The following is a 54,886-nucleotide window of genomic DNA, read 5'->3' on the forward strand; positions in this document are numbered from 1 at the left end:
GGTCACACGTCGGTGAGGCGAATGCCCGCGTGGGCCTTGTAGCGGCGGTTGATGGAGATCAGGTTGGCGGTGAAGGCCTCGACCTGGTGGGCGTTGCGCAGCCGGCCGCCGTAGATCCCGCGGACGCCGGGGATCCGGGACGCCAGGGCCTGGACGAGGTCGGTGGCCTCCCGGTCCTCGCCCAGCACCAGCACGTCCAGGTCGATCTCCTCGACCTGCGGGTCGAGGAGCAGCACGGCCGACACGTGGTGGAAGGCGGCCACGACGCGGCTCTCGGTGAGGATGGCCGCCGCCTGCTGGGCGGCGCTCCCCTCCTCGACCGGCAGCGCGTAGGCGCCCTGCTTGTCGAAGCCCATCGGGTTCACGCAGTCCACCACGACCTTCCCGGCCAGCTCGGACTTCAACGACTCCAGGGTCGCCTGGTGCCCGCCCCAGGGCACCGCGATGATCACGATGTCGGACCCGGCGGCGCAGGCCGCGTTGTCGAGGCCGCGCACGCCTTCGCCGAGTTCCGCCGCAGCCTCCTGGGCGCGGTCGGCGGCCCGCGAACCGATGATCACCTGGTGCCCGGCGAGGGCGAACCGGCGGGCCAGGCCCTTGCCCTGGTCCCCGGTTCCGCCCAGGATGCCGATGGTCAGGCCGCTCACGTCAGGGAGATCGCTCATGTGCGAGATCCTGCCAGGTGCGCCCCGGCGGGATTCCATCGGCCCTGCCTGTGGCGATCCGGGGGCGGGACCGGGTTCCCTGCGTCAGGATGGGGGGATGGACGCCGGTCAAGTGAACCTGCTGAGGGAGCTGCTCTCCTCCACCGAACTCATGGCCGACACCCGGAGGTTCGCCCGGACCCTGCGCTCCTCGGCGCGCGAGGACCTGCTGCTGCTGGGCACCCCCGAGGACGAGCCCTGGCATCTGGCCGCCCACCTGGACGACGAGAGCCGTTTCGTCCCCGAGCTCAAGCCCACCCTGGTGCGCTGGGACCCGCCGCCGGGCGCGCCCTCCCACCTGTCGGTCGGGCTGGAGCGCCTGGCCGACGCCCGGCGCGGCGAGGCGCTGTTCGTGGTCGCGCCCGAGCGCGCGCCCGACCCGCTGCTGGAGCGGGTGGACGACGCCCGGCGCACCGGCGCGGTGATCCTCACCCTGGACGGCGGGGACCGGGAGCTGGCCGGGCTGGCCCATGACGCGCTGACCGTCGCCTCCGGCGGCCCGGTCACCTTCGACCAGGCCCAGCACCTGGTGAGCGCCGCGGCGGCCGAGGAGAGCCCCAGGCGCGGGCTGCGCGAGCGGCTGGCGCGGCTGCTGGACGCCGTCAGCGGGCCTCAGCTCTCCTGAGCGTCCCACTCCTCGTTGCGCTCCTCAGCGGTGGTCAGGGCCAGCCGCGCCGCCTCCTCGGAGTCGTACGGGCCCATCCGGAGCCTGTCCGCGCAGCCCGGTCCCTTCTCCACCCGCATGTGCTTAAGGCAGAAAAACCAGTGTCCCTCATCAGACATGATCACCCCTCCTGTACGAATCCTGCCCCGAGCCTGGCATCTAAACTCTCTTCCCATGACGACGACGTATCTCACGCCCGGCAAGGTCTCGCCTCCTCGCAAGGTCCCGGCGAACATCGAGCGGCCCGAGTACGTCGGGAAGAAGTCCCCCAAGACCGGTGAGCCCGACGTCAAGACGCCCGAGATCATCGAGGCCATGCGGGTGGCCGGCCGGATCGCGGGGCGGGCCCTGGCCGAAGTCGGCCGCGCCGTCCGCCCGGGGATCACCACCGACGAACTCGACCGCATCGGCCACGAGTTCCTCCTCGACCACGGCGCCTACCCCTCCACCCTGGGATACCGGGGCTTCCCCAAGTCGCTGTGCACCTCGGTCAACGAGGTGATCTGCCACGGCATCCCCGACGACACCGTCCTGCGCGACGGCGACATCGTCAACGTCGACATCACCGCCTTCATCGGCGGGGTCCACGGCGACACCGACGCCACGTTCCTGGTCGGCGACGTCGACGAGGAGTCTCGCCTGCTGGTGGAGCGCACCCGCGAGGCGATGACGCGCGGCATCAAGGCGGTCCGCCCCGGCCGCGCCGTCAACGTGATCGGCCGGGTGATCGAAGCCTATGCCCGCCGCTTCGGCTACGGGGTCGTGCGCGACTTCACCGGCCACGGCATCGGCACCACGTTCCACTCCGGGCTGATCATCCCCCACTATGACGACCCGCAGGCCACGACGGTCATCGAGCCGGGGATGACCTTCACCATCGAGCCGATGCTCACCCTGGGGACCCACGACTACGACATGTGGGGCGACGGCTGGACGGTGGTGACCAAGGACCGCAGGCGCACCGCCCAGTTCGAGCACACCCTCCTGGTGACGGACACCGGCGCGGAGATCCTTACTCTGCCGTAACAATTCCGTACGAACAGCACCAAGGTCATTACTTCGGGGTAAGTGCGGAGGAAAACCCGCCCCCGCCGAACTTCGAGGTGCATGCCGCATGATGGGCCCCACTCACGCCCTGTCCGGGGCGGTGGCCTGGCTGGCCGCCGTGCCGCTGATCCAGGACACCGCCCTGCTGCAGGGATACGCGGTGCAGTTGTCCCCCGCACAGATCGCCGCGGGGACCGTGGTGTGCGCCGGGGCCGCGATGCTCCCCGACATCGACCACCACGACGGCACCATCGCCAACACCTTCGGGGTCTTCACCAAGGTGCTCTGCACGGTGGTCGGCAAGATCTCCGGAGGGCACCGGAACGCCACCCACTCGATCCTCTTCGCGCTGGGCGCCGGCTACGGGGCCGACTGGCTGGCCACCCACTACGAGCCGGCCTGGTGGGTGCTGCTCTTCCTGCTCATCGGGCTCGGCCTGCGCGGCCTGGGCATCAGGATCGGCACCAGCGACGCCTTCACCGGGTTGCTCAACGCGCTGGTCGCGGCGGGGCTCGTCTACTGGCTGCACGACGTCGACATGCGGTGGGCGGGTTACGCCGTCGCCCTGGGCTGCGTCATCCACGTCGTCGGCGACTGCTGCACCCCGCAGGGCTGCCCGGTGCTGTGGCCCGCTCCCTGGCGGCTGGGCCTGCCGCTGATCCCGCGGACGAACGGCAGGGCGGAGAAGTGGGTGATCGCGCCCCTGCTCACCCTGAGCGCCGTGATCCTCGTCATCCGCACCGCGGTGGGCGACGAGCTCACCGACTGGCTGGACGGCCTGGCCTGAGCGGACCCGCCGGGGCGGGCCCGCTCCCCGCGGCCCTGTTCCTCGCGGCCCGGTCGCCCGCGGGCTCAGTCCTTGGCGGTCACCGAGTGGAGGGCGACGTCCACCTTCTGCGTCTCGTCGGAGCAACTGCACTGGCCACAGCCCGGCAGAATGTCCATTTCCTCACCGTCTCTTCCTTATTCATGCCGATAAGGCAATTTCGAGCGTACGCCGTGCCGAGGGAGAAGGTCAGTGCCACGGCCCGGCAAATCTCCGGTAGAGAGAGAATGCTCTCCCCGAGGCCACCTCCGGCGGGCCGTCTAGGAGGCCGCGGGCTGGGAACAGAGCGTTCGTGGGGAAACGAGAGTTCTGCGCGGCGGCGCTGGCCGCCGCACTTCTGACCGGATGCGCCGGAGGCGGCGACGGGAACGGGACGACGGCGACGCGGGCGCCCTCTCCCGTGGACGCCTCGGCCGCGGCCGTGCTGGAGGACGCCTACACGCGGATCGTCGCGGCCGTGCTGCCGTCCGTCGTGCAGATCAACACCGACCAGGGCGAGGGGTCGGGCGTCGTCTACGACGGCGACGGCCACATCGTGACCAACGCGCACGTGGTGGCCGGGGCCCGCTCCCTCCAGGTGGTGCCCTCCAGCGGCGGCAGCCCGCTGAACGCCCGGCTCGTCGGCACCTTCGACGCCGGGGACCTGGCCGTGGTGAAGGTCGACGGGGCGAACCTGCCCCCGGCGAGCTTCGGCGACTCCACCCGGCTGAAGGTCGGGCAGATCGTCCTGGCCATGGGCAGCCCGCTGGGGCTGTCGGGCAGCGTCACCAACGGCATCGTCTCGGCGACCGGCCGGACGGTGACCTCCCAGCGGGAGGGCGCCTTCCCCGGCGCCACCATCTCCGACGCGGTGCAGACCAGCGCGGCCATCAACCCCGGCAACAGCGGCGGAGCCCTGGTCACCCTGGACGGCACGGTCGTCGGCATCCCCACGCTGGCGGCGGGCACCGGCTCGGGCGACCTGGCGGCGGGCATCGGGTTCGCCATCCCCGGCGACACCGTCCGCACCATCGCCCCCCAGCTGATCTCCTCCGGCAAGGTCACCAGCTCCGGGCGGGCCGCGCTGAACGTCACGATCGCCCAGACCTTCAGCATCACCACGGGCAAGGCCGACGGGGTCGCGGTCGTCTCGGCGGCCGAAGGCGGCGCGGCGGCCGCGGCGGGCATCCGCAAGGGAGACGTCATCGTCGAGGTCAACGGGCAGGCGACCCCGACCACCACCGCGCTCGCCGAGATCCTGGCGAACCTGCAGGTGGGGCAGACCGTGCCGGTGAAGGTCCGCCGGGAGGGCAAGGAGCAGACCTTCCAGGTCAAGCTCGGCGAACTGCCGGGAGGCTGATTTTTCTTGCGTGTCACCTGAACAACTGCGCGAACGGCGGCGTCGGTGAATAATGCGCTGTCCGCTTTGCGAAGGGAACACAATGTTCGGGGTGGTACGACCCTGTCGGCACGGCATGTGCACGACCTTGTTCAAGGACTGGATGGCCCACCTCTGCGGCCTGTGCCTCACGCTGCGGGACGAGCACGGCCACCGCGCCCGGCTGGTGACCAACTACGACGGCCTCCTCGTCTCGGTGCTGACCGAGGCCCAGCTCGCCGCGTCGGCGCCGCGCCGCAAGGCCGGCGCGTGCGCGCTGCGCGGCTTCAAGGGCGCCGACGTGGTGAGCGCGCAGGCCGAGGGCGCGCGGCTGGCCGCCGCGGTCTCCCTGCTGCTGGCCGCGGGCAAGACCCGCGACCACATAGCCGACGGCGACGGCCCCTACGCCCGCAGGCCGGTCGCCGCGGCCGCCTCCCGGGTGGCCGACCGCTGGGACGCCGCGGGCGGCAGGACCGGGGAGGTCCTGGGCTTCGACGCGGCCGTGCTGCGGGACGCCGTGGCCCGCCAGGCCGTGCTGGAGCGGACGCCGGGCCTCACCCTGCTGGAGCTCCTGGAGCCGACCGAGACCGCCGTGGCGGCGGCCTTCGCGCACACCGCGGTGCTGGCGGGCAGGCCGGGCAACGCCGAGCCCCTCGCCGAGGCGGGCCGCTTCTTCGGCAGGCTCGCCCACCTGCTGGACGCCGTCGAGGACCTGCCCGAGGACCACGCCGCCGGGGCCTTCAACCCCCTGACCGCCACCGACACCCCCCTGCGCGAGGCCCGGCGGCTGTGCGACGCGTCCCTGCACGGGCTGCGCCTCGCCCTCGCCGACGCCGAGTTCGAGAACCGCACCCTCGTGACGGCCCTTCTGGAGCGGGAAGTCCGCAAAGCGGTGGACCGGACGTTCCAGGGCCACCCGTACGCGGTGTTCGACGAGCCCTCCGCCTCCGATCGGGGCGGGCTCCCCGTCCTGCCGGTCGTGGGCCAGTACCCCCCGGGGTACTACCCCCCGCCCGGGCAGGTCCCGCCGGGCTACAAGCCGCCCAGGCGGCGTCCGGGGTGCGGGCCCGAGCTGTGCCTGGCCGGCGCCCTGGTCGGCTGCACCTGCGGCCTGTGGCGGCCGGAGTGGAGCGAGTACCACGAGTCCTCGTGCTCCGACCGGTGCGCCTGCACCCGGTGCGACGGCTGCGGCGACGGCTGCTCGAACTGCGGCGAATGCTGCAACTGCTGCGGCGACGGCGGGTGCTGCGACTGCGGCTGCGACTGCTGACCGCCGCTTCGGGGCGGGCGGGCACCGTCCGCCCCGGGGGGTCAATAAGGTGGAAGGGTCTCCAGCCCCGAACCGAGAAGATCATGACCTTGCCTGCTCGACGGATCGCCTCACTCACCGCGCCGGCCGCACTCCTGGCGGTCCTGCCGCTCCTGCTGCTGTTCTTCTCCGCGGCTCCCGCCTCCGCCCACACCTCGCTCACCGGCAGCACCCCCGCCGACGGAGCCGAGGTCGCCGCGCCGTCCCAGGTGACGCTGACCTTCAACGAGGCCCTGCGCTCGGCCCGGGTCGTCGTCCGCCCGGAGAAGTCCGAGGTCGAGGTGCAGAAGGGCTCCGCCCGGCTGGACGGCGAGAAGGTCGTCCAGAAGATCAAGGGCACCCTGCCCGCCGGGAAGTACTCGATCGGCTACCGGGTGATCTCCGCCGACGGCCACCCGGTCACCGGGGTGCTGTCCTTCACCGTGACCGGCGCGGCCCTCGCCGAGGACGGCCCGGTGCCCGCCGAGACCGGGATCGCCGCGCCCACCGACTCCGACGACGCCGCCGCCGAGTCCGAGGGCGGCACCACCCGCTGGCTCATGGTCGGCGCGGGCCTGGCCGCCGGAGTCGGCATCGGCCTGCTGTTCGCCATGCGGCGGCGGCGGTGATCCGCGAGGTCGCCAAGGCCGCCGCGCTCGCGGTCCTCGCGACCGCGGCGGGCCTGGTCGCCGCGCTCTACGTCGGCGGGGCCGTCGCCGAGCGGGTCATCCCGGGGATCAGCGACGCGGGCGTGCTGGTCCGCTGGGGGCTTCCCGTGGCCCGCACGGTGATGGACATCGCCGCGGCGCTGACCGTCGGCTGCCTGGTCATGGCGATCGTGCTGATCCCGCTGATCAAGGACGGCCTGACCTCCGCGGCCCAGAACTACCTGCGGGCGGCGTCCTGGTGCGCCGCCGTGTGGGCCTCCGCCGCGGGCGCCACCCTGGTGCTGACCGTCGCCGAGATCCTCGGACTGCCGGTCACCGGGCTGCTGCGCGGCCACGAGCTGTCCAGCTACGCCGGGCAGATCCCGCAGGGGACCGCGCTGCTGCTGGTCATCCTCATGACCGTGATGGTGGCTCTGCTGTCCCGCACGATCTCCACCCCCGCGGCCTCCCTGGGCCTGCTGGCGCTGGCTCTGGTGGCGCTGCTGCCGCCCGCGGTGACGGGCCATTCGGCCTCCTCCCCCAACCACTCGGTCGCGATGGTCGGGCTCGCCCTGCACCTGCTGGCCGTGGTGCCCTGGGTCGGCGGGCTGGCCGTCCTGGTCTGGCACGCGCTGAGCGGGGGCCGGCTGCTGGACACCGCCGTCGGCCGGTTCAGCCGGCTGGCCGTCTGGTGCCTGGCCGTGACGGGCCTGTCCGGGCTGGTCAACACCATCTCCCGGCTGCCCGACCCGCTGCAGCTGTTCACCACCGACTACGGCCGGATCATCCTGGCCAAGATCGTGCTGCTGGCCGCCCTGGGCTGGATCGGCTGGCGGCACCGCGAGCGCACGGTCCCGGCGATCCGCGAGGGCAGGCCCCTGGCGTTCACCCGGCTCGCCGTCGTCGAGGCCGCGATCATGGGCGCGACGATGGGAGTGGCGGTCGCGCTGGCCCAGACCGCTCCCCCGCCCTCCGAGACCGGTGCGGTGAGCACGGTCGAGGCGCTGATCGGTTACGAGATGCCGGCGCCGGTCACCGTGGCCAGACTCGCCTCGCTGTGGCGGTTCGACCTGTTCTGGGTGGTGCTGGTCCTGGTGCTGGGCGGCCTCTACCTGGCCGGGGTGCTGCGGCTGCGCCGCCGCGGCGACTCCTGGCCGGCGGGCCGCACGACCGCCTGGTGCGTCGCGCTCGTCTCGATCGTCATCGTCACCCTGAGCGGCGTCTCGACCTACGCCCCGATCCTGTTCAGCGTGCACATGGCCCAGCACATGACGCTCGCGATGCTGACGCCGATCTTCCTGGTGCTGGGCGCCCCGGTGACGCTGGCGCTGCGCGCGCTCAGGCCCGCCGAGGTGCGCGGCGACCGGGGGCCGCGCGAGTGGCTGACCGCCTTCCTCGGCAGCCGGTTCACCAAGGTCGTCGCCCACCCCGTGGTGGCGGGGGTGCTCTTCATCGGCAGCACCTACGCCCTGTACTTCAGCCCGGCGTTCGAGTGGATGATGCGCAACCACCTCGGGCACATCGGCATGCTGATGCACTTCCTGCTCAGCGGCTACCTGTTCTACTGGGTGATCATCGGCGTGGACCCCTCGCCGCACAAGATCCCCCATGTGGGCCGGCTGCTGATGCTGTTCGTCACCATGCCGTTCCACGCGTTCTTCGGCATCGCGCTGATGAACATGGGCCAGCCGCTGGCCCCCTCCTGGTACGAGTCGGTCCAGCCGCCGTGGGGCGTCTCGGCCGTGCACGACCTGCAGACGGGCGGAGCCATCGCCTGGGGCTTCGGCGAGATCCCGACCTTCATCGTGCTGATCGCGATCGTCGTCCAGTGGGCGGTCTCCGACCAGCGGATCTCCCGCCGCGGCGACCGCCAGGCCGCCCGCGACGAGGACGCCGAGCTCGCCCGCTACAACACGATGCTCTCCCAGCTCGGCGACTCCGGACAGGCCGGCTCCTCGGCCAGGGCCGGCACCGACTAGCGCGGCTGGATGAAGCCGCTCTCGTAGGCGAAGATCACCGCCTGGGTGCGGTCCCTGGCGCCGAGCTTGGCCAGCAGGTTGCCCACGTGCGTCTTGACGGTCTGGGGGCTGACCACCAGGGAGTCGGCGATCTCGGCGTTGGACAGGCCGGCGGCCATCAGCCGCAGCACCTCGGCCTCGCGGTCGGTCAGGCGGCCGTGCCAGTCGGCGCGGGCGGGGGCGGGCTGGCCGTGCTCGGCGGCCAGCGCCCTGATCGCCGCGGGGAAGAGCAGGGTGTCCCCCTGGACGACCATCCGGATGGCCTGCAGGATCTCCTCGGGGCGGGAGCGCTTGAGCAGGAAGCCGTTCGCCCCGGCGCGCAGGGCATCGTAGACGTAGTCGTCGTTCTCGAAGGTGGTGACCACCAGGATCCGGGGAGGGTCCGGGACCTTCGCCAGGAGGTCGCGGGTGGCCTGGATGCCGTCGACGCCCGGCATCCGCACGTCCATGAGCACCACCTCGGGAGCGAGCCGCAGCGTCTCCCGCAGCGCCTCCGCCCCGTCGGCGGCCTCGCCGACCACCTCCAGGTCCGGTTCGGCGGCCACGATGGCCCGCAGTCCCGCGCGGATCAGCCTCTCGTCGTCGACGATCAGCACCGTGGTCATGTGTTCCCCTTCGGAATCGGGATGGAGGCGCGCAGGCACCAGCGGCCCTGGTCGGAGCCGGCGCTCAGCCTGCCCCGCAGGACGTGGACGCGTTCGCCCAGTCCGGCCAGTCCCCGGCCGCCGGTTCCCGCGCCGCCGTGGGTGCGCGTGCCCGTCGGGTTGCTCAGCTCCAGGTCGAGTTCGGCGGGGCCGACGGACAGCAGCAGGTCCACCGGCACGCGCCCGGCGTGCTTGGCCACGTTGGTCAGCCCCTCCTGGACGATCCGGTAGGCCTCCCTGGAGACCGCGGCCGGCAGCCGGTCCAGGTCTCCTTCCCGGCGCAGGTCGATCTCCAGGCCGGTCTTGCCGAGCAGTTCCTCCAGGTCGCGCAGGGTCCGCTGGGGGGTGTGCCGGCTGCCCGCCTCCTCGTCGCGGAGCAGGCCGAGGACGTGGTCGAGGTCCTCCAGCGCGGTCCGCGCGCACTCCTCGATCGCCTGCAGAGCCTGCGTGGCGAACACCGGATCCCGCTCCAGCACGCGGGCCGCCGCGGCGGACTGCACGGTGACGATGCTGAGCGCGTGCCCGACGGAGTCGTGCAGTTCCCGGGCGAGCCGGGTGCGTTCGGCCTGGGCGTCGGCCCGCCGCTCGGCCGCGGCGATCCGCTCCTCGGGCGAGGGCCCCAGCGCCCAGGCCGCGCCCCTGGCGGCCAGCCCGCCGAGCAGGGCCACCCCGTACCCGAAGCCCAGCAGCAGGAGGAGCCCCAGCGGAAGCGTCCACACGATCATCCAGCCGCTCGGCAGCCAGTGCATCTCGTCGGATCCGGTGAAGGGCAGGCTCAGGATCCAGCTGGCCAGGAGGGGGATCATCACGCTGAAGAACCCGACCGCCGCGCCGGCGAGCACGTGCGCGGTGAACCACAGGGCGGCGCGCAGTCTGGCCGGCCACCGGGTGTCCCGGCCCGGCTGCTCCGGCGCGCCCAGCATCTCCAGGGAGATCGAGCACTCGATGCGGCGCGCCACCGGCAGCAGGCCGGTCACGACCAGCCCGCCCGCCAGGCTGAGCAGGAACAGCAGCAGCGCCAGCCAGGGCGAGTCCGACCCGCTGGCCTCGGCCCCGCCGCCGCCCGCGAACATCGCGATGGCCAGGTAGGGGGTGGAGATCATCCCGCCGAGGATCATGAACGCCCAGCGACGCCACGTCACCGTCGAGTAGAGCGGGCGGAACGCGGACCTGAGCACGCCCTCATCCTCTCAGCCGACCCGTGTTCCGGCCTCCCCCCCAGGTCGTGTCCGGATATCACCCCTGCGCAGGAGTGACGTAGGAGACAGAACACGGTTCTATAAATCAAGGCGCTCCCTGGCTAAGGTAAGCGGGGAGTTAAAAGTGTCAGTGACTGACGATAGCGTGCGGACATGAGCGGCAGGAAAGAAGAGACAGGGCTTCAGGCCACCGACCCCGAGGGTCTCCGGACATCCGGCGACCACCCGGCCGAGCCGCGTGCCGCCCGTACGCCCGGGCCGCTCTCCTCCCTCATCCGCTACGCCATCTGCGGCGGCGGCGTCACCTTGCTTTCCAGCTGGGCGCTCGTCCTCCTGGACACCGCCATGAGCCTGGTCCTCGCGAACGCGGTGGTGACGGCCCTGGGAACCCTCCTGGTCAACGAGCTGCACGGCCGCGTGTCCTTCAAGAGCGAGAGGCGGGGCTGGCGCATGCACGGCGAGTCCGCGCTCACCGCGCTCGCCGCCTACCTGGTCACCACCGGGGCGATGCTGGCGCTGCACCACTCCGTCGCCCATCCGAGCGCCTTCCTCGACCAGGGCGTCTACATCGTCGCCTCCGGCGTCGCCGGAACCTGCCGCTTCCTGGTGCTGCGGCTGGTCGTCTTCGGCCGCTTCGGCCGCCGGGGCGGCGGCAGGAACTCCGTCGTCCTGGCCGCCTGATCCTTCGCCGTCCGCCCCCGGACGACGAAGGCCCCGGCCGTGACGGCCGGGGCCTTCTCCTTCTTCAGGAGGAGTCCTCCTCCTGAAGACCTGCCTTCTAAAGCCCGACGCAGACGAGCGCCCGCCGGTAGGCGTCGCGCCGGTGGGTCTCCTCGCCGGTCTCGCCCATGAGCTCGGCCAGGTCGAACCAGGCCTGGGCGGCGTCCCGGGTCGACTCCATCTCCTCCAGGTGGGTGGCGGCGCGGGTCAGCACGTCCAGGGCCTCGTTCCGGCGGCCCAGCCGCACGTAGGCCTCGCCCAGCACCGTCAGCGCCCAGGCGGAGGTGCGCCGCGGCGCGTCGCCCAGCAGGTCGAGCGCCTGCTGCGCCAGTTCGACGGCCTCGGCGGGAGCGCCCAGCAGGGTCTCGGCGCGGGCCAGTTCGGCCAGGCACCAGGCGGTGTCCACCTCGCCGGCGGCGTTGCCCTCGATCTCCTTGCGGGCCTTGAGCAGGATCTCCTTGCCCCGGGCCGCCTCGGACGGGCGGGCGCGCAGCAGCAGCGAGGCGTAGGCCAGCTTCAGCCTGGACAGGTTGCGCGGGTCCTCGTCCTCGCCCAGCAGGCTCAGCGCGCGCTCGGCGAGGGCGACGCCGCGCTCGTACTCCCCGCGCATCTCGGCCACGTAGGCGGCCTCCCAGTAGGCGGCGATCCTGGCCTGCACGGTGCCGATCCGCTCGGCCCGCACCACCAGGTCGTCGGCGAGCTGCCCGGCCCGCACGAGGTCGCCGCGCTCGATGCAGCAGCCCAGCAGGGTCGCGCCCAGGTGGACGGCGGCGTCGGTGTACTCGCCTCCGGCCACCGACAGGCGGCGCAGCGCCTCCTCGGCCACCTGGACGCCGGCGCTGGTGTCCCCGCGCTCGCGCAGGCAGCGGCTGAGCGCCACGTGGGCGCGGGTCCAGTGGTCGCGGTCGTACTCCAGGGACGAGCCCTCGGCGATCTCCTTCAGCGCCGCGATGGCCTCCTCCAGCTCGCCGCCGGCCTCCAGCGACAGGGCGTGGCCCCAGCGGGCCTGGCGCAGCATCTCGGGCAGGGCCAGCGCGTCGGAGTGGGAGAGGACCTCGGCGAAGCGGTCGCGCGCCTCGGCGGCGGCGCCGTTCTGCAGGGCGATCTCGGCGTACTCCAGGGTGACCCGGAGCTCGTCGACGATGTCCTCGCTGACGCCGCTGACCAGGTAGGTGGGAGAGCAGTTGAGCTTGCGCGCGAGCAGGTCGATCACGCTGGGGGCGGGTACCCGCTTGTCGCTCTCGATCAGGGAGATATAGCTGTCGGAGAGCTCGGGGAAGGCCAGCTGGGCCTGGCTTATGCCCTGCTTGATACGGAGATTCCTGATCCGGTCTCCCAGAGTCTCTTGACTCACTGACACCCGCTCCTCTTAACTTGGAGTCATGCCCCGCTTGCACAAAGTCATTACTTTTATGGTGATGCTTGGAGCCCTGGGACTCCTCGCATCCGCGCCCGCCGTCCACGCCGCACCCCCGGCGAGCGCCGGGCCACGTGTGCATTGTTGTTGATTGTGGCGGAGAGAAGCATCACATCGCGCGGAGTGCCAGGAAAAAGTCGACTCTATCCTCCAAAGTCGACAGGTCACGGCCGGTGAGCTCCTCGATCCGCCGCATCCGGTAACGCAGGGTGTTGACATGGAGATGGAGCTCCCCGGCACACCGGTTCCAGGAGCCGGAGTGGTCCAGGAAGGCCGACAGCGTCCGCACGAGATCGGAGTGGTGCTCGGCGTCGTAGACCTGGAGCGGGCCCAGCAGCCGGTCCCGGAACGAGCGGCGCACCCCGTCGGGGACCGTCGCCAGCAGCAGCGCGTGGGAGTGGATCTCGTCGCTGGTCACCACGTGGGCCCGGCCCGCCCGGCGGGCCGCGGCCAGCCTCCGGGTGTGCCTGGCCTCCTCGACCGCGCCGCGCAGCAGCGACGGGCCGGTCGCCGGGGCGCTGACCCCGACGGTCAGCCGCTCGCGCACCAGCGCCGTCTCCAGCAGCGCGACCGACGCGCGCAGCCGCTCGACGAGGCCCGGGTCCCCGTCCGGCACCACGGTCACCGCCTCGCCCTCCAGCGCCGTCACCGCCGCGGCCTCCGGCATCAGCTCCCGCAGCACCGCCACCCCGTCGTCGGCTCCCCCGAACTCGCAGGCCACCGCGACGAACCTCCGCTCGGGGTCCAGGCCGCAGGCCCGCATCCGGGCCGCGACCTCCGTGGGCTCGGTCACCGTCTGGTCCAGCAGCGCGTTCAGCAGCCGCCGCTCGACCCGGTGCCCCTCCTCCAGCCTCGCCCGTTCCAGCGCGGTGAGCGCCGCCAGCTCATAGGCCGACTCCCGGCCCTCCTCCGGCACGTCCACCAGCGCGCCCTCGCAGGCCAGGAACCAGCCCGCCACCCGGTGCGCGGCCCGGGTGTTGACCGGCAGCAGCGTGTAGGAGCCGCCGGGCTCCCCGTCCACCGCGTCCGTCACATGGGGCAGCCGCGCGGCGGTCAGGTACTCGGCGGCCAGCCGCCCGGCCTCGGGCAGGTCGGGACCCGGGCCCACGATCACCCGCCCGGTCGGCGACACCACCCAGCAGGCCCGGCCCAGCTCGGCGCGGGTGAGCTCGAAGACCCGCCGCAGCCCGGACCCCTCGGCCACCGACGAGATCAGCCTGCGGTGCCGGCCCAGCACGGTGGCCAGCCCCGCCGCCCGCTCCGCGGTCAGCCGCCGGGTGACCACCTCGCTGATGGTGCCGAACGACAGCTCCCGCGGCACCTCCACCAGCGGCAGCCCGCTGCGCGAGCACGCCTCCCTGACCCGCGGCGGCACCTCGTCCTGGATCGAGAGACCCACGCCCAGCGCCGTGGCCCCCGCGTCGACCAGCTCCTCCACCAGCGCCTCGGGGGACTCCCGCAGCTGGGGCCCGATCAGCCCGGTGAGCACCAGCTCGTTGCCCGACAGGTAGCGTCCGGTCTCCACCAGCTCGGTGAGGTAGACCCAGCGGACGGGGCGGTCCAGCGCGTGCTCGCCGGACAGCAGGCGCAGGCCCAGCTCGCCGATGTTCAGAAGATCCCGGAGTTTCACTCCCCCAGGCTAGTGCCGGAGTTTGGAGGATCCTCCGAACCCGGCAGGATGTGGTCATGAACCTCACCCTGAGAGTCGTCGACTCCGTGCGCGGCCGGGCCGCCGCCGAACTGCCCGTCCGCCTCGACCGTTACGACGGGAACACCTGGCAGGCGGTGGCCGAGGGACTGACCGGAGGATCCGGGGAGGTCGAGCTCGCGGTGGCGGAGGGCGGCCTGCACCGGGCACGGCTGGGAACCGGCCAGTACTTCACCACAAAGTTTCCCGAAATCCAGGTGATCTTCGACCTGACGCCGGGCGACCGGCTCGAGCTCCAGGTGGCCCCCACCGGGTACTCGGCCTTCCTGCTCACGCCATAATTTGCCGTGAACCGATACGGACAACGGTTCACTTTTTTATGGAAGGACCGTAATGGCGGCAAGCTCGGTGCTGGATCGGTATTTCGCCCTGTCGGAGCGGCAGAGCACGGTGGGCGGCGAGATCCGCGGCGGCATCACCACCTTCGTGGCGATGGCCTACATCCTGCTGCTGAACCCGATCATCCTCGGCGGCTCCACCGACATCACCGGCGCGCAGCTCTCGATCCCCCAGCTCACCGCGATGACCGCGCTGTCCGCGGCGATCGCCACCATCCTCATGGGCCTGGTCGGGAACGTCCCGATGGCGGTCGCCTCCGGCCTGGGCATCAACGCCGTGGTGGCCTACCAGGCGGCGCCCCAGATGACCTGGCCGCAGGCCATGGGCCTGGTGGTGCTGGAGGGCGTGATCATCGTGCTGCTGGCCGTCACCGGGGTCCGGCAGCTGATCATGGACTCCATCCCGCTGGCGCTCAAGTACGCCATCACCGCGGGGATCGGCGCCTTCATCGCCCTCATCGGCCTGGTGGACGCGGGATTCGTCAGCTCGGGCGACGGCACCGTGCTCACCCTCGGCCAGGGCGGGCAGCTGAAGGGCTGGCCGATCTTCGTCTTCGTGGTCACCCTGCTGCTGATGTTCGTCCTGCACGTGCGCAGGATTCCCGGGGCCATCCTCATCAGCATCGTCGTCGGGGCCTGCCTGGCCGCGGCGATCAACTCCGTCGCCACCGTCCCCGCCGCGCAGTGGGGCCTGGTCGTGCCGGAGCTGCCCGACCAGCTGCTGGCCGTCCCCGACCTCTCCCTTTTCGGGCAGTTCGACCTGTTCGGCGGCTTCGGCCAAGCCGGCGTCGTCACCGCGCTGGTCGTCCTGTTCACCCTGGTCCTGTCGGGCTTCTTCGACGCCATGGGCACCATCGTGGGCCTCAGCGAGGAGGCCGGGACCGCCAGGGAGGACGGCCAGGTCCCCGGCCTGGGGCGGATCCTCACCGTCGACGGCGTCTCCGCCGCGCTGGGCGGCGTCACCAGCTCCTCGGCCAACACCGTCTTCGTCGAGTCCGCCGCCGGCATCGGCGAGGGCGCCCGGACCGGCCTGGCCAACCTGGTCACCGGCCTCCTGTTCGCGGTCACCCTCTTCTTCACCCCGCTGGCCTCGGTGGTCCCGACCCAGGCCGCGGCCCCCGCGCTGGTGATCGTCGGCGCGATGATGATGGCCCAGGTGTCCAAGATCGACTGGTCCGACCCCGAGCTCGTCATCCCGGCGTTCGTGACCATCGTGATGATGCCCTTCACCTACTCGATCACCACCGGCATCGGCGCCGGCGTCGTCGCCTACACCGTCGTGCGCACCGCGCTGGGCCGCCGCACGGGCTGGCTGCTGTGGCTCATCACCGCGATCTTCGCGATCTTCTTCGCGCTCGATCCCATCCAGCAGCTCCTGGGGCTCTAGAACTCCGCGGGAACGACTACCCGGCTCCTTGGCAAGGGGCGCCGGGTAGTCGTTTGTGTATCGGCTAGGACACTCCCACCTGCCGACGGCCCGTGTGGGCTTGAATGGAGGCCTCCCTCATCGTTCACGGCCAGAAAGGCATGTGGTGGCTTCACCCACCGGGCACGTTCTCATCTCCCCGGACAAGTTCAAGGGTTCGCTCAGCGCGTCCCAGGCAGCCGACCACCTTGCCGCGGGACTGGCCCGGCACCGGCCCGAGATCCCGCTGGTGACCCTCCCCGTCGCCGACGGCGGCGACGGCACCGCCGAAGCCGCCATCGCCGCCGGATTCGAACGGCGGACCGCGCGGGTCGCGGGCCCGACGGGCGAACCGGTCGAAGCCGTCTACGCGGTCCGCGGCGACACCGCCGTGGTGGAGCTGGCCGAGGCCTCCGGGCTGCACCGGCTGCCCGGCGGGAGGCCCCAGCCCATGACCGCCTCCAGCCTCGGCACCGGCCAGCTCGTCCTCGCCGCCGTCCGGGGCGGGGCCCGCAAAATCGTGCTGGGCCTGGGCGGCAGCTCCTGCACCGACGGCGGCGCCGGGATGATCCAGGCCCTCGGCGCCCGGCTCCTGGACGCCAAGGGCCACCAGCTGCCGCCCGGCGGGGCGGCGCTGCGCCTGCTGCACGCGCTGGACCTGCGCGGGTTCAACGACCTGGCGAACCTGGAGATCGTCGTGGCCTCCGACGTCGACAACCCGCTCCTGGGCAGGGAGGGCGCCGCCGCCGTCTACGCGCCGCAGAAGGGCGCCGGGCGGGACGGCGTGAAGACGCTGGAGGCCGGGCTGCGCCGCTGGGCGGACCTGGCCGAGGCCGCCACGCGGCGGCCCGCCCGGGACCGTCCGGGGGCGGGCGCGGCCGGCGGGGTCGGCTTCGCCGCGATGACCTTCCTCGGCGCCCGGGTCGAGCCGGGCATCGGCTACCTGCTGGACCTCCTGGGCTTCACCCGCCGGCTCGCCGACGCCCGGCTGGTGATCACCGGCGAGGGTTCGCTGGACGCCCAGACCCTGCGCGGCAAGGCCCCGGTCGGCGTGGCCCGCGCCGCGGCCCGCGCGAACGTCCCGGTGGTGGCCGTCTGCGGCCGCAGGACGCTCACCGGGGAGCAGCTGCGCCGCGCGAGGATCAGCGCCGCCTACCCGCTCACCGACCTGGAGCCCGATGTGGAACGCTGCATCAGCGCCGCAGGCCCGCTGCTGGAACGCCTCACCTTCGCCATCGCCGAGGAGTGGCTGTGAGCCGGAGCGGGAAGCCTTCTCCAGAGCGCGGCTGACACCGTGCGGCTGACACTGTGTCGCCCAGGCCGCGCGGAGCCGTACACGGTGCGGCTGGCGAGCAGAGCGGGCGGCGGCGCACCCTGAGGGGAGGGACGCGGCCCGCGTCCCGCGTCCCGGGAGGCAGCGGTGAAGGTCGGCGTTCCACGCGAGGTCAAGGATCACGAGGACCGGGTGGCGATCACCCCGGCGGGGGTGCACGAGCTCGCGCGCGCGGGCCACGAGGTGTTCGTCGAGCGCGGCGCGGGGACCGGTTCGTCCCTTCCCGACGAGGAGTACTCCCGGGCGGGGGCCAAGCTCCTGGACTCCGCCGACGAGGTGTGGGCCGAAGGCGAGCTGGTCCTCAAGGTCAAGGAGCCGGTGCCCTCGGAGTACCACCGGATGCGCGCCGGTCAGATCCTCTTCACCTACCTGCACCTGGCCGCCTCCCGCGAGTGCACGGACGCGCTGCTGGCCTCCGGGACCACCGCCATCGCCTACGAGACGGTGCAGACGCCCGGCGGGGCGCTCCCGCTGCTGGCGCCCATGTCGGAGGTGGCCGGGCGGCTCGCGTCCCAGGTCGGCGCCCACCACCTGCTGAACTTCAACGGCGGGCGGGGGGTGCTGCTCGGCGGCGTGCCGGGGGTCCCCCCGGCCGAGGTCCTCGTGCTGGGCGGCGGGGTGGCCGGGCTGAACGCCGCCCGGATCGCGGCGGGCCTGGGCGCGCGGGTGACGGTCGTGGACGTGAACGTCGAGCGGCTCCGCCGGATCGACACCGTGTACGGGGGCCGGATCCAGACCCTCGTCTCCAGCGCCTACGAGGTGGAGCGGAAGGTCGTCCGCTCGGACCTGGTGATCGGCGCGGTGCTCATCCCCGGCGCCAAGGCGCCCACCGTGGTCTCCCACGAGCTGGTGGGCCGGATGCTGCCCGGCTCGGTGCTGGTGGACATCTCGATCGACCAGGGCGGCTGCTTCGAGGACTCCCGCCCCACCACCCACACCGACCCCACGTACCGGGTCCACGAGTCGGTCTTCTACTGCGTCACCAACATGCCGGGCTCGGTGCCCCACACCTCGACGCACGCGCTGTCCAACGTCACGACGCCCTACGCGCTGGCGCTGGCCGGCAAGGGCTGGCGAAAGGCGCTGAGCGAGGACCCCTCGCTGGCGCTCGGCCTCAACACGCACGCGGGGCGGCTCGCGCACGGCGGGGTCGCCGAGGCGCACGGGCTGCCCTTCACCCCCGTCGGGGATCTTCTGAACGGGGGCCCCGTCCCGTAACGTGATCCCCATGGGGGAACTGCTGATCCTGCGCCACGGGGAGACCGAGTGGAGCCGGGTGCGCAAGCACACCGGCCGGACCGACCTCCTCCTCACGCCGCGCGGGGAGGAGGAGGCCGCGGCCCTGGCCCCCCGGGTGGCCGCGCACCACGTCGTGCGCGCCTTCTGCTCCCCGGCCCTGCGGGCGCGCGCCACGGCCCGCCTGGCGGGGCTCGCCGGGGCCGAGCCGCTGGAGGACCTGTGGGAGTGGGACTACGGCGGGTACGAGGGCCGCACCACCGCGGAGATCCGCGAGGAGATCCCCGGCTGGGCGGTCTGGACCCACGAGATCGTCCCGGGCGCCACGCCCGGCGAGAGCGTCCGGGCGGTGGGCGAGCGCTGCGACCGGGTGATCGCCGCGGCCCGCCCCCACCTCGAGCAGGGTGACGTGGCGCTCGTCGCGCACGGCCATGTGCTGCGCATCCTGGCCGCGCGGTGGCTGGGCCTGCCCGCCGACCACGGAAGGCTGTTCGCCCTGCAGACGGGCACCTCCTCCACGCTGGGCCTGGAGCACGGCCGGGAGGTCATCACCTCCTGGAACGTCCCGCCGGACGCGTAGGCCCGCCGAACGGTCAGACGACCTGGTACCCGGCCTCCTCGACGGCCTTGCGGATCTCGTCGTCGGTGAAGCCCTCCCCCGCGACGGTGACCGCGCCGGTCTGCAGGTCCACGTCCACTCCGGTGACGCCGGAGAGCTCGCTGATCTCCTCGGTGACCGAGGCCTTGCAGTGGCCGCAGGTCATACCCTTGACGGTGTAGGTGCGATCGGACACGGCGTCCTCCTCCGATGCGTCTCACGGGCGCGTCTCATAGGCATACCCCGTATGGGTATCCCGACAGGAAATCAGCATACCCTCCGGGGGCTGGGTACGCTGATGGGGCACCCGCCCGGCGAATGTGAGGCCCGTCATGACCACCCGCGGCTACACCGCGACCAAGGACCAGCTCCAGACCAGGCTGCGCCGGATCGAAGGCCAGGTGCGGGGCATCGAGCGCATGGTCGAGGACGACCGCTACTGCATCGACGTGCTCACCCAGATCAGCGCGATCCAGGCCGCCCTCGACAAGGTCGCGCTGGGCCTGCTGGACGGCCACGTCCGGCACTGCGTGGCCCAGAGCGCGCAGGAGGGCAGGTCGGAGGAGATGTCCGAGGAGCTGATGGCCGCCGTCGGCAGGCTCATGCGCCGCGGCTGACCGCCTCAGGGGCCGTGCGCGCACCACGCCGGGAGCCGCGCACGAGCCGCGCCGGGAGCGTCAGTCGATGATCTCCAACTCGTCCTCCTCGACCGCGGGCTCGACGGTCTGCTCGCTCACCCAGCCGAGGTACTCCGCGCTGCCGGCCACCACCGGGGTGGCGATGATCTCCGGGGTCTCGTAGGAGTGCTGCTCGTTGATCAGACCGGCCAGTTCCTCGAACCTGTCGGCGGTGGTCTTGAACATGACCATCCACTCCTCGGCGGTCTCGATCTCCCCTTCCCACCAGTAGGTGCTGGCGATCGGGCCGAGGACCTGAGCGCACGCCGCCAGCCTTTCGGCCACCGCCGAGGCGGCCAGTTCCGCCGCCTCCGCCCGTTCGTCGGTCGTGGTGGTCACCTGCACGTAAGCCTGCGCCATCAAGGGCTCCTTCCCCGCATCAATGATCGTAGCCGCTGGACAGGCCGGGCGACCCGCGTTATGTTGTACTCATATTGAGTTTTACTCATACTGAGACTATGAGTCCCCACCGAGGAGTCCGGAGGATGACGACATGACGGACGAGGAATTCCTCGCGGAGTACGACCCTCGGAGCTACGACCCGATCGCGGTGACGGTGGACGTGGTGGCGCTGACCATCCGCGACGGCGTGCTCCATGTCCTGCTGATCCGGCGCGCCAATCCCCCGTTCGCGGGAAGCTGGGCGCTGCCCGGCGGATTCGTGCGGGCCGTCGAGGGCGAGGAGGGCCTCCGGGAGGCGGCCGCCCGCGAGCTCGCCGAGGAGACCGGGCTCACCGCCGGGGCGCTGGGCCGCGTCCACCTGGAACAGCTCGGCACCTACGGCGCGCCGGGCCGCGACCCGCGCATGCGGGTCATCTCGGTGGCCTACCTGGCGTTCGGGCCCGACCTGCCCGACCCGCGGGCCGGCAGCGACGCGGCGGAGGCCGTCTGGGCGCCGGTCGACGCGCTCGGGCTGACCTCGACCGCCTCCCAGGCCCCCGGCACCACCCGCAGGCTCGCCTTCGACCACGCCGGGATCCTCGCCGACGGGCTGGAACGGGCCCGCGCCAAGCTCGAGTACACCCCGCTGGCCACCGCCTTCCTCGGCGAGGTCTTCACCATCCCGGAACTGCGCGCGGTCTACGAGTCGGTCTGGGGCGAGCCGCTGCACGCCGGCAACTTCCACCGCAAGGTGCTGTCGGTGCCCGGCTTCGTGGAGGGCACCGGCGACACCACCGCGACCGGAGGGCGGCGCGGCGGTCCCCGGGCCCGGCTCTACCGCGCCGGGGACGCGCGGCTGCTGCACCCGGCGCTGCTGCGGCCCGGCAGCGAGGACGACCTTCGTCAGGAGACCCCGTGAACAGAGAGGACGCGCTCGCGCTGCTCGACCGTCCGGCCGGGGAGATCTTCGGTTCGGACCCGGCCGAGGCGGTGCGGGTCTACCACCGGATGGCCCGGCTGCTGCACCCCGACACCGGCGCCGACGGCGCCGCGTTCACCCGGCTGGCGGCCAAGTGGCACTCGTACGGCGGCGGGGAGACCGTGACCATCACCACCAGGCGGCACACCTACGAGGTGGGGTCGAAGCTGGCCCGGGGCGACCTGGCCGACCTGTTCGAGGTGGCTTTCGACGGCGGATCCGCCGTCCTCAAGCTTCCCCGCGACAGCGCCGACAACGACCTGCTGAAACGCGAGACCGTGGCGTTGCGGCAGCTCCGCGAGGACGGCGACCCGCAGTTCCTGCCGTACGTCCCGGAACTGGTGGAGAGCCTGCGCTACGACGGCCGCAGCGGCAACGTCATCACCCTGCTCGAGGGTTTTCACACGCTCGCCGAGGTGAAGGCCGCGTATCCGGACGGGGTGGATCCGCGTGACGCGGCGTGGATGTGGCGCAGGCTGCTCGTCGCGCTCGGCTTCGCGCACCGTGCGGGCGTCCTGCACGGTGCCGTCCTGCCCGAGCACGTGATGATCCACCCGGAGCGGCACGGGCTCGTCCTGGTCGACTGGTGCTACTCGGTGTCCGTCCGTCGCTCCGCCGCCGACCCGAGCGGCCGGGTGCCCGCGCTGGTGAGCGGCAGGGCGTCCTGGTACCCGCCGGAGGTTCCCGGACGGGAGCCCGCGTCCCCCGCCACCGACCTGTTCCTGGCCGCCCGCTGCATGACCTACCTGATGGGCCCGAAGATCCCGGGCCCGCTGCGGAGCTTTGCCCGCGGCTGCACCCTCGGCTCCCAGAAGAAGCGGCCTTCCGACGCCTGGCGCCTCCTGGAGGAGTTCGACGAGCTCCTGGAACGCCTGTACGGACCGCGCGTCTTCCGTCCTTTCACGCTCTAGACCTCAACCCCTCGCACTCAAGGAGACCCTCATGGGAAGCGGTATCTGGTCGACCGACGTCTACGCCGCCGCGGCGGACTACCGTGCGGCCACCGGAGCGAGCGCCTTCGCCCACTCCGACAGCGGAGCCAGGCACGTCCACTCGGCGCTCGACCCGCACGGCGTGGCCTTCCGGGAGAGCCGGGACGGCGACGAGCACCCCGAGTCGCTGGCGATCGGAGTGCTGTTCGACGTCACCGGCTCGATGCGGACGGTGCCCCGCGTGCTCCAGACCAAGCTGCCCGAGCTGCTCGGACTGATCCTGCGCAAGGGCTACGTCACCGACCCGCACATCCTCTTCGGCGCGATCGGCGACGCCACCTGCGACCGCGCCCCGCTCCAGATCGGGCAGTTCGAGGCCGACAACCGCATGGACGACGACCTGGGCCGGATCCTGCTGGAGGGCGGGGGCGGCGGCCAGATGACCGAGTCCTACGAGCTGGCGATGTACTTCATGGCCCGGCACACCGCGATGGACTGCTGGGAGAAGCGCGGCAAGCGCGGCTACCTCTTCCTCATGGGCGACGAGCTGGCCTACGCCAAGGTCAAGAAGGCCGAGGTGAAGCGGATCATCGGCGACGACCTGCGGCGGGACATCCCCATCGCCGACATCGTCGCGGAGCTCAAGGAGCGCTTCGACGTCTACTACCTCATCCCCGCCGGGACGTTCCACGGCGAGGATCCCAAGCTGCTGGAGTTCTGGCGCGGTCTCCTGGGCCAGAACGTCATCCGCCTGGACGACCTGAACGCCGTCTGCGAGACCATCGCCCTGACCATCGGCCTCGCCGAGGACGCGATCGACCTGGACGAGGGCCTGGAGCACCTGGAGGAGGTCGGTTCGGACGCGGGCGAGGTCGTCTCCCGCGCCCTGGCCCCGCTGCGGCGCGGTTCGGTGGCCAAGGCCAGCGCCCCCCTGGACCTGTCCGACGACCTGCCGCGCGGCACGACGCGGCTGTAATTGTGAACCATTACGTCGTCGTCGATCTCGGGTTCGGCGACTCCGGCAAGGGCACCGTGGTGGACCGGCTGTGCGCGCAGGGCTCGGCCCGGGCGGTCGTGCGGTTCAACGGCGGTGCCCAGGCGGCCCACAACGTGGTGACCGTCGACGGGCGGCACCACACGTTCGCGCAGTTCGGGTCCGGCACGTTCACTCCGGGCGTCCGGACCCACCTGTCGCGTTTCATGCTGGTGGATCCGCTTGCGCTGGCCGCCGAGGCCGCGCACCTGCGTTCCCTCGGCGTGCCGGACGCGTTCGACCGGCTGACGGTGGACGCCTCGGCGCTGCTGACGACTCCGTACCACCGGGCCGTCAACCGGGCGCGCGAGCTGGCGCGCGGCGACGGGCGGCACGGTTCGTGCGGGATGGGCGTCGGGGAGACCGCCGCGTACGCGTTGCGGCATGCCGAAGCGCCCCGTGTGGGGGACTGCCGTTCGCCTCTGCGGTTGCGGAAGGTGCTCCGGCGGGTGCGGGAGTGGGCGCTCGATCTGTTCCCCGCGGTGGACGTACCGCCGGTCGACGACTGCGCCGAGGCGTTCCTGGCCTTCGGCGCGGGCGTCCGGATCGTGGGCGGGGAGTTCCTGCCCCGCCTGCTCCGGGAAGGGCCGGCCGTCTTCGAGGGAGCGCAGGGCGTCCTGCTGGACGAGTGGCACGGCTTCCACCCGTACACGACCTGGTCCACGACCACGTTCGCGAACGCCCTGGAGCTGCTGGAGGGTGCGGACGCGCTGCGCCTCGGGGTCGTCCGCAAGTACCTGACGCGCCACGGCCCGGGTCCTTTCGTCACCGAGGACCCCGAGCTCGACCTGCCCGAGCCGCACAACGCCCACGGCGACTGGCAGGGCGGCTTCCGGGTGGGTCACTTCGACGCCGTCGCCCTGCGCTACGCCCTGGACGTCGTCGGCGGGGTGGACGGCCTGGCCGTCACCCACCTGGACGCTCCCCCGGTACGCATGTGTGGCTCTTACGATTCGATGGAGCGAATACCCCTTTACACGAATGATCTGGAAGCACAAGAGCGGCTTACCCGACGCCTCATGCAAGCACGTCCCCTCTACGACGGGATGGTGACCGGCCCGGAGGACATAGGACGAGCGCTGGACACGCCCGTCCTCCTGGAGTCCTACGGGCCGACCTCCGCCGACAAGAAGGGCCCGCTGACCTCGGCGTAGCGCTCTCTGATCCAGGGGACGGGCTCGGCGTCGTAACGCGCCTCCCCTGCGGGAGCCCATTCCGGCGGTTCGGGAGTCTCCGCCAGCAGCCACGCCGCCTGACGGGCCGCGCCCGTCGCGACGTACTCCCCTGGTTCCGGAACGAGGACGGGACGGCCGAAGACGGCGGGGGCGATGCGCCGTACGGCTTCGGAACGCGCACCGCCTCCGATGAGGCGGATCCGTTCCGGGGCGAGTCCGAGCGCGTCCACGGCGTCGGCCAGGTGGCACAGCAGCCCTTCGACCGCGGCGCGGGCCAGGTGGGCGGGTGTGGCGGTGGCCAGCCGGAGCCCGTGCAGGGAGCCCGTGGCGTCCGGCAGGTCAGGGGTGCGTTCCCCTTCCAGATAGGGCAGCAACACCAGGCCGTCCGCACCCGCCGGAGCGCTCAGGGCAAGCTCGGAGAGGCGTTCGAGACTCACCCCGAGCAGGGAGGCCGCGGCGTCCAGAACCCGGGCGGCGTTGAGGGTGCAGACCAGAGGCAGGTAGCGTCCGGTCGCGTCGGCGAAACCGGCGATCTTCCCCGACGGGTCCGCGCTGGGCGTGTCCGCGACGGCGAAGGCCGTCCCCGACGTGCCGATCGACACGACGATTTCTCCGGATGATCCGGAAGCCCCTCCCACGCCCAGCATGGCCGCCATGTTGTCGCCCGTTCCGGGGGCGACGGCGCGGCCCTCCCACTCCCCCGCCTGGTCACGCGGGCCGAGCACGCGCGGCAGTTCCGGAAGCGTGCCGAACGCGTCCTTCAGTACGTCGCGGCGGTATTCACCGGTGGCGGGCGACCAGTAGCCGGTGCCCGAGGCGTCGCCCCGGTCGGTCGTCAGCCGTCCTGTGAGGCGCCGGGTCAGCCAGTCGTGCGGCAGGCAGACCGAGGCCGTGCGGCGGACGTTGTCCGGTTCGTGTTCGGCCAGCCAGCGCAGCTTGGCGACGGTGAAGGAGGCGAGCGGCACGCTGCCCACCGCTTCGGCCCACCAACGCGCTCCCCGTTCGGCGACCAGCCCCGCCGCGGCCGAGGCCGAACGGGTGTCGTTCCACAGCAGCGCGTCCCGGACGACGTCGCCGCGTTCGTCCAGGCAGACCATGCCGTGCTGCTGCGCGGCGACGCTCAGTGCCGCGACGTCCGCCAGGCCGCCCGCCGCCTCGGCCGCGCGCTCGAAGGCGTCCCACCAGGCCGCGGGCGCGACCTCGGTGCCGGTCGGGTGCGGGGCGGAGCCCTCGCGCACGTGCGCGCCCGTCTCCGCGTCCCGGATCACCACCTTGCAGCTCTGGGTGGAGGAGTCCACCCCGGCGACGAGGGTCATCCCCGCACTCCCATGAGGTGTTCCAGGGCGAGCTGGTTCAGCCGGGTGTAGTGGCTGTCGCGCAGGGCCGCGGCGTCCGGGTCGAACTCCTCGGCCAGCAGCGCGTCGAGGCCCTCGCCGGGGGCGAGCGTGGGCACGGCCAGTTCGGGGGTGCGGGACGCGGCCAGCGCCTCGGCGACTTCGGGGTCGGCCCGGAAGGCCGCCGCCTTCTCCTTGAGGATCAGGTACGTGCGCATGTTCGCGGCGGCGGACGGCCAGACGTCGATCTCGGTGCGCAGCGGCTTGTAGTCGAAGTGCCGGGGGCCGTCGTAGCCGGCGGACTCCAGCAGGTCCACCAGGAAGAAGGCGCCCTTGAGGTCGCCGTGACCGAAGATGAGGTCCTGGTCGTAGCGGGGGCCGTGCTGTCCGTTGAGGTCGATGTGGAAGAGCTTGCCGTGCCACAGCGCCTGGGCGATGCCGTGCGTGAAGTTGAGCCCGGCCATCTGCTCGTGTCCGACCTCGGGGTTGAGGCCGACGCGTTCGGGGTGCTCCAGTTCGTTGATGAAGGCCAGGGCGTGGCCGATCGTCGGCAGCAGGATGTCGCCGCGCGGCTCGTTGGGCTTGGGCTCCAGCGCGAAACGCAGGTCGTATCCGCGGTCGATGACGTAGGACGTCAGGACGTCCAGGGCCTCCTTGTAGCGGTCGAGCGCGACGCGGACGTCCTTCGCGGCGTCGGATTCGGCTCCTTCGCGTCCGCCCCAGCAGACGTAGGTGGTCGCGCCGAGCTCCACGGCCAGGTCGATGTTGCGGATGACCTTGCGCAGCGCGTACCGGCGGATGTCGCGGTCGTTGCTGGTGAACGCGCCGTCCTTGAAGACGGGGTGCGTGAAGAGGTTCGTGGTCGCCATCGGCACTTTGAGGCCGGTGTCGGCGAGGGCCTGCTTGAAGCTCGCGACGGCCTTGTCGCGGTCCGGTTCGACGGCCGTCAGGTCGTCGTCGTGGAAGGTGACGCCGTACGCGCCCAGTTCGGCGAGGCGGTGGAGGGCCTCCGAGGGGTCCAGCGGGGGCCGCGTCGCGTCTCCGAAGGGGTCGCGGGCCTGCCAGCCGACGGTCCAGAGGCCGAAGGTGAAGCGGTCTTCCGGCCTGGGCGTGTAGGCGTTCATCTTTACTCCTCCGCATTTAATCCATAATCTGAACTAAAGGTCATCACAGAGAGGTGGCATCGTCAAGACCGTGAACCAGCCCGTACGCCACGGAGCCATGCGCGCCCGCAACCTGGCCCTGGTCCTCGGCGAGGTCGCCGGGGGCGGCCCGCTGACCCGCGCCGCCCTGGCCGAGCTCACCGGGCTGACCAAGACCACGGTCTCCAGCCTGGTCGCCGACCTGCTCTCCGCCGGGCTGGTCGCCGAGGCGCCCGCCGCCCGCGCCGGCGAGCGCGGCCGGCCCGGCGTAGAGGTGCGGCTGAGCGGCGAACACGTCGCCGCCCTGGGGCTGGAGGTCAACGTCGGCTACCTCGCGGCCTGCGTCGTCGACCTGACCGGGACCGTCCGGGCGCGGCGCACCGTCCGCGCGGACAACCGGGCGAGCCGCCCCGAGCCGGTGCTGGCCGCGCTACACCGCCTCGCGGACGAGACCCTCGCCGACGTCCCGTCCCTGCGGATCGCCGGGGCGGTCCTGGCCGTCCCGGGAACCGTCGGCGAGGACCGCGTCCACCACGCGCCGCACCTCGGCTGGCGGGACGTCCGCATCACCGACCTCACCGACCCCATCCGCGTCGCCGACCGGCCCGCCGCGGTGGAGAACGAGGCGAATCTCGCGGCCCTGGGCGAGCTGGAGTTCGGCTCCGCGCCCCGGGACTTCCTCTACGTCTCCGGCGAGACCGGTGTCGGCGCGGGCCTCGTCCGCGACGGCGGGCTCCTGCGCGGCGCGACGGGGCTGGCGGGCGAGCTGGGCCACGTGGTCGTCGCGGACGGCGGCCCGGCCTGCCGGTGCGGGAGCCGGGGCTGCCTGGAGGCGTACGCGGGGCAGGACGTCCTGCCCGGTCCCGCCGCCCTGGCCGCGGACGACCCGGGGGCCGCGGCCGCGTGCGCGCGGGCGGGACGCGCCCTGGGCCTGGCCCTGTCCTCCGCGGTGAACCTCCTCGACCCGGGCGCGATCGTGCTCGGCGGCCGCTACGTCCCGCTGTTCCCCTGGCTGGCGCCGCACGTCCGGGCCGTGCTCGACGAGCGGCTCGGCGCCCTGCGCCCCGCACCGCCCGTCCTGCTTCCCGCCGCCACCGGCCCGGACGCGGCGGTGCTCGGAGCCGCGGCCCGGGTGCTGCGCCGGGTCCTGGCCGACCCCGCCTCCCTCGGCTGAGAGCGCGTCACACAGCCGCCCGAAAGGCGAACCGTTTTCCCTTTTGCGGAGTCAGAAGACATGGATGCTCCCCCGCCCTGACTTCGCACGGAGAACGACATGTTCAAACGCCTCCTCCCCCTCGCCCTGGCCGCCGTCATGGCCACCACCGCGGGCTGCGGGTTCCAGGTGGGTGACATCCAGACGCCGCCCGCCGACGCCCCCACCATGAAGCCCGGCCCCAACACCGGAGCGCCCAACGCAGGGGATCCCGTCCCCACGCAGAGCGGGCAGCCCGACCCCAACGCGAACTTCTCCGACGCCGACGTCACCCAGGAGATCAACGACGCCGTCCAGGTCGTCGACACCTACTGGAACACCCACTGGCCGGAGCTCTTCACCGGCACCTACACCCCGCCGCGCGTCCTGGGCGCCTACAACGGCACCGACCCCAACCGCTTCACCTGCGGCGGCCAGATCGCCGAGGCGTTCAACGCCTACTACTGCAACCCCGAGGACTACGTCGCCTGGGACTTCGAGCTGATGAAGACCGGCTACGCCCAGGGCGACGCCTGGATCTACCTCGTCATCGCGCACGAGTGGGGCCACGCCATCCAGAACCGCCTCCAGATGAACCTGGTGGCCGAGCGCAAGGAACTCCAGGCCGACTGCCTGGCCGGCGCCGTCCTGTGGGGCGCCCAGACCGACGGCACCCTCACCTGGGAGGAAGGCGACACCACCGAGATCGGGACCGCGCTGTCTTCCTTCGGCGACAGCTACCCGTGGACCGACACCAGCTCCCACGGCGACGCCGTCGAGCGGGTCACCGCCTTCGGCCAGGGCCGCGCCAACGGCATCCGCGGCTGCCTCGCCGAGGGCTGATGCCCGGCGGACGGAGCCGGGCCCCCGGGTTCAGAGATCGCGCAGGACGCGGTCGAGGAACTCCGGGGTCCGGTCCGGGGCGAGGGCGTTGGTGGCGAGCTCGTCGATGAGCTGGCGGTAGCGGAGCACGTCGACGGGGCGGTCGGGATAGTCGCCGTCGTTGTGGCGCTCCAGGAAGACCACGTCGGGGAGTTCCCCGGCGGGGAGCCTGAGCAGGGTGACCGGGGTGCCGGCCACGGCGTGCACCCCGTAGGAGAACGGCAGGATCTGGACCCGGATGTTCGGGCACGCGGAGAGCTCTGCCAGGTGGTCGAACTGGGCGCGCATGAGCGCCGCGTCCCCCGCCGGACGGCGCAGCGCGGCCTCGTCCAGGATCATCCACAGGCGCGGGCCCCCAGGCCTGGCCAGCACGTCCTGGCGGTGCAGCCGCAGCTCCACCCGCCGGGCGATGCGCTCCCTGGTCTCGCCCGGATGGCGGCGGACCAGCTCGGCACGGGCGTAGTCGGGGGTCTGCAGCAGGTCGTGGACCGCGCGGATCTCGTAGCCCCGGATGACGCTGGCGGCCTGCTCCAGGCCGAGGCAGGGCTCGAACCACGACGGGACCAGGTCGCTGTAGGGCTGCCACCAGCCGGCCAGGCCGGACTGGCGGCCCAGCTCCAGCAGGACGGAACGCTCCTCGTCGAGGACCCCGTACAGCTCCAGCAGGTCTTCCAGGTCGCGGGACTTGAACTTGTGCCTGCCGAGCTCCATCCGGCTGATCTTCGACTCGGAGCCGCGGATGACGTCGGCCGCCGCCTCCCGGGTGATGCCCCGGCCCTCCCGGAGCCGGCGCAGCTGGGCCCCGAGGATCATGCGGGGCGCGGTGGGCCCGGCCCGCCACTCGTCGGTCACGGCCGGCCCGCTCTCCATCAGGTTCCTCGTCATCGGACAGCCCCTTCGCCCAGCGGATTCCGGTTCCATCATGGGCCGTCCCGAGACGGGGATCCAGCGAACCCGCCTCGCGATGAGACAACGATAGAGAAAACCATCAGTTATCTACATTTTCCGCCCGACCCCGCACAGTGTAGGGCTCTCCGAGAGCTCTCCCAGATCCGCTTCGGGCCGCCACAGCGGACACGGGACGATCCCCGGTTCCACCGTTTCCAGTCCGGAGAAGAACGCCTCGAGCCGGGCCTTGCTCCGGAGTCTGTAGGGAACCGCCCCGGTGTCGTCGTAGCCCTGCTGCGCCTCGTTCAGCGCGGCGTTCTCGTCGTGGCCGTCGTACAGGGCCAGGAAGCTCCCCGGCGGCAGGCCCGCCAGCAGCTCCGCCACCAGCGCGTGCGCCTCCTCGTCATCGCTCACGTGCCCCATGACGCCCATGAGCGTCAGGGCCACGGGCCGGCCGGGGTCCAGCGTCTTCCACGCCCGCTCCAGGATCGACGCGGGCTCGTGCAGGTCGGCGTCGACGAAGTCGGTGGCGCCCTCGGCGGTGCTGGTCAGCAGCGCTCTCGCGTGGGAGAGCACGAGGGGGTCGTTGTCCACGTAGACGATCCGCGCGGACGGATCCGCCCGCTGCGCCAGCTCGTGGGTGTTGTCGACGGTCGGCAGACCCGTCCCGACGTCGAGGAACTGGCCGACGCCCTCCTCCTGGACCAGGTACCGCACGGCGCGGCCCAAGAAGTGCCGGCCCTCCCGCGCGACGTCCGCGATTCCGGGGAAGGCCGCCAGATAGGCGTCCCCCGCCTTCGCGTCGACGGGGTAGTGGTCCTTGCCCCCCAGGAAGTAGTTCCAGATCCGCGCCGAGTGCGGAACGCTCCTGTCGATCACGGGCTCGGTATCGGCCATGCTGCTCCTTCGCACGCCACGAACGGCTTGGATGTCGATACTTCACCGCAATGGTGTCCGATCCGCCAAAAACCTGCAACGGATCAGGGGGCCCGAATCACACGCCGGGCCCGATTTTCGGACATCACAGGGTTCTGCAATATGACGCATGCATGTCATATGCGTTAACTCCTTGTCACCCAGAAGGGCCTCGTACTCCCTCATTACACCCCTGGCAAGGGCCCTGACGGTTTATTAGGAATCAGTCAAAAAGCAATAACAGATCTATTCGGGCCCTGGTACCCGCATGGCGAGGATCCGAGGATGCGATTGCTCCCGAAATCCCCCACATCGGAGGAAATCCCCCATGCGTCACTCAGTACTGGCCGTCCTGGCGGCGGCCTTCCTGGTCGCCGCCTCCCCCGCCGTCCAAGCCGAGACCGCCGCAGAATCCGTCGATTACATCGTGGTGCTCAAGAAGGGCAGCGACCCCTCGAAGGTCGCCAAGGAGCACGGGAACAAGCACAAGACGAAGCTCAGCCGCACCTACAGCCACGCCCTGCGCGGCTACTCCGCGAACATGACGTCCGCCGCCGCCAAGAAGATCGCCGAGGACTCCCGCGTCGAGTTCGTCCAGGTCGACCAGGAGGTGACGGTCGCGGCCCAGACGCTGCCCACCGGCATCAACCGCGTCGACGCCGACGCCAGCCCCACCGCCAACATCAACAACGTCGACCAGCGCGTCGGCGTGGACGTCGCGGTGATCGACACCGGGATCCAGCTCAACCACCCCGACCTCAACGTCTACACCGCCGGGGCCAAGAACTGCTCCACCGGCTCCAGCGCCGCCGACGGCAACGGCCACGGCACCCACGTGGCCGGCACGATCGGCGCCCTCGACAACACCAGCGGGGTCGTCGGCGTCGCGCCGGGCGCGCGGGTGTGGCCGATCCGGGTGCTCAACAACTCCGGCAGCGGGAGCTTCTCGTCCATCATCTGCGGCATCGACTACGTGACGGCGCACGCCGGTGAGATCGAGGTCGCCAACATGAGCCTCGGCGGCTCCGGCACCGACGACAGCAACTGCGGCAACACCAACGGCGACGCCATGCACCAGGCGATCTGCGCCTCGGTGGCCGCCGGCGTCACCTACGCGGTCGCCGCGGGCAACAGCTCCGCCAACTCCTCGGGCTACGTGCCCGCCTCCTACAACGAAGTGATCACCGTCAGCGCCCTGGCCGACTTCAACGGGCTGCCGGGCGGCGGAGCCGCGGCCACGTGCCGCTCCGACGTGGACGACACCTTCGCGAGCTTCTCCAACTACGGCTCCGACGTCGACCTCATCGCCCCCGGCGTCTGCATCTACTCGACGTGGACGGGCAGCGGCTACAACACCATCTCCGGCACCTCGATGGCGACCCCGCACGTGGCGGGCGCCGCCGCCCTCTACAAGGCCACCCACCCGACCGCCTCGCCCGCCGCGGTGAAGAGCGCCCTGCAGACCGCCGGCACCACCAACTGGACGAACTCGGACGACCCCGACGGCATCAAGGAGAAGCTCCTCAACGTGACCGGCTTCTGACCACCCGCCCCCTCACCGCCCGGGCCCTCGGCCCGGGCGGCTCCGTTCGTACGGGCCTTCCCACGATGCTTCCCTCCCGATATGCCGTGAATGGCGGATCTTCCGTTCAACACGTGTTTACCGGGAGCGCGAAAAAAGCCTCGACAGAATATATGACTGATTATCATGAGCGGCTGAAAACACCGTGACGGATTCACTTCCGAAGGAATTCCGCATGCGCCGCTCAGTCCCGACCGTCCTGGCGACGGCCGTCCTCGCCGCCCTCGTCTCCCCCGCCGTCCGCGCCGACCCGCCGACCGGCTACATCGTGGTCCTGAAGAAGGGCAGCGACTCGGCCTCCATCGCCCAGCAGCACTCCGGGGAGTACAAGGCCGAGGTCCTGTACACCTACGGCCACGCCCTGCACGGCTACGCGGCGGCCATGACCACCGACGTCGCCGGAAAGCTGGCCAAGGACCCCCGGGTGCGGTTCGTCCAGCCCGACCGGAGCGTCCGCCTGGAGGCCCAGACCACCCCCACCGGCGTCGACCGCGTCGACGCCGAGGCCAGCCCCACCTCCGGCCTCGACAACGTCGACGGGCGCGTCGACGTCGACGTCGCGGTGATCGACACCGGGATCCAGCCGGACCACCCCGACCTCAACGTGCACTCCGCCGGGGCCAAGAGCTGCACCGGGGGGACCGGGGCCGTGGACGGCAACGGGCACGGCACCCATGTCGCCGGGACGATCGGCGCCCTCGACAACGACCAGGGCGTGGTCGGTGTCGCCCCGGGCGCGCGGGTGTGGCCGGTCCAGGTGCTCGACGACTCGGGGAACGGCACCTTCTCCTCGATCATCTGCGGCATCGACCACGTGACGGCGCACGCCGGCGAGATCGAGGTCGCCAACCTGAGCCTCGGCGCCGCCGGCACCGACGACGGCAACTGCGGCAACACCAGCCGCGACGCCCTGCACCAGGCGGTCTGCGCCTCGGTGGCGGCCGGCGTCACCTACACGGTGGCCGCGGGCAACTCCTCCGTCGACGCCGCCAAGAGGGTGCCCGCCGCCTACGACGAGGTGATCACCGTCAGCGCGCTGGCGGACTTCGACGGCCTGCCCGGGGGCAAGGCCCAGTCCACCTGCCTCACCGACCAGGACGACACCTTCGCGAACTTCTCCAACCACGGCCGTGACGTCGACCTCATCGCTCCCGGCGCCTGCATCCGCTCCACCTGGCTGAAGGGCGGCTACAGCCTCAGTTCCGGCACGTCCATGGCGGCTCCGCACGCCGCGGGCGCCGCCGCCCTCTACAAGGCGGCCCGTCCGTCGGCCTCCCCGGCCGCGGTGAAGACGGCCCTGCGCAATGCCGGGACGACCAACTGGACGAACTCGGACGACCCCGACGGCATCAAGGAGAAGCTCCTCAACGTGGCGGGCTTCTGAGGAACGCCGCGAAGTCTTCGGGAAAAGGTCATGCCGGAGTAATGGCTCAGAGAAGGTGAATCCGGTCACTCACGGTGACGCCCCGCCGCCCCTCCAGGCCTTTCCCGCCTTCGCCCCTTGCCTTATCTCTGGGTAAATCCTAGTTTTTTGGTATATGGCGGTAAACGGACGCCCTGGGGTTGTTCTGACCGCTCCCGAGTGCGGCAGGAGGGCGGATACCCTTGACTGGTAGCATCCGTCGTCTCCGCCCGGCCTCCGGCCGCGCATCGGAGTCCGAAGAGCGAAGGGAACAAGCAGCCGTGACCGACCAGTCGCCCACCTCCGTGAACGAGGAGATCGAGACGCCCGTCGCCGCCGACGACGAAGTGGCCGCCGCGCTCGCCAACTGGCCGACCAACACTGCCAACCCGCGCCGCACCCAGATCTGAGGCAGCACCCGGGCTGACGCCGGTCCCCGGGCCCTCCCAGCGGGGAGGGCCCGGGGACCGGCGTTTTCGGCGCACCGAGAGCACCGTGCGCGCCTCGGGCACCCGTGCATCCCGAAAGCTCCAGATGCTCCAGATAAAGGTGAATTCCGCCTATTCATCTGATAAGGCTTGGTCTGTCGCATGTCGCACTGAGTGGAGCCACCGTGAGCGATCCAACGATTCCCGGGAACGTGCCAAGCGGAAACCCCTCAGGGCCGCTCCGCCCCGTCTTCCCCTCCGCGCCGCCGCCTGCTTTCAGCCGGCGTCCTCCCGCCCAGCGCCCGCCCGCCCCGAGCCCCGTCGTCGCCCGGCCGGGGTCTTCGTACGGGCGCCCCGCGGGCCCGCGCCCGCCCGCCGCGGACGACCCCGGCCGGACCGCACACGACCTCGTGCACCACTCCCCGCCCCACCGCGGACCCGGTCCACACCGGGCACGACGGGGAGAGCGTCCCCCGTCGCCCGGCTCCCGGTCCCGCCCGCCGGGCGGGAGGGGACGCGGTGCCCTCTCCGCCGGAATCCTGTGGATCCTGGCCTGGTCCGCCGTGATCTCCGTGGTCTGCCCGCTGATCAGCACGATGGTCTTCGACCGTCCGGTCCTTTGGGCATGGCCGCTCGCCGCCGCCCTGTTCTCGGCCTTCCTCTACTCCTCCTCCCGGCACTGACCGGCAAGGCGAACAACGCCTTCCGGAAGGGCGTCTCCGGGCCGCGGTACGGCTTCGACCCGCGGCCCCGTGAAGTGACCGCGAGGTGAGCGGGGGTCAGGTCGCGGCGGCCAGGTAGCCGGCCACCAGGGCTTCAGCGACCTGGCCGATGACCTCGTCGCCGGGCAGGAAGGCCGGGTGGTGCAGGCCGGGGGCCGACGGGTCGGTGCCGGTGCCGACGAAGAGCATGAGGCCGCGGGTGTCGCGGCAGTAGTGCGAGAAGTCGTCGGCGCCGTAGGAGCGGAAGGAGCGGTCCACGGGGACTCCGAAGCCGTTGAGGACGGCGGTCGCGCGGTCGGCCAAATCCGGGTCGTTGCGCAGGACCGGCTCCAGGGGGTGGATGCGGGTCTCGGCGGCGCAGCCGAAGGCGGCGGCGGTGTGCGCGGCGATCTCGGTGATGAGCCCGGTCGCCTCGGCGCGGTCCTCGTCCCGCATGACCCGGACGGTGCCGCGCGCCACCGCGGTGTCCGGGATGACGTTCGGGGCGCTGCCGCCGCTGATGTGGCCGACGGTGCAGGACGCGCCGAGCACGGGGTCGAACCGGCGGGACGCCAGGTGCTGGAGGGCCACGACGACCTGGCACAGGGCGAGGACGGGGTCGCGGGTCAGGTGCGGGTAGCCCGCGTGGCCGCCCGAGCCGGTCACGGTGATCTCGAACTCGTCGGCGGCGGCGTTGACCGGCCCGGAGGTCGCCCCGACGACTCCGGCGGGCAGCCTCGGCTGGACGTGGGCGCCGACCACCGCGAGGGCGCCTTCCAGGACCCCTGAGCGCACGACGTCCTCGGCGCCGGACGGGTGGGTCTCCTCCCGGGGCTGCAGGAGGGCGAGCACCGGGACGTCCAGGCCGATCCTGGCGGCGGCGCGGCAGACGGCGACGAGCGCGGCGAGGTGGACGTCGTGGCCGCAGGAGTGCATGGCCGCGCCGGTCGCGCTCCAGGGCGCGCCGGTGCGCTCGGTCATCGGCAGGGCGTCGAGTTCGGCGCGCAACACCACGCCCGGGCCGTCCCCGCCGATCCGCAGGAGGCGGCCGGTCCCCGCCACGCGTTCTCCCGGCCCGGCGTCCAGCGCTTCCACGACCGCGCGGGCGGTGTCCTCCTCCCGGCCCGAGACGCGCGGGTCGGCGTGCAGGCGGTGCCGCAGCTCGACGGCCGCGGGGAGTTCGTCGGCGACGGCGGTGCGGAGCTTGCGTTGGAGGGTGTCGTCGGGTTCGGGGGGCATGAAACCATTTTTACTGCACCATGAACCGGAGTTTCACTCCCCTATGGGGTATTTGACGTCGCTCTCGGTATCGCCGGTATCGATACCTCCCCGCTCAGCCCCGGGTCTCGGTGGCGAGCCCCGCGACGACGGCCCGCAGCGAGCCCCCGCGCGCGTGGACGGCGCGCTGCCTGGCCGCGCAGTCCCCCCGCTCCAGCAGGTCCGCGGTGAGGCTCGAGACCAGGTCCCAGTCCCCGGCGTCCTCCAGGAGCGGGCGCAGCCCCGTCAGCAGGTCCCGGACCACCTCGCCGGACGGCGCGGGACGCCCCGTCGCCGGATCGATCAGCGGCCCGCCCAGCCCGGACCGGGCCGCGTGCCACGTCGCCGAGCGCAGCAGCTCCGCCCGCACCGGCCGGAACTCCTCCTCGACGGCGGCGCACTCCCGCCGGACCAGCGCGCGGAAGAGCCCGGCCAGCAGGACGACGTCGTCCACCCTGGGGCACGCGTCGCAGACGCGCAGCTCCAGCGTGGGCAGGTGGGAGGACGGGCGGACGTCGAAGTAGACCATGCCCGGGTCGAGGATCGTCCCCTGGGCCACGAGCTCGGCCACCAGCGCGTCGTACTCCGCGGCGCTGTCGAAGGATCCGGGCGGCCCGGCCGTCGGCCAGCGCTGCCACAGCAGCGACCGGTAGCTGGCGTAGCCGGTGTCGGACCTCCGCCAGAACGGCGAGCTGGCGCTGAGCGCGAGGAAGACCGGCAGCCAGGGCGCCAGCCTCCGCAGCACCCGCGCCGCGAGGTCGCGGTCGCGGCCGGGCACGTCCACGTGCACCTGGACACTGCAGATCAGCTGCTCTCCGGCCAGGGTGCGGTAGAGGTCGTGCATGCGCCTGAACCTGGGCACGGGCGGGACGACGCAGCCGGAGACCTCGCCCAGCGGCACCGTGCCGGAGGCCACCACGCCCAGGCCCTGCTCCTCGGCCGTCCCGATCAGCGTCCGCCGGGTGGCCGTCAGGTCGTCCGCCAGGTCGCCCAGTTCCGCCCAGGGGGCGCTGTGCGCCTCGATCGACGTCTCCTGGAGCTCGGCGCTGTACCTGTCGCCGGGCAGCAGCTCGAGCAGGGCCATGGCGGCGGGCGTCAGCCGCCCGCTGTCCAGGGCGACGAGGTGGAACTCCTCCTCCACCCCGACCAGCAGCTCGTTGGATGATTTCGCCATCGTCAACCCGTCAACCAGCAGATCACGAGCATCCCCCTGGAATTCGCCTTCGCATTCCGTTCCCGCGAAGTGTTCACCGGCCCCCCTGCACGCTCTACACTTTCTTTGTTGGGTCCCCGGCACAGCCGGAGCAGGCCCGAGCACGAGGCCAGGGGCGGTAGCTCAGCCGGTCAGAGCAGCGGACTCATAATCCGCCGGTCGTGGGTTCGAGCCCCACCCGCCCCACCTTCTTTCAACCTCTTGACCTGCGCACCGGCATTCCTCCCCGAACCCGGACCTTCCGTAACCGCCTGCGGGAGGCCGCGGGGAGCCGAGGGACGCCACACCCCGGCCCGCCGCCATGTGGTGGACTCGTTGATCTTCGTGCGCGGAGACTGGTCCCATGGCGAATCCACCAGCACGGACGGAACCTGCCCGCGGAGACCTGTCGCGCACCGCCCTGACGGCGCTCACGCCCATGGTGTGGGGCACGACCTACGTCGTCACCACCGAACTCCTGCCCCCGGGGCACCCCCAGTTCGCGGGGCTGCTGCGGGCGCTGCCCGCGGGCCTGATCGCGCTGGCGCTCACCCGGACCCTGCCGCGCGGGGCCTGGTGGTGGAAGGCCGCGGTGCTCGGCGTGCTGAACATCGGCCTCTTCTTCTCCCTGCTGTTCATCGCGGCCGAACGCCTGCCGGGAGGCGTCGCCGCCACCCTGGGCGCGGTGCAGCCGCTCATCGTCGCCGTCCTGGCCGTCGCCGTCCTTCGCGAGCCCCCTTCGGCCTCCCGCTTCCTGTGGGGCGTGGTCGGCGTCGTGGGGGTGGGGCTGGTGGTGACCGGCCCGAGCGCGGCGTTCGACGCCGTCGGGGTCGCGGCGGGGCTCGGCGGCACGGTCACCATGGCCCTGGGGGTGACGCTCACCAAGCGGTGGGGACGCCCCGACGGGGTCGGCCCCACCGCGTTCGCCGGCTGGCAGCTCGCCGCGGGCGGCCTCTTCCTGCTTCCCGTGGCCCTCCTCCTCGAGGGCGCGCCGCCCGCGATCGACGGGGCCGCCGTGCTCGGCTACCTCTGGCTGGGCCTGGTCGGCGGCCTGCTCGCCTACGTCCTGTGGTTCCGCGGCGTCACCTCCCTGCCCGTCACCTCGGTCGCGGTCCTCGGCCTGATCACGCCCCTGGTCGCCGCGCTGCTCGGCGCCGTCCTGCTCGGCCAGACCCTCGGCCCGATCCAGCTCACCGGATTCGCGCTCGCCCTCGCCGCCATCGTCGCGAGCCAGATCCCCGCACGCCCGCGCCCCTCCGTCCCCGGACCCGCCCTGGAGAAGGGGGCCCCATGAGACCGGGCGAACGCCCGTCCGGGGCGGGTCGGCCAAGACGGGTTAGAGGCGTGGTCGTCTCCCGGTATGCGTCTGGCCTGGTCCGCATCCTCCTCGTTTCCGGGTGGGGTGAACGCGGTAGATCGACCGTGTGAACGTGATCGCACGGCGGGTTCTTCAGCTGCACGACGATAACGGCGACGGGGTCCGGGACGTGGTGATCTCCATCGGACAGCCCCACCGCGATCCGGACGGGCGCGGGGAGTGGATCTGCCCCTACGAGATCGAGGGCCTGGGCGACTGGGACGGCCGGTACCAGGTCGCCGGAGAGGACTCCGTCCAGGCGCTCCAGCTGGTCCACGGGGTGATCTGGGGGATCCTGACGGGTTCGGAGCGCAGCCACCTGCTGCGCCTGTGGGGCGAGCCCGACCTGGGCTTCCCGTCCCCCTTCCAGCGGATCAGGGTGCTGCACGAAGCCTCCTCCGACAGCGCCTACATCGCGCTGGCCGGGGTGTTCGACCAGGCGCAGGAGGCGGTCGAGCAGATCGAGGTCGGCGACCGGAACGGCGAGCTCGCCGCCGTCCTGGACTTCGCCCGCTCGGGCGAGCTGCTGGGTATCGAGCTCTTCCGGGCGGGCCGCCGTCTGCCGGAGGGGCTGCGCGCCCGTCCCGTCGTCCAGGGGCCCTGAGTCATCCTCCAGGGGGATGCGCTCTCTCCACACTCCCCCGGCGGGCCGACGGAGCCGGCAAAGAAGTCGGCTGGGGAGGCCTGTCCACCGTTGAGGCGAAGTGGCTAGGCTCACCGCCATGTCCCGAATTCGCACCCTCCTGGCGGCGGTCCTCGCCGTGACTTTGATGTCCGGTTGCTCTTCCGAAGAAGGCTCCGGCGGCCCGCTGCCCGACGGACAGGCCCTGCTGCGGGAGTCCGCCACGGCCATGAAGGACGTCACCAGTGTCGGGTTCGTCCTGGCCACGGAGGGAACGCCCGCCGGGCTCCCGGTGAAGGCGATGAACGGGGAACTGCTGCGCAACGGCGACGCGCAGGGCGACGTGACCGCCGTCCAGGCCGGGCTGACGATCGAGGCCAAGTTCGTCATCGTCGGCCCCGACCTCTACTTCAACCTCATGGGCGGTTACCAGAAGACCGACAAGTCCATGATCACCAGCATTCTGGACCCGTCCGCGATCCTCGACCCCGAGCGCGGCATCGCGCTGATGCTCGAGCAGGCCACCGGCGCCAAGGCCGAGGCCCGCGAGGACGGCCTGGTCCGGATCTCGGCCAGCCTGCCCGGAAGCGCCGTCGCCGGGCTGGGGATCAAGACCTCCCAGACCCTCCAGGGCCAGGTGTGGATCAACGAAGAGGACAAGCGGCTCTCGAAGGTCAAGATGAACCTGGACGGCGGGTCGGCGACCCTGTCGCTCTCCGACTTCAACGCCGATCCGACGATCCAGGCGCCGAAGTAGCGGTCATGGGCAACCGTCGCCTCGCGATCGGAGCCGGCGGGGCGATCGTCCTGCTCGCCTCCCTCGACGCCTATGTGATCGTCACCGTCCTCACCGAGATGACGAAGGACCTCGGCATCCCCGCCAACCGTCCCGAGCGCATCACCCCCATCGTCACCGGCTTCCTGCTCGGCTACGTGGCGGCCATGCCGCTGCTGGGCCAGCTGTCGGACCGCTTCGGGCGGCGCACCGTCCTGCACGCCTGCCTCCTGGCGTTCGCGATCGGCTCGGCCGTCACCGCCGTCGCCGGGGACTTCGCGCTGCTCGTCGCCGGACGGGTCGTGCAGGGCGTCGCGGGCGGCGCCCTGCTGCCCATCACGATGGCGCTGGCCGGCGACCTGTGGTCGCAGAACCGCCGGCCGGTCGTCCTGGGCGCGGTGGGCGCCCTCCAGGAACTGGGCAGCGTCCTGGGCCCGCTGTACGGCGCGGGACTCGCCGCGGTGATCGGCTGGCGCGGGATCTTCTGGGTCAACGTGCCGCTGACGCTCATCGCGATGGCCGCGATCCACTTCACCGTCCCGTCCTCCCGGCCCGCCGAGCGGGCCCGCGTGGACGTCCCGGGCGGGCTGCTGCTGGCCGCGGGACTCGGGCTGCTGGTCGTCGGCACCTACAACGAGGAGCCGGAGAACGGCGTCCTGCCGCCGGGCGGCGCGCAGATGATCGCGGCCGGGGCGGTGCTGCTCGTCCTGTTCGGGTGGTGGGAGTCGCGGACGAAGGCCCGGCTGCTCGACCTGACCGGAGTGCGCAAGAGCCCGGTCTTCGCCGTCCTGGCCGTCAGCCTGCTGTCGGGGGCTGCGCTCATGGTCACCCTGGTGGACGTCCAGCTGATCGCCACCACCCTGCTGGAGCGCACCCCGACCGAGGGCGCGTTCCTGCTGGCGCGGTTCCTCGTCGCGCTGGCGCTCGCCGCCGTCCTCGGCGGGTTCGTCGCCCACCGGTACGGCGACCGGTGGCCGCTGACGGCCGGAATGGCGCTGGCCGCCGCCGGGTACCTGCTCGTCTCCGGCTGGCCGCTGGACCCGACGGCCGCCTCGTACGGTCCGCTGCCGCGCATGGACGTCGACCTGGCGCTGGCCGGTGCCGGGCTGGGCCTGGCCATCGCGCCGGTCTCCTCGGCGATCCTGCGGCTGGTCCCCGCCGGGCAGCACGGGGTGGCCTCCGCCGCCGTCGTGGTCGCCCGCATGATGGGGATGCTGCTGGGTATCTCTGCCCTGTCGGCATACGGCTTCCACCGTCTGCAGTCGCTCACGGCCGGGTTGACGGTCCCGATCCCCTTCGGGAATCCGGACTTCAAGGCCGAGTTCGAGGTGTACCAGGTAGGCCTGAAAGAGGCGCTGCACACCGAGTACCGCGAGATCTTCCTCATCACCTCCGGGCTCTGCCTGCTCGGCGCGGTGGTGGCCGCTGGCGTCCGGAGGCCCCCGTCCGACCTACCGCATCCGGCCAAGGAGCTCGCCGTCTGAATCCCGCCACCCCGTTGCCACGGGGCTGCGACGGTGGTTACGTCTAGTCCTGGCCGTATGTAGTGGCATCACTACATTTCACCCCCTGAGGGCGGCCGAGGAGGGACGGGACACAGTGCAGCGAATGAGCGGACTGGACGCGAGCTTCTACCTGATCGAGGACGAGAACACGCCACTGCACGTGGCGGCCGCGATCATCATGGAAGGTCCGGTGCCCGGCTACGGCGACATCGTGCGGCTGGTCGCCGCCAAACTGCCGTCCATCGAGCGCTACCGGCAGCGCGTCCGCTCCGTTCCGCTGCACCTGGGCAGACCCGTCTGGATGGACGATCCGCACTTCCAGATCCTCTACCACGTGCGGCACACCGCCGTCCCCGCGCCGGGCACCATGGACCAGCTGCGCAACCTCGCGGGCCGCCTCCTCGCCCAGCGGCTCGACCCCAAGAAACCGCTGTGGGAGCTGTGGCTGGTCGAGGGCCTGGAGGGCGGCAGGTGGGCCCTGATCGGCAAGGTCCACCACTGCATGGTCGACGGCGTCGCCGGCATGGACCTCATCGCCTCGATGTTCGACCTCGACCCCGACGCGCCCGTCCCCGAGCCCCCGGCCGAGGAGTGGGTCCCGCGCGGCGGCCCCTCCGGGCTGCGCCTGTTCGGCGAGGCCCTGGTGGACAACACGCTCGAGCCCCTGCGGCTGGCCGCCTCGCTGCCGCGCCTGGCCGGCTCGCTGCGCAGGGCCCCTCAGCTGCTCGACTACGTCGGCGGGGTCACGCGCCAGCTCGCGCGCTTCACCCGCAGGTCGGCGAGCGTGCTCAACGGGCCGCTCGGGCCGCACCGGCGCTGGGAGTGGGCCAGCCTCCCCCTGGACGACGTCCAGCGGATCCGCAAGAAGCACGGCGGGACCGTCAACGACGTGGTGCTCGCCGCCGTCACCCGGGGATTCCGCGACCAGCTCGCCGGACGGGGCGAGCTGACGCCCGACATGGTCGTCCGCTCGGGCGTGCCGGTGTCCGTCCGGGCCGAGGGCGAGCGGGGCGTGCTCAACAACCGGGTCTCGGCCATCTTCGTCAACCTGCCGGTCGGCGTGGCCGACCCCGCCGAACGCCTCCGGCTGATCCGCGAGCAGACCGACGACCTGAAGGCCACCAGCCAGGAGGTGGTCGGCGCCCAGCTCACCCGGATCACCGACGCGGCCGTGGCCCCCGCCCTCCTGGCGCTGGGCGCCCGCATCCCCGTCCGGTTGCGCAACCCCGTCGTCCAGACGATCACCACCAACGTGCCGGGCCCGGACTTCCCGCTGTACGTGCTCGGCCGCCGGATCGAGAACCTGTTCCCCTACGTCCCGCTGACCGGCGGCATCCAGGTCGGCACCGCGATCTTCAGCTACGACGGCCGGCTGAACTTCGGGGTGAGCGCCGACTTCGACGGGCAGCCCGACCTCCCGGTCTTCACCGCCGGGATCGGCAAGGGGATCGCCGAGCTGCTCAAGGCCCCGCCCGTCTAGCGCAGCCTGGCCAGGAACTCGCGGGTGCGCGGCTGCTCGGGAGCGGTGAAGATCCGCTCCGGGGAGCCGCGCTCCAGCAGGACGCCGTCGTCGAGGAAGCAGACGGTGTCGGCGATGTCGCGGGCGAAGGACATCTCGTGGGTGGCCAGGATCATCGTCATGCCCTGCTGCTTGAGTTCGCGAACGATGTCGAGCACCTCCCCGACCAGTTCGGGGTCGAGCGCCGAGGTGACCTCGTCCAGCAGCAGCACCTGGGGGCGGACCGCCAGCGCCCGCACGATCGCCACCCGCTGCTGCTGGCCGCCCGACAGCCGGTCGGGGTACTCCGCCGCCTTGTCGGCCAGGCCGAAGCGCGCCAGCAGCTCCCGCGCCTGCTCCCGCGCCTTCTTGCGGGGAGTCCCGTGCACCTTGACGGGGGCCAGGGTGATGTTCTCCAGGACGGTCATGTGCGGAAAGAGGTTGAACTGCTGGAACACCATGCCGATCTTCCGGCGGACGGCGTCCTCGTCCACGTCCACCGCGGTGAGCTCCATGCCGTCCAGGAAGATCGCCCCGTCGTCGACCTGCTCCAGCAGGTTCACGCAGCGCAGCAGCGTGGACTTGCCGGAGCCGGAGGCCCCGATGAGGCAGACGACCTCGTGCGGTTCGACCGCCAGGTCCACCCCGCGCAGGACCTGCCGTCCCCGGTAGTCCTTCCACAGGCCCTCGATCTGCAGCAGCGGCATCAGCGTCCTCCGGGGGCGCGGCGGCCTTCGGCGCGGGCCGCCAGCCAGTCGGTGAACCGCGCCATCGGCACGGTCAGCAGCACGAACAGCAGCGCCGTCGCGAGGTAGGGCGTGTAGTTGAAGGTCTTGGTGGAGTGGATCTGCGCCTGCCGCAGCGCTTCGATGACGCCGAGCACCGAGACCAGCGCGGTGTCCTTCTGCAGGGACGCGAAGTCGTTCAGCAGCGGCGGGACGACCCGGCGGACGGCCTGCGGCAGCACCACGTAACGCAGCGACTGCGCCTGGGAGAGGCCGAGCGAACGGGCGGCGGCGCGCTGGCTGGGATGGATGGAGTCGATGCCCGAGCGGAACACCTCGGCGACGTAGGCCCCGTAGGACAGGACCAGGGCGATCGCGCCCAGGACCATCGGGTCGCCGGGGGCGCCCTGCAGGTTGAGCGCGGGAACGCCGAACCCGACGAGGAAGATCAGCAGGATCGTCGGGATGCCGCGGAAGACGTCGGTGTAGGCCACGGCCAGCGCCCGCAGCGGGAAGAACGCGGGGGTCTTCACGGTGCGGACCAAAGCCACCGCCAGACCGAGCGCCAGGATGATCGGCTCGGCGATCAGGAAGATCTTGACGTTCCCCCAGAACCCCGACAGGACGTCGGGGAACGCCGCGGTGAAGTGAGGCCAGGACAGGAAGGTCTCCCGCACCCTCGGCCAGCCCGGCGAGGAGGGCAGCCCGACGGCCAGCAGGCCCAGCACCACCGCGGTGGACACTCCGGCGACCGCTCCGGAGACCACCGCCTTGCGGCGGCGCCGGGCCTCCCGGGCCAGCTGCCGTTCGCTCTTGACCCGGCTCGCCTCAGCCCGGCTCACTTCAAGACGTGACTTCACTTCAGGACGGGTGCTCCAGCGGCGGACGACAGCCACTGATCGGTGATCTGCTGCAGCCTCCCGCCGGACTTGAGCTCACCGAGCGCCTGGTTCAGGCAGCCGACCAGGGAGTTGTCCTTCTCCAGCAGCATTCCGAACTCTTCCTTCGCCCCGGCCGGAGCGAGCTGTCCGACGATCTTGGAGCCCTCGATCTGGGCGGCGGTCACGTAGAACGCGGTCGGCAGGTCGACGGCGATCAGGTCCACCTGCCCGTTCTTCAGCGCGTTGACCGCGTCGATCTGGTTGTTGAACACGCTGGGCTGCGTGGCCGGCTTGATCTGCCCCTGGACGGCGTCCAGCGAGGTGGTGCCGACCTGCACGCCGATCTTGGCGTCCTTGAGCTGCTCCTTGGCGGTGGCCCCGGCGAACTTCCCGTCCGCCAGGCCGACGACGCCCTGGGCCACGGTGTAGTAGCCGTCGGAGAAGGTGACGGCCTTCTGCCGCTCGGGAGTGATCGAGATCTGGTTGACGTCGAAGTCGAAGGTCTTCGCGCCCGGCGCGTAGGACTGCTCGAAGCCGACCTTCTCCCAGACGACCTCGTCCTTGGTGAAGCCGAGCTCCTCGGCGACGGCGTAGGCGACCGCGCTCTCGAAGCCCTCGCCGTTGGACGGGTCGTCGTTCTTGAACCACGGCTCGAAGGCGGGGGTGTCGGTGGCGACGGTCAGCTTGCCCGCGGTCTTGAGGGGCAGCCGGTCCTTGGCGCAGTTCACGGCGGCGCCGGACGGTGCGGCCTTGGTGTCGGTGTTGTCGGCCGGGGCGCAGGCCGAGGCGGCCAGGACGGCGGCCGCGGCGGGCAGGACGAGGAGACGGCGCAGCAAGACGACCTCCGGGCCTTTCATTGTTCTTCAGGGGGAAACAGGGGAAATAAGGGGGATTCTAGCTTCGCCGGATGTCACGCAGGGTCACGATCCCGCCCGCGGACAGCCCGAACCGGGCCGCCGCCGAACCCAGGTTGACGCCCAGGGCCAGCCGGCCGGAGGAGTCGGTGAACAGCAGGGGCTCGCCCTCCGGCACGGCGCCGAAGGTCGCCGCCCAGCGCACGCGGACGCCGTCCGCTTCCAGTTCGGCGCCGTACTCCAGCGGGCCGAAAGCGGCGGCCAGGTCCTGCGGGCCCGCGCCGAGGATCAGGCTGCCGAAGTCGTCGGGGTAGAGCACGGACGCGCTCAGCTCGCCTTCCCCCGTGCGCGGCTCCGGCAGTTCCAGAGGGGTCGGCGCCAGTTCCGGGCCGAACTCGGCGAGGGGAACACCGTTGGCCAGGTGGGCGGTGGCCGGGGCGAAGATGTCCCTGCCGTGGAAGGTGCTGGAGACAGTGGGCAGCCGCAGTCGGGGGTTTTCCAGGATCCGCGCCTCGGCCACTCCGCCGAGGGCCTCGGCGGCCGGGACGAGCAGGCCGTTGTCCGGGCCGACGAGGAAGTCCCCGCGCCCGGTCCGTACGGCCACCGGGTGCCGGGGGGTGCCGACCCCGGGGTCCACCACCGCCAGGTGGACCCCGACAGGCAGGTAGGGCAGCGCCTGCCGCAGCAGCATCGCGCCCTCGATGACCGCGTACTTGCTCACCTCGTCGCTGAGCACCTGGACGCGCGCATCCGGCGCGATGCGGGCGACGACTCCGGCGCAGACACCGGTGTAGGCGGCGCCGAAGTCGGTGGTGACGCTGACGTACGGGCTCGTACCGGCTCGCTCGTCCGCGGAGGCGAAGGGAAGGGTCACAGCGGGGCTTTCGCATGGGCGGAACAGGAAGGATCAGCCGATGACGCTACCAAACCGCTGATCAGCGCCCTGGTCCGCCCCGGTCAGCGGGCCTTCAGGGTGTTGAGGAGGGCCGCCCCGTCCGCGGCGCCGTCCACGCTGATGGCGAACCTGCCGCCGTTCGGGTACTCCAGCACCAGGCACTCCCCTCCGCGCAGCATCAGCGTGGCCCTGCCGGGGAGCCCGCGCAGGCCCCAGCCTCCGACCTGGGAGGGGCGCAGCTCCTCCGTCCGCGCGGCGGTGATCTTCGTCAGGCCCTTCCGCCAGACCGGGAACGCCCAGGGCCCGTAGGCGACGGCGATCCCCCGTTCGCTCACCTGCACCCGGATCGTGCCGAGGAGCACCACGAGGAGCCCGACGAGGAGCAGCACCGGGGAGAGCGGGCCCGCCGACCCGCCGAGCAGCAGCGAGACCGCGCCGCCCAGCAGGCACAGGAAGCCCACGGCGAGCAGCACGGGGCTGGTGCAGCGGGCGACCCACACGGCGCGTTCGCCGGCGGGCAGGTCCAGGGTCTCGACCGGATCGGACGGGACGTCCCTGAACGTGGTGAACCGGAGGCCCAGCCAGCCGCCCAGCAGCGGCAGCGCGACCAGCAGGACCGGCATCCACACGGGCAGGTGGCGGGCGTCCTGCCAGTCGGCCCGGTCGAGGTTCGCCCAGACCGTCATGCCCTGCAGCGCGAGCACCAGGAAGCCCAGGCCCGCCACGATGGGCGGGTTCTTACGGCTGAGCAGGACGCCCGCGATCCAGATCACGAGCGGGAGCGCCAGCGCCGCCGCCTTGGACAGGGAGCCGTCGGGCTCGCCCGCCGCGTTCCAGTGCGAGGCCAGGGGGTCCGGCAGCCTCCCCCACCACACGGCGGGGAGGGCGGCGAGGGCCAGCGCCACGACGGCGCCCGGTATCAGAAGTCTCTTCACATCTCCTCGATCATGGTCATCAGGTCCGCACGGGTGTGCCCCGCCTTCTCGGCGTCGCGGACCAGTTCCCGCACCCGGTCGATGAACTCGCCCCTGCGGTCGGCGCCGGGGATCACCCGGATGCCGCGACCGCGCCGGAACTCCAGCAGCCCCTCGTCGCGCAGCTCGCGCAGGGCGCGCAGCACGGTGTTGGGGTTGACGTCGAAGGCCGCCGCCAGATCCCGGGCGGGGGGAAGCCTCTCGGGGGCGCTGCCGTCCGCGATGGCGCGGCGCAGCGCCGCCGCCACCTGCTCGTGCAGGGGCCGGGGGTCTTCTGCTTCCAGAATCAGCAACATGGTGCTAATGAAGATAGCACCATTAGCTTCATTCGGTGGCGGTGAGCGCCTCGGGGACCGCGTCGCGGGCGGCCAGCAGGTCCAGCAGCAGCGCCGCCGTCCAGCTGTAGTCGTGGCTGCCGCGCCCCGAACCGTCGAAGGGGTCGAAGAACTCCCGGAAACCGGACTGCCGGACCAGCCGGAGCGTCCCGTCGTAGAGCAGGTCGGCGATCGAGCCGAAACCCTGCTGGAGGGCGCCCGCCCACAGCAGCCAGTTGGTGCAGGCCCAGGTGGGGCCGCGCCAGTAGGCGGCCCGGTCGAAGGCCGAGGCCTGCAGGTCGCAGGTCGGCATCGGATAGCCCGCCGCCCCGGCGAAACGCGCGGACAGCATCAGGTCGGCCAGCCTGCGGGCCATCGGCGCGGACAGGTACGGGTCCAGCAGCGGGACGAAGGAAGCCGCGGTGGCGACCCTGATCAGCTTGCCGGTCCGCAGGTCCAGCGGGTGGAAGCAGCGCTGCTCGTCGTCCCACAGGCGGCGGACCAGGGCGTCGTGCAGCCGCTCGGCGGCCTCCCGGTGCGGGACGGGATCCGCGCCCACCACCTCGGCGATCTCGGCCAGCGCGTGGGTCGAGGCCAGGTAGACGGCGTTGAAAAGGGGGTCCTCGACGAGGAACGGGTGCTCGTCCCGCAGGTACCCCGCGTCGTATCCGGAATCCCTGAAGGTGGTGACGAGCCAGACGTAACGGTCGTGGTCGACGCCGGCTGGGATGGAGCGCGGGACGGGAAGGCGCGCGTAAGAGGTGGGGGGAGGCTGGGCCGCCGCCAGCGGGCGGTCCCAGGCGGGGCTGTTGTCCATCCCCGACTCCCAGGGGTGGCAGATCGAGGCCAGCCCCTCGCCTCCCACGTCGCGGACGTCAGCGAGGTACTCGTGCTGGGCCGCCAGCTTCGGGTAGGCCCAGCGCAGGAAGTCGCGGCTGCACGCGCCGCCCGAGGAGGCGGCGGCGTGCAGCCGCAGTGCCGCGAAGGCGTGCAGCGGAGGCTGCGTGAGCGCAGAGGTCTCGACCGACCGGGGGGCGCCCGGCTGACGGCTGCTGAGCCACAGCTCGGGTCCGGGGAAATAACCCTGCCGGACGAGGCCTGCGTTGAACACGATGTGCGGAACCATCCCGTCGGCCCACTGGGCGCGAAGGAGGCCGGCGATCTCCTGCCGTGCCCTCTCCGGCCGGTACCGGGCCAGCCCGAGACTGACGAACACCGAATCCCAGCCCCACTGGTGGGGGTAGAGACCGGGCGACGGCGTCGTCGCGATCCCCGTCCAGTTGGCGTCCAGCACCCGAGTGGCCGCCTGCCAGAGGGAGGATTCGTCACCGTTCAGTCGCGGGCCCATCTGCGTGGCGTGACCCCGCGATCGTGTCCTGGCCAGTCTCCCGATCAGGTGATCAGCACTTCCTCTTCCCGGTCCCGGTGCAGCCGGTCGTTGACCCTCTGCTTGGCGGAACCGGCGACCGACCCTGCCTTCTGGGCACTGGTGCTCGCCGCCAGAGAAGCCTGCTCACGCACGCTCTCCGCCGCCGACTGCACCGACGGGTGCGCCCACAGCTCCTGGGCCGTCTTCTTGATCTGCTCGTACCGTTCACGCCCGGCACGCGATCCCATCACATACCCCACGGCGGCGCCGGTGAGGAACATCAACTGCTTCATACGGAGATCACTCCCTTTCAGTCGGCTTCACCTACACCCCCGTACCCGCCCTGCCGATAACGATGCACGAGCACCCGCCAAGATGCGCTAATGTAGACGCGCTGGCAGGGACCGAAGCCCCCAGCCAGAAGCGATCCCGCGTAGCTCAATTGGCAGAGCAGCCGGCTGTTAACCGGCAGGTTATTGGTTCGAGTCCAATCGCGGGAGCAAGTGAAAACGCAGCTCAGGCCCTGTCTCTCCGTTTCGGAGGGCGGGGCCTGAGGTGTTTCCGGGGGAATTCGGAAGTACGGGGGGGGCTCTCCCCGGGGGCCGACGTTGAAACGGGGGGCGGGGCGTGGGGGATCTCACCCTCGGGGGAGGGCGGTTCGGGGGTGGAGAAGGCCGGTTGCGGGTGGGGGTGGGGGAATTCGTGGTGGGCGTGATCACCTGGGAGGTAGGTTGGGGGCATGTCGCGGCTGCCTCGTCCTGTACGTGAAATGCTCCGGTTGGAGCGTGGTGAGAAGGTGCTCGCGCACGCTCCCACGCGCGGAGGGTCGGTGGTGGTGACCACCGGGCACGCGTTGTACGTGCCCGACGGGGGCGGGGGGTTCACGCGGGTGCCCTGGGAGAGGGTGCTGCGGGCCTCCTGGCAGGGGGACTGGCTCCATGTGTGGGGGGACGACGCGGAGCACCATGTGCGGCTCGTGGAGCCCGGATCCGTGCCCGAGGTGGTGCAGGAGAGGGTGACGTCCACCGTGGTGGTCAGCCGGCACTTCGACCTGGGGCGGGGCGGGGTGCGGATCGTGGGGCGGCGGGCCACGCACGAACGGCCGTCGCCGGCCCGCGAAGAGCTGATGTGGGCGATGGTCTTCGACGACGGCGCCGACTCGGAGGACCCGGGGACCCGGGCCGAGGCCGAGCAGCTGCTGCAGGCCGTGAGGCGGCAGGTCGGACTGTAGAAGGCCGGGCGGGTCAGGCGGGCACGTCGCGCCAGGAGCCCGTCGGGGGGACGAACGAAGGCGACAGGGCCCTGGCCAGGAGCCAGGAGATGATCTCCTCGCCCGCCAGGATCCCGGCGGCTCCGGTGACGGCCGTACCCGTGTGGGACTGCTCGTGGAGTTCGCCGTGGGCGGGGCGGACCGCCGCGTCGGCGACCTCCAGGAGCTCGGTGTCCAGGAGCGAGTCGCCGGCCGCCAGGAGGCGGGAGGCGCCCGTCCGGTGGGCGATCTCGACGGCGGCCGCGGACTTGGTGAGCGGGACGGGCAGGCAGTAGACCTTGCGGCCCTGGAGGGAGACCTTCCAGTTCCGGGCGGCGCACCAGGCGGCCAGCGCCTCCACCCAGCCGTCGGGGAGGCGGTCGCGTTCCACCACCGTGTAGACGAACAGGTCGGAGGCCGTCCGCACGCTCAGGGTGAAGTCGCCGCTGAGAGAGCGCACGTGCTCGTACACGTCGAGCATCGTCGCGCAGTCGGCGACCTTCTTGCGGACGGACGCCGACCAGGACGCGTCCTCCTCGCCGTCGACGAGCAGGAACCCGCCGTTCGCGCAGATCGCGTGGGCGGGCGGAGGGCCGGGCAGGCGTACGCGCGCGTACTGCTCGGGCGTACGGGTCGTGGTGGGGACGAGCGAGGCCGTCCGGGAGAGCAGTTCCAGGCTCGTGGCGGCCGTCGAGGTGACGAATGACAGCGGGCGCGCCTGGTACATCTCCACGCACAGCAGCCGCGGCAGCTCCGCGTCGGGGCCGGTCAGGGCCAGGGCGTTCGCGGAGTAGATGAGCGTGCGGTCCAGGTCCGCACAGGCCACGACGGTCAAGAACCGGCTCCTCTGGGTTTGATGAGCCCCACGCACGCGTAGGGGAGGTCGCCGTCCACTTCCTCGACGGGCACGCCCCTCTCCGCGGCCAGCATGCGGATGTGCGCGAGGTCGGCGCGGGCGTCGGAACGGGCCAGGATCCGCCACGGGACGCGCCGCAGCAGCACCCGGGTGGTCTCCCCCACGCCGGGTTTGACGAGGTTCACGTCGCCGATCCCGTACTCCCGGCTGATGCGGCTCACCGCTTCCCAGCCCGACCAGTCGGGTTCCTCGACCGCGGGGCGGTCCGAGGGGTCCGCCGAGGTGAAGTAGGCGCACACCCTGTCGAGGAAGAGGTTCGAGACGTCCGAGTAGGCCAGGTCCTTGTAGAACTTCGCGCCGTGGAAGTCCGCCGGGCCGATGAGGTCGCGGTTGAGGACCGTCCGGCTGACCAGGCCGGAGACGGTGGAGTTCAGGCAGGCGGAGGGGATGAGGAAGTCCTCCCGCGTCCCGTAGACGCGCACGCACCTGCCCGGGTCGGCCAGTACGGCCAGTTCCGGGGAGAACCCGCCGTCCAGTCCCTTCACGGCCTCGGCCAGCTCGCGGGTGATGGCGCCCTTGCCCGTCCAGCCGTCGACGAACATCACGTCGCGCGGGTCGTGGTGGCGGGCCAGGTGGGCCATCGCGGCCGTGTCGATGCCCCGTCCCCGGACGATGCTCACCGCGTAGTGCGGCAGGTCCAGCCCGTGGGCGTGGGCGGCCCAGCGCCGGGCGAGGACGCCGACGGGCGTCCCGGCGCGGGCCAGCGAGACGAGCACCGCGTCCGGGCCGCGCTCCTCCAGGATCCGCTCGGTGATCACCGCCACCGCCTGGGCGATCCGCGCCGCGGACTCCTCCAGCGCGGCGTGGAAGAGCATCTGGTACTCGGGCGAGGGCTGGTACTCGATGGGCAGCGACTCGGCGTAGTGCGCGGCCCCCGACTGGATCGCCTCCTCGCGCTCCTCGGTCGGCGCCTCGAGTTCCACGTCGGACAGGTCGGTCAGCAGCCAGGCCACGTCGTCGGGCCGGTAGCTGCCGAACCCGGGGCCCCTCAGCGGGTGCGCGCTCACGACGGCACCACCGCCACCAGCACCTCGGTTCCCAGCCCGCTTATCCGGCGCACCAGTCCCCGTTCGAGCCCGGGGGTGTCCCCGGCCTCGTCCACCACCACGACGACCGCGTCGAAGCCCTGGTCGACGTTGTAGGCGTAGCGCTCCCCCGGCCCGTCGGCGGGGTCGTCGTGCGCGGGGAAGACCAGCCTGCTGCGGATCGCGTAGGCGGGGTCGTCGACGGCGAGGACGGGTGAGCGCGTCGTCGTCGAGTACCGCACGTCGGTGTCCTCCAGCAGGTCGGCCAGCGCTTCGGCGAGGCGCAGCGGAGCGTACATCAGCTCTTCGAAGCCCAGGACGAGCACCCGGCGGGCGCCGTCGGGCAGCGCGGCCTCCAGCCGGGAGGCCATCGCCGGGAGCGCCTTCTCCAGCTGCTCGCGGTGCTCCGGCAGGAAGCCGTGGCGTCCGCCGTCGGGCACTCCCGCCGGCCAGCCCAGGGGAACCCTCCGCGCGCCGCCCGGCGGGCGTCCGTTCGCACGCGGCGTCTCCGCCATCTCCCGTTCGACCCGTGCGACGAGGTCCTGCCCCGCCTCGAGGACGTCCGGGGGCAGTCCGACGCCGCCGGTGACGAGCGCCACGACGTCCACGCGGGCACCGAGCTCCAGCTCGAGATCACGCATCGCGGTCCTGTCCGCCTCGTCGCGGAGGTCGGTCAGCGCGGCCACCACGTAGTGGCTCCGGGCCCGCACCGCGTGCAGTGCCCGCAGCGTGTTGCGCACCGTCTTGCCGGTCGACAGCTCGTCGTCCACCAGCACCAGCGGGCCTTGGGACTCCAGCAGCCCCGCCGGCACCGGCAGCAGCAGGTGGCTCGTGGCGTGGCTGTGCTCCTCCTCGAAGCCACCGTAGGGCGTCACCTCCGCCACGGGCCGCCGGGTGGAGTGCAGGTACACGGCCTCGCCCATGCCGTCGGCGACCCCGTGCCCCAGCGCCGTCGCGGTCTCGGCGTATCCCACGACCACGGCGCCGATCGGGCGCCGGTGGGCCGTCAGGAGGTCTCGCAGCCCGGCCGCCGCGCCCGGTTCGCCGCGCAGCGCGGCCCCGACGAACGCCCCGGCCTTCTCCCCCGGCCCGGCGTGCCCCGGCTGGAGTGCGTCGGCGACGAGGCGGCCCAGCAGCAGCGCGCTGCCGTAGACCAGCCGCGGGTCGGTGGGGACGTGCTTGCCCAGGACGGTGGAGACCAGCAGGTGCGCCCGGCGGGGGTTGCGGCGGACGGCCAGCCCGACCAGCTGCGGCAGGGTGAGCCCCACCTCGGAGGTCCCGCCGGTCAGGGCGAGGTCCAGCCGGGACGTGACCCAGCCGCCCGTCCAGGGGGCGGTCACCGGCCCACCGGATTCATCGTCTGCGCTCCCACGGCCGCCTCCAGCAGGTCCACGAAGCCGACGTCCGGCGCGGCGACGCCGAACACCTCGGCGCGGCGCAGCAGCCGTTCCGCCCAGGCCCGGTGTGGTTTGGCCTCGTTCATCTTGTTGGCGTAGCTGGAGGCCATGGCCCCTCCCGCGACGACCCCGAGGATGTCGGTGGCGTCGCTGTACTCCTCGTGCGTGACCACCGACAGGGCGTGGACGGCCCCCACGTGGCTGGGGTGGATCACGGTCTTGCCGGTCAGCCCGTTGGCCTTGTCGAGGGTGACCTCGCGGATCAGCCCGTCGAGGTCGGCGGTGAGCAGCCGGCGGCGCAGCGGGCCGGCGTCGTGTTCGTCGAAGGGCGATGATCTCAGCTGCGGTTTGAACATCCGCTCCCCGGCGGAGAAGTACTCCCAGACGGGACCTGTGACGATGTGGCCGGTCTCGTCGGCTCGGCCGAAGACGTTGACGACGTCCGAGATGAGCCCGGCGACCAGCTTGATGTCGTAGATCGTCAGTTCGCGGGGTCTGCGCAGCCCGTAGGCGGCGCACAGGTCGGTGCCGCCGAGCCGGACGGCCAGGACCTGCTCGCGGTGCCCGGCCAGCAGCAGCGCGATGTCCTGCAGGACGGTCCTGCGGCTCTCCCGGTAGAGGGCGTCGCGGGTCTCGATCACCGGCATCCCCAGCAGCCTGACCCCGCTCAGCTCCGAGGCCTCGGCCAACGCGTCCAGGTGCCTTCTGCCGCCGGACGCCTCGAACTTCGGCAGGACGAACCCGCTGAGCAGGGCGGCGGCGGGGCCGAGCCGGCGGGCGAGGGCGGTGATCTGGCCGGGTTCGCGGATCCGGACGAACAGGAGCGGCGCCTCGTCGGGGTCGAGTTCGCGCAGCTGGGCGACGAGGTTGTCCTCGGCGCCGGGCACCTCCGCGTCGGCGATGGAGTCCTCCAGGCAGACGACCATGCTGCGCACCCCCTGGCGGGCGCATTTGACGATGTCGGCGGCGAGGGCGGGACGGGTGGCGGGACTGTAAAGGGTCGCGCCGAGCGCCACCGCCAGCACGTCCGGATTCGCGTTCCGGTCGAACTCGCGGGGTTGGAGGTGGAACAGCTCCGCGCGGCGCGCGGCGTCGATATGGTCGAAATGACGCACGGCTCAGCTACCTTCCCGTTCGTTCTGGCCGCACAACGTAGGGACCACGCTCGCAGTTCCGCCTTCGCAGGCCAACGGCCGAGATTCTACCCAAAGGGTTATTAACTTCCCGAAAACGCTGTTAGCGCTCGGTTAACAGAACGCATCCGGAAACAACGGGGCCCCGGCCGGATC

55 protein-coding genes and 2 tRNA genes are annotated in these 54,886 nt (G+C 72.0%); 31 read left to right on the plus strand and 26 right to left on the minus strand.

Annotation, left to right across the window (positions count from 1 at the left end; translation table 11 throughout):
* Positions 1–2 precede the first annotated feature (2 nt).
* Entirely contained in the window at positions 3–665 is a 663-nt protein-coding gene (npdG, locus tag ABD327_RS06270) for an NADPH-dependent F420 reductase (RefSeq protein WP_344449225.1), read from the minus strand.
* Positions 666–762: 97 nt separating this feature from the next.
* Here npdG and ABD327_RS06275 point away from each other — a divergent pair, with 97 nt between their 5' ends.
* Positions 763–1,329 (plus strand): hypothetical protein, encoded by a 567-nt coding sequence (locus tag ABD327_RS06275; protein WP_344449226.1) that lies wholly within the window; start codon positions 763–765, stop codon positions 1,327–1,329.
* On the opposite strand, the gene ABD327_RS06280 is transcribed toward ABD327_RS06275, so the two are convergent.
* A complete protein-coding gene (locus ABD327_RS06280) occupies positions 1,317–1,487 on the minus strand; it encodes a hypothetical protein (RefSeq protein ID WP_344449227.1) in 171 nt (56 codons plus the stop codon). The genes ABD327_RS06275 and ABD327_RS06280 overlap by 13 nt on opposite strands.
* 55 nt (positions 1,488–1,542) lie before the next feature.
* Here ABD327_RS06280 and map point away from each other — a divergent pair, with 55 nt between their 5' ends.
* From map to ABD327_RS06310, 6 genes are all read left to right on the plus strand, one after another.
* On the plus strand, positions 1,543–2,394 hold the full coding sequence (gene map / locus ABD327_RS06285; protein ID WP_344449228.1) for a type I methionyl aminopeptidase: 852 nt from the start codon (positions 1,543–1,545) through the stop codon (positions 2,392–2,394).
* Positions 2,395–2,482: 88 nt separating this feature from the next.
* Positions 2,483–3,202, plus strand: a complete 720-nt coding sequence (locus tag ABD327_RS06290) for a metal-dependent hydrolase (RefSeq protein ID WP_344449229.1) — start codon at positions 2,483–2,485, stop codon at positions 3,200–3,202.
* A gap of 331 nt (positions 3,203–3,533) precedes the next feature.
* Positions 3,534–4,580 carry a S1C family serine protease gene (locus ABD327_RS06295; RefSeq protein ID WP_344449230.1) on the plus strand — a complete coding sequence of 349 codons (1,047 nt, stop codon included), beginning with the start codon at positions 3,534–3,536 and terminating at the stop codon, positions 4,578–4,580.
* Between the two features lie 82 nt (positions 4,581–4,662).
* Positions 4,663–5,868 (plus strand): DUF5685 family protein, encoded by a 1,206-nt coding sequence (locus ABD327_RS06300; RefSeq protein ID WP_344449231.1) that lies wholly within the window; start codon positions 4,663–4,665, stop codon positions 5,866–5,868.
* An 89-nt stretch (positions 5,869–5,957) separates the two neighbouring features.
* The gene (locus tag ABD327_RS06305) at positions 5,958–6,515 is read left to right on the plus strand and encodes a copper resistance CopC family protein (protein ID WP_344449232.1); all 558 of its coding nucleotides are present in this window, start codon (positions 5,958–5,960) and stop codon (positions 6,513–6,515) included.
* The gene (locus ABD327_RS06310) at positions 6,512–8,512 is read left to right on the plus strand and encodes a bifunctional copper resistance protein CopD/cytochrome c oxidase assembly protein (RefSeq protein WP_344449233.1); all 2,001 of its coding nucleotides are present in this window, start codon (positions 6,512–6,514) and stop codon (positions 8,510–8,512) included. Before ABD327_RS06305 ends, ABD327_RS06310 begins: the two co-directional genes overlap by 4 nt.
* On the opposite strand, the gene ABD327_RS06315 is transcribed toward ABD327_RS06310, so the two are convergent.
* Positions 8,509–9,156 (minus strand): response regulator, encoded by a 648-nt coding sequence (locus ABD327_RS06315; RefSeq protein ID WP_344449234.1) that lies wholly within the window; start codon positions 9,154–9,156, stop codon positions 8,509–8,511. The genes ABD327_RS06310 and ABD327_RS06315 overlap by 4 nt on opposite strands.
* Positions 9,153–10,373, minus strand: a complete 1,221-nt coding sequence (locus ABD327_RS06320) for a sensor histidine kinase (protein ID WP_344449235.1) — start codon at positions 10,371–10,373, stop codon at positions 9,153–9,155. The genes ABD327_RS06315 and ABD327_RS06320 overlap by 4 nt, the downstream gene beginning before the upstream one ends.
* 174 nt (positions 10,374–10,547) lie before the next feature.
* Here ABD327_RS06320 and ABD327_RS06325 point away from each other — a divergent pair, with 174 nt between their 5' ends.
* Positions 10,548–11,075 carry a GtrA family protein gene (locus tag ABD327_RS06325; RefSeq protein WP_344449236.1) on the plus strand — a complete coding sequence of 176 codons (528 nt, stop codon included), beginning with the start codon at positions 10,548–10,550 and terminating at the stop codon, positions 11,073–11,075.
* Between the two features lie 97 nt (positions 11,076–11,172).
* On the opposite strand, the gene ABD327_RS06330 is transcribed toward ABD327_RS06325, so the two are convergent.
* Both ABD327_RS06330 and ABD327_RS06335 read right to left on the minus strand, forming a co-directional pair.
* Positions 11,173–12,468 carry a helix-turn-helix domain-containing protein gene (locus ABD327_RS06330; protein ID WP_344449237.1) on the minus strand — a complete coding sequence of 432 codons (1,296 nt, stop codon included), beginning with the start codon at positions 12,466–12,468 and terminating at the stop codon, positions 11,173–11,175.
* Positions 12,469–12,640: 172 nt separating this feature from the next.
* On the minus strand, positions 12,641–14,161 hold the full coding sequence (locus tag ABD327_RS06335; protein WP_344449238.1) for a PucR family transcriptional regulator: 1,521 nt from the start codon (positions 14,159–14,161) through the stop codon (positions 12,641–12,643).
* Between the two features lie 56 nt (positions 14,162–14,217).
* Here ABD327_RS06335 and ABD327_RS06340 point away from each other — a divergent pair, with 56 nt between their 5' ends.
* The 5 genes from ABD327_RS06340 (at position 14,218) to ABD327_RS06360 (ending at position 19,131) form a co-directional block, all read left to right on the plus strand.
* A complete protein-coding gene (locus ABD327_RS06340) occupies positions 14,218–14,520 on the plus strand; it encodes a hydroxyisourate hydrolase (protein WP_344449239.1) in 303 nt (100 codons plus the stop codon).
* 52 nt (positions 14,521–14,572) lie between these two features.
* Positions 14,573–15,964 (plus strand): NCS2 family permease, encoded by a 1,392-nt coding sequence (locus tag ABD327_RS06345; RefSeq protein ID WP_344449240.1) that lies wholly within the window; start codon positions 14,573–14,575, stop codon positions 15,962–15,964.
* A 145-nt stretch (positions 15,965–16,109) separates the two neighbouring features.
* Positions 16,110–17,237: a glycerate kinase gene (locus tag ABD327_RS06350; protein ID WP_344449241.1), complete on the plus strand. Its 1,128-nt coding sequence runs from the start codon at positions 16,110–16,112 to the stop codon at positions 17,235–17,237.
* A gap of 165 nt (positions 17,238–17,402) precedes the next feature.
* Positions 17,403–18,533, plus strand: coding sequence for an alanine dehydrogenase (ald, locus tag ABD327_RS06355; RefSeq protein ID WP_344449242.1), 1,131 nt, complete (start codon positions 17,403–17,405; stop codon positions 18,531–18,533).
* A 10-nt stretch (positions 18,534–18,543) separates the two neighbouring features.
* The gene (locus ABD327_RS06360; protein ID WP_344449243.1) at positions 18,544–19,131 is read left to right on the plus strand and encodes a histidine phosphatase family protein; all 588 of its coding nucleotides are present in this window, start codon (positions 18,544–18,546) and stop codon (positions 19,129–19,131) included.
* 13 nt (positions 19,132–19,144) lie between these two features.
* On the opposite strand, the gene ABD327_RS06365 is transcribed toward ABD327_RS06360, so the two are convergent.
* Complete coding sequence (locus ABD327_RS06365) at positions 19,145–19,345, minus strand: heavy-metal-associated domain-containing protein (RefSeq protein ID WP_344449244.1); 201 nt, start codon at positions 19,343–19,345, stop codon at positions 19,145–19,147.
* Between the two features lie 136 nt (positions 19,346–19,481).
* On the opposite strand from ABD327_RS06365, the gene ABD327_RS06370 reads away from it, so the two are divergent.
* Positions 19,482–19,766 (plus strand): metal-sensitive transcriptional regulator, encoded by a 285-nt coding sequence (locus ABD327_RS06370; protein WP_344449245.1) that lies wholly within the window; start codon positions 19,482–19,484, stop codon positions 19,764–19,766.
* A gap of 60 nt (positions 19,767–19,826) precedes the next feature.
* On the opposite strand, the gene cutA is transcribed toward ABD327_RS06370, so the two are convergent.
* Positions 19,827–20,186, minus strand: coding sequence for a divalent-cation tolerance protein CutA (gene cutA, locus ABD327_RS06375; RefSeq protein WP_344449246.1), 360 nt, complete (start codon positions 20,184–20,186; stop codon positions 19,827–19,829).
* Positions 20,187–20,319: 133 nt separating this feature from the next.
* Here cutA and ABD327_RS06380 point away from each other — a divergent pair, with 133 nt between their 5' ends.
* The 4 genes from ABD327_RS06380 to ABD327_RS06395 are packed head-to-tail and all read left to right on the plus strand — an operon-like array spanning position 20,320 to position 24,305.
* Entirely contained in the window at positions 20,320–21,126 is an 807-nt protein-coding gene (locus ABD327_RS06380) for an NUDIX hydrolase (protein ID WP_344449247.1), read from the plus strand.
* The gene (locus ABD327_RS06385; protein WP_344449248.1) at positions 21,123–22,097 is read left to right on the plus strand and encodes a serine/threonine-protein kinase; all 975 of its coding nucleotides are present in this window, start codon (positions 21,123–21,125) and stop codon (positions 22,095–22,097) included. Before ABD327_RS06380 ends, ABD327_RS06385 begins: the two co-directional genes overlap by 4 nt.
* Positions 22,098–22,128: 31 nt before the next feature.
* Positions 22,129–23,094 carry a hypothetical protein gene (locus ABD327_RS06390; protein WP_344449249.1) on the plus strand — a complete coding sequence of 322 codons (966 nt, stop codon included), beginning with the start codon at positions 22,129–22,131 and terminating at the stop codon, positions 23,092–23,094.
* Positions 23,094–24,305 (plus strand): adenylosuccinate synthetase, encoded by a 1,212-nt coding sequence (locus ABD327_RS06395; protein ID WP_344449335.1) that lies wholly within the window; start codon positions 23,094–23,096, stop codon positions 24,303–24,305. Before ABD327_RS06390 ends, ABD327_RS06395 begins: the two co-directional genes overlap by 1 nt.
* On the opposite strand, the gene xylB is transcribed toward ABD327_RS06395, so the two are convergent.
* Together xylB and xylA are read right to left on the minus strand one after the other, a co-directional pair.
* On the minus strand, positions 24,257–25,642 hold the full coding sequence (xylB, locus tag ABD327_RS06400; protein WP_344449250.1) for a xylulokinase: 1,386 nt from the start codon (positions 25,640–25,642) through the stop codon (positions 24,257–24,259). The two genes, ABD327_RS06395 and xylB, sit on opposite strands and share 49 nt — an antisense overlap.
* On the minus strand, positions 25,639–26,784 hold the full coding sequence (gene xylA, locus ABD327_RS06405; protein WP_344449251.1) for a xylose isomerase: 1,146 nt from the start codon (positions 26,782–26,784) through the stop codon (positions 25,639–25,641). The genes xylB and xylA overlap by 4 nt, the downstream gene beginning before the upstream one ends.
* Before the next feature lie 70 nt (positions 26,785–26,854).
* On the opposite strand from xylA, the gene ABD327_RS06410 reads away from it, so the two are divergent.
* Together ABD327_RS06410 and ABD327_RS06415 are read left to right on the plus strand one after the other, a co-directional pair.
* Entirely contained in the window at positions 26,855–27,976 is a 1,122-nt protein-coding gene (locus ABD327_RS06410; protein WP_344449252.1) for an ROK family transcriptional regulator, read from the plus strand.
* A 99-nt stretch (positions 27,977–28,075) separates the two neighbouring features.
* Positions 28,076–28,837 carry a neutral zinc metallopeptidase gene (locus tag ABD327_RS06415; protein ID WP_344449253.1) on the plus strand — a complete coding sequence of 254 codons (762 nt, stop codon included), beginning with the start codon at positions 28,076–28,078 and terminating at the stop codon, positions 28,835–28,837.
* 30 nt (positions 28,838–28,867) lie between these two features.
* On the opposite strand, the gene ABD327_RS06420 is transcribed toward ABD327_RS06415, so the two are convergent.
* On the minus strand, positions 28,868–29,761 hold the full coding sequence (locus ABD327_RS06420; RefSeq protein WP_344449254.1) for a helix-turn-helix domain-containing protein: 894 nt from the start codon (positions 29,759–29,761) through the stop codon (positions 28,868–28,870).
* A gap of 111 nt (positions 29,762–29,872) precedes the next feature.
* Positions 29,873–30,661 (minus strand): SAM-dependent methyltransferase, encoded by a 789-nt coding sequence (locus tag ABD327_RS06425; protein ID WP_344449255.1) that lies wholly within the window; start codon positions 30,659–30,661, stop codon positions 29,873–29,875.
* Between the two features lie 346 nt (positions 30,662–31,007).
* Between ABD327_RS06425 and ABD327_RS06430 the strand changes: the two genes are divergently transcribed.
* From ABD327_RS06430 to ABD327_RS06440, 3 genes are all read left to right on the plus strand, one after another.
* Positions 31,008–32,222: a S8 family serine peptidase gene (locus tag ABD327_RS06430; RefSeq protein ID WP_344449256.1), complete on the plus strand. Its 1,215-nt coding sequence runs from the start codon at positions 31,008–31,010 to the stop codon at positions 32,220–32,222.
* A 214-nt stretch (positions 32,223–32,436) separates the two neighbouring features.
* Positions 32,437–33,645 (plus strand): S8 family serine peptidase, encoded by a 1,209-nt coding sequence (locus tag ABD327_RS06435; protein WP_344449257.1) that lies wholly within the window; start codon positions 32,437–32,439, stop codon positions 33,643–33,645.
* Between the two features lie 299 nt (positions 33,646–33,944).
* Entirely contained in the window at positions 33,945–34,073 is a 129-nt protein-coding gene (locus ABD327_RS06440) for a hypothetical protein (protein ID WP_344449258.1), read from the plus strand.
* Positions 34,074–34,870: 797 nt separating this feature from the next.
* Here the strand turns inward: ABD327_RS06440 and ABD327_RS06445 are convergent.
* Both ABD327_RS06445 and ABD327_RS06450 read right to left on the minus strand, forming a co-directional pair.
* Positions 34,871–36,031, minus strand: coding sequence for a M20 metallopeptidase family protein (locus tag ABD327_RS06445; RefSeq protein WP_344449259.1), 1,161 nt, complete (start codon positions 36,029–36,031; stop codon positions 34,871–34,873).
* Positions 36,032–36,125: 94 nt separating this feature from the next.
* A complete protein-coding gene (locus ABD327_RS06450) occupies positions 36,126–37,223 on the minus strand; it encodes a carboxylate-amine ligase (protein WP_344449260.1) in 1,098 nt (365 codons plus the stop codon).
* 151 nt (positions 37,224–37,374) lie between these two features.
* Between ABD327_RS06450 and ABD327_RS06455 the strand changes: the two genes are divergently transcribed.
* The 6 genes from ABD327_RS06455 to ABD327_RS06480 all read left to right on the plus strand — a co-directional run bounded on the left by ABD327_RS06455 (position 37,375) and on the right by ABD327_RS06480 (position 42,980).
* Positions 37,375–37,448, plus strand: a tRNA-Ile gene (locus ABD327_RS06455).
* Between the two features lie 157 nt (positions 37,449–37,605).
* Entirely contained in the window at positions 37,606–38,535 is a 930-nt protein-coding gene (locus tag ABD327_RS06460) for an EamA family transporter (RefSeq protein WP_344449261.1), read from the plus strand.
* A 130-nt stretch (positions 38,536–38,665) separates the two neighbouring features.
* On the plus strand, positions 38,666–39,202 hold the full coding sequence (locus ABD327_RS06465; protein WP_344449262.1) for a DUF6968 family protein: 537 nt from the start codon (positions 38,666–38,668) through the stop codon (positions 39,200–39,202).
* 118 nt (positions 39,203–39,320) lie between these two features.
* On the plus strand, positions 39,321–39,977 hold the full coding sequence (locus ABD327_RS06470) for an LppX_LprAFG lipoprotein (protein WP_344449263.1): 657 nt from the start codon (positions 39,321–39,323) through the stop codon (positions 39,975–39,977).
* Positions 39,978–39,982: 5 nt separating this feature from the next.
* Entirely contained in the window at positions 39,983–41,479 is a 1,497-nt protein-coding gene (locus ABD327_RS06475; protein WP_344449264.1) for an MFS transporter, read from the plus strand.
* Between the two features lie 124 nt (positions 41,480–41,603).
* On the plus strand, positions 41,604–42,980 hold the full coding sequence (locus ABD327_RS06480; protein WP_344449265.1) for a WS/DGAT/MGAT family O-acyltransferase: 1,377 nt from the start codon (positions 41,604–41,606) through the stop codon (positions 42,978–42,980).
* Here the strand turns inward: ABD327_RS06480 and ABD327_RS06485 are convergent.
* The 8 genes from ABD327_RS06485 to ABD327_RS06520 form a co-directional block, all read right to left on the minus strand.
* Positions 42,977–43,705, minus strand: a complete 729-nt coding sequence (locus ABD327_RS06485; RefSeq protein WP_344449266.1) for an amino acid ABC transporter ATP-binding protein — start codon at positions 43,703–43,705, stop codon at positions 42,977–42,979. The genes ABD327_RS06480 and ABD327_RS06485 overlap by 4 nt on opposite strands.
* Entirely contained in the window at positions 43,705–44,565 is an 861-nt protein-coding gene (locus tag ABD327_RS06490; RefSeq protein ID WP_344449267.1) for an amino acid ABC transporter permease, read from the minus strand. Before ABD327_RS06490 ends, ABD327_RS06485 begins: the two co-directional genes overlap by 1 nt.
* A gap of 14 nt (positions 44,566–44,579) precedes the next feature.
* The gene (locus ABD327_RS06495; RefSeq protein ID WP_344449268.1) at positions 44,580–45,440 is read right to left on the minus strand and encodes an ABC transporter substrate-binding protein; all 861 of its coding nucleotides are present in this window, start codon (positions 45,438–45,440) and stop codon (positions 44,580–44,582) included.
* Positions 45,441–45,498: 58 nt separating this feature from the next.
* A complete protein-coding gene (locus tag ABD327_RS06500; RefSeq protein ID WP_344449269.1) occupies positions 45,499–46,332 on the minus strand; it encodes an SAM hydrolase/SAM-dependent halogenase family protein in 834 nt (277 codons plus the stop codon).
* Positions 46,333–46,415: 83 nt separating this feature from the next.
* Positions 46,416–47,288, minus strand: a complete 873-nt coding sequence (locus tag ABD327_RS06505) for a DUF1648 domain-containing protein (protein ID WP_344449270.1) — start codon at positions 47,286–47,288, stop codon at positions 46,416–46,418.
* A complete protein-coding gene (locus ABD327_RS06510) occupies positions 47,285–47,623 on the minus strand; it encodes a GntR family transcriptional regulator (RefSeq protein ID WP_344449271.1) in 339 nt (112 codons plus the stop codon). Before ABD327_RS06510 ends, ABD327_RS06505 begins: the two co-directional genes overlap by 4 nt.
* A gap of 28 nt (positions 47,624–47,651) precedes the next feature.
* The gene (locus ABD327_RS06515; RefSeq protein ID WP_344449272.1) at positions 47,652–48,989 is read right to left on the minus strand and encodes an MGH1-like glycoside hydrolase domain-containing protein; all 1,338 of its coding nucleotides are present in this window, start codon (positions 48,987–48,989) and stop codon (positions 47,652–47,654) included.
* Positions 48,990–49,033: 44 nt separating this feature from the next.
* A complete protein-coding gene (locus ABD327_RS06520) occupies positions 49,034–49,303 on the minus strand; it encodes a YtxH domain-containing protein (protein WP_344449273.1) in 270 nt (89 codons plus the stop codon).
* 134 nt (positions 49,304–49,437) lie between these two features.
* On the opposite strand from ABD327_RS06520, the gene ABD327_RS06525 reads away from it, so the two are divergent.
* Both ABD327_RS06525 and ABD327_RS06530 read left to right on the plus strand, forming a co-directional pair.
* A tRNA-Asn gene (locus ABD327_RS06525) sits at positions 49,438–49,510 on the plus strand.
* A gap of 269 nt (positions 49,511–49,779) precedes the next feature.
* Entirely contained in the window at positions 49,780–50,241 is a 462-nt protein-coding gene (locus tag ABD327_RS06530; protein ID WP_344449274.1) for a hypothetical protein, read from the plus strand.
* A 13-nt stretch (positions 50,242–50,254) separates the two neighbouring features.
* On the opposite strand, the gene ABD327_RS06535 is transcribed toward ABD327_RS06530, so the two are convergent.
* From ABD327_RS06535 to ABD327_RS06550, 4 genes are read right to left on the minus strand one after another with little or no spacing between them, the layout of a single operon-like run.
* Positions 50,255–51,085 (minus strand): HAD family hydrolase, encoded by an 831-nt coding sequence (locus ABD327_RS06535; RefSeq protein ID WP_344449336.1) that lies wholly within the window; start codon positions 51,083–51,085, stop codon positions 50,255–50,257.
* Positions 51,086–51,090: 5 nt separating this feature from the next.
* The gene (locus tag ABD327_RS06540) at positions 51,091–52,182 is read right to left on the minus strand and encodes a cysteine protease StiP family protein (protein WP_344449275.1); all 1,092 of its coding nucleotides are present in this window, start codon (positions 52,180–52,182) and stop codon (positions 51,091–51,093) included.
* Positions 52,179–53,540: a phosphoribosyltransferase family protein gene (locus ABD327_RS06545; protein WP_344449276.1), complete on the minus strand. Its 1,362-nt coding sequence runs from the start codon at positions 53,538–53,540 to the stop codon at positions 52,179–52,181. Before ABD327_RS06545 ends, ABD327_RS06540 begins: the two co-directional genes overlap by 4 nt.
* Positions 53,537–54,712 (minus strand): HpcH/HpaI aldolase/citrate lyase family protein, encoded by a 1,176-nt coding sequence (locus ABD327_RS06550; RefSeq protein ID WP_344449277.1) that lies wholly within the window; start codon positions 54,710–54,712, stop codon positions 53,537–53,539. The genes ABD327_RS06545 and ABD327_RS06550 overlap by 4 nt, the downstream gene beginning before the upstream one ends.
* Positions 54,713–54,886 lie beyond the last annotated feature (174 nt).

This window comes from Actinocorallia aurantiaca, assembly GCF_039533685.1.
Classification (GTDB): domain Bacteria; phylum Actinomycetota; class Actinomycetes; order Streptosporangiales; family Streptosporangiaceae; genus Actinocorallia; species Actinocorallia aurantiaca.

Bases quoted from the DNA above. Each gene is read 5' to 3' on its own strand.
- npdG (WP_344449225.1), bottom strand. From the start codon at position 665: ATGAGCGATCTCCCTGACGTGAGCGGCCTGACCATCGGCATCCTGGGC.
- ABD327_RS06275 (WP_344449226.1), top strand. From the start codon at position 763: ATGGACGCCGGTCAAGTGAACCTGCTGAGGGAGCTGCTCTCCTCCACC.
- ABD327_RS06280 (WP_344449227.1), bottom strand. From the start codon at position 1,487: ATGTCTGATGAGGGACACTGGTTTTTCTGCCTTAAGCACATGCGGGTG.
- map (WP_344449228.1), top strand. From the start codon at position 1,543: ATGACGACGACGTATCTCACGCCCGGCAAGGTCTCGCCTCCTCGCAAG.
- ABD327_RS06290 (WP_344449229.1), top strand. From the start codon at position 2,483: ATGATGGGCCCCACTCACGCCCTGTCCGGGGCGGTGGCCTGGCTGGCC.
- ABD327_RS06300 (WP_344449231.1), top strand. From the start codon at position 4,663: ATGTTCGGGGTGGTACGACCCTGTCGGCACGGCATGTGCACGACCTTG.
- ABD327_RS06315 (WP_344449234.1), bottom strand. From the start codon at position 9,156: ATGACCACGGTGCTGATCGTCGACGACGAGAGGCTGATCCGCGCGGGA.
- ABD327_RS06325 (WP_344449236.1), top strand. From the start codon at position 10,548: ATGAGCGGCAGGAAAGAAGAGACAGGGCTTCAGGCCACCGACCCCGAG.
- ABD327_RS06340 (WP_344449239.1), top strand. From the start codon at position 14,218: ATGAACCTCACCCTGAGAGTCGTCGACTCCGTGCGCGGCCGGGCCGCC.
- ABD327_RS06345 (WP_344449240.1), top strand. From the start codon at position 14,573: ATGGCGGCAAGCTCGGTGCTGGATCGGTATTTCGCCCTGTCGGAGCGG.
- ABD327_RS06360 (WP_344449243.1), top strand. From the start codon at position 18,544: ATGGGGGAACTGCTGATCCTGCGCCACGGGGAGACCGAGTGGAGCCGG.
- ABD327_RS06370 (WP_344449245.1), top strand. From the start codon at position 19,482: ATGACCACCCGCGGCTACACCGCGACCAAGGACCAGCTCCAGACCAGG.
- cutA (WP_344449246.1), bottom strand. From the start codon at position 20,186: ATGGCGCAGGCTTACGTGCAGGTGACCACCACGACCGACGAACGGGCG.
- ABD327_RS06380 (WP_344449247.1), top strand. From the start codon at position 20,320: ATGACGGACGAGGAATTCCTCGCGGAGTACGACCCTCGGAGCTACGAC.
- ABD327_RS06390 (WP_344449249.1), top strand. From the start codon at position 22,129: ATGGGAAGCGGTATCTGGTCGACCGACGTCTACGCCGCCGCGGCGGAC.
- xylB (WP_344449250.1), bottom strand. From the start codon at position 25,642: ATGACCCTCGTCGCCGGGGTGGACTCCTCCACCCAGAGCTGCAAGGTG.
- xylA (WP_344449251.1), bottom strand. From the start codon at position 26,784: ATGAACGCCTACACGCCCAGGCCGGAAGACCGCTTCACCTTCGGCCTC.
- ABD327_RS06415 (WP_344449253.1), top strand. From the start codon at position 28,076: ATGTTCAAACGCCTCCTCCCCCTCGCCCTGGCCGCCGTCATGGCCACC.
- ABD327_RS06420 (WP_344449254.1), bottom strand. From the start codon at position 29,761: ATGACGAGGAACCTGATGGAGAGCGGGCCGGCCGTGACCGACGAGTGG.
- ABD327_RS06425 (WP_344449255.1), bottom strand. From the start codon at position 30,661: ATGGCCGATACCGAGCCCGTGATCGACAGGAGCGTTCCGCACTCGGCG.
- ABD327_RS06430 (WP_344449256.1), top strand. From the start codon at position 31,008: ATGCGTCACTCAGTACTGGCCGTCCTGGCGGCGGCCTTCCTGGTCGCC.
- ABD327_RS06435 (WP_344449257.1), top strand. From the start codon at position 32,437: ATGCGCCGCTCAGTCCCGACCGTCCTGGCGACGGCCGTCCTCGCCGCC.
- ABD327_RS06445 (WP_344449259.1), bottom strand. From the start codon at position 36,031: ATGCCCCCCGAACCCGACGACACCCTCCAACGCAAGCTCCGCACCGCC.
- ABD327_RS06450 (WP_344449260.1), bottom strand. From the start codon at position 37,223: ATGGCGAAATCATCCAACGAGCTGCTGGTCGGGGTGGAGGAGGAGTTC.
- ABD327_RS06460 (WP_344449261.1), top strand. From the start codon at position 37,606: ATGGCGAATCCACCAGCACGGACGGAACCTGCCCGCGGAGACCTGTCG.
- ABD327_RS06470 (WP_344449263.1), top strand. From the start codon at position 39,321: ATGTCCCGAATTCGCACCCTCCTGGCGGCGGTCCTCGCCGTGACTTTG.
- ABD327_RS06475 (WP_344449264.1), top strand. From the start codon at position 39,983: ATGGGCAACCGTCGCCTCGCGATCGGAGCCGGCGGGGCGATCGTCCTG.
- ABD327_RS06480 (WP_344449265.1), top strand. From the start codon at position 41,604: ATGAGCGGACTGGACGCGAGCTTCTACCTGATCGAGGACGAGAACACG.
- ABD327_RS06485 (WP_344449266.1), bottom strand. From the start codon at position 43,705: ATGCCGCTGCTGCAGATCGAGGGCCTGTGGAAGGACTACCGGGGACGG.
- ABD327_RS06510 (WP_344449271.1), bottom strand. From the start codon at position 47,623: ATGTTGCTGATTCTGGAAGCAGAAGACCCCCGGCCCCTGCACGAGCAG.
- ABD327_RS06515 (WP_344449272.1), bottom strand. From the start codon at position 48,989: ATGGGCCCGCGACTGAACGGTGACGAATCCTCCCTCTGGCAGGCGGCC.
- ABD327_RS06520 (WP_344449273.1), bottom strand. From the start codon at position 49,303: ATGAAGCAGTTGATGTTCCTCACCGGCGCCGCCGTGGGGTATGTGATG.
- ABD327_RS06530 (WP_344449274.1), top strand. From the start codon at position 49,780: ATGCTCCGGTTGGAGCGTGGTGAGAAGGTGCTCGCGCACGCTCCCACG.